The organism is Alloalcanivorax marinus (genome assembly GCF_016785095.1).
GTDB lineage: Bacteria > Pseudomonadota > Gammaproteobacteria > Pseudomonadales > Alcanivoracaceae > Alloalcanivorax > Alloalcanivorax marinus_A.
This window is the reverse complement of sequence record NZ_JAEKJB010000009.1, coordinates 57,672-113,456: the sequence shown is the minus strand read 5'-3', so window position 1 is coordinate 113,456 and position 55,785 is coordinate 57,672. Positions and strand designations below refer to the sequence as shown.

Sequence of the window (55,785 nt, the reverse complement as noted above, 5' to 3'; positions counted from 1 at the left end):
CGGCCTGACGCTGCAGGATTTCGATTTCTATGAGATCCACGAAGCGTTCGCTTCCCAGGTGCTGAGTACCCTCAAGGCCTGGAACGACGAGACCTTCTGCAAGGAACGGCTGGGTCTGGACAAGCCGCTGGGCGAGATCGACACCAGCAAGCTTAACGTCAAGGGTTCGTCCCTGGCCGCCGGCCACCCGTTCGCCGCCACCGGCGGCCGGATTCTGGCCAACGCCGCCAAGCTGCTCAACCAGAAGGGCTCCGGCCGTTGCCTGATCTCCATCTGCGCCGCCGGTGGTCAGGGCGTGGTCGCCATCCTGGAAAAATAAGTTGGAAGTGAAAAGTTAAAAGGAGAAAGCGCGGGCATGGCCTGGCTGAAAAGGCGAGGCTCCGCGCCGCGTTTCAACTTGTAACTTTCAACTTTTAACTTTGCCGCCGCATCAACCCTTCCTGGGCCACCGACGCCACCAGCTCGCCGGCGCGATTGAAAATCCTGCCTCGCGTGAAGCCCCGTCCACCCGTGGCGATGGGGCTCTCCATGTCGTAGAACAGCCAGTCGTCGAAGCGCACTGGCCGGTGGAACCAGAGGGTGTGGTCGAGGCTGGCCACCTGCATGTCCCGGCTCATGAAGGTGACGCCATGGGGCAGCAGGGCGGCGCCCATCAGACTGTGGTCGGACACATAGGCCAGTAGCGCCTGATGCAGCAGCGGATCGTCGCTATCCAGGCCGCTGGCGCGAATCCAGGTCTGACGCACCGGCTCGGTTTTTTCCGGGCGCAGCGGGTGGCGCCGGGTCACCGGGCGGATCTCGATGGGCTTGCGGCGCAGCAGGGCGGCGCGGAAATTGTCCGAGATCTCCTCGCCTTCAAGAAAAGCGGCGGTCACCGTCTGTTCCGTGTCCAGGCTGTCCGGGTCCGGTGCCTCGAACGTGGCGGTCTGGTGCTCCAGGCCCGGTTCGGCCTGGTGGAAGGACGCGGCCAGATCGAAGATCGGTCGGCCCCGTTGCTCCGCCACCACCCGGCGGGTGGAGAAGGTGCCGCCGTCGCGCACCCGCTCCACTCGGTAGATCACCGGCTCGCGCACGTCGCCGGGGCGCAGGAAATAGGCCTGCAGGGAGTGGGCGGGGCGGCCTTCCACGGTGCGGGAGGCGGCCACCAGGGCCTGGCTGATGACCTGCCCGCCGAAGATGCGCGGCCCGACGATATTGCGGCTTTCGCCCTGAAAGTGATCCTCATCCAGGGGGGTCAGGTCGAGCAGGGCAAGCAGGTCGGGCAGATCGGTGTGCATGGATTGTCCTTGTTATGGCTCCCGATGAACGGAGCTCGTAATGAAAATGGAAATGCGTTCCGAAAACGTAACTTCACCCAGGCGCCGTTGCTTTGCAAGGGTCGATACCGACAGCGGGCGTGCGAGGCGCGCCACCGGCGGCGGACGGGGGCTGGCCGGTTAAGGTTGCGTTCAGGATCGCTTCAGGGAGAATTAAGCGGGCCGTCGTATCGTGACAACCGTACCCAGGCGGTACGCACGATAACCCGGCAGCGCCGAGCCGCGTTGCCCCGATGAGGAAAGGAGACACTCATGAACGCCATCAACAAAACGCTGCTCGCTACCCTGATTGCTTTCACCGGCGCCACCACCGTGGCCCACGCCGACGATGTCGGTCCCGAGCAGGTGGTCAAGCTGGTCAATGACGGCACCATCCAGTCCTTCGAGAAACTCAATCAGGCGGCCCTGGCCAACCACCCGGACGCCAAGATCGAGGACACCGAACTGGAACAGGAATACGGTCGCTATATCTATCAGGTGGATCTGCGCGATGCCCAGGGTCAGGAATGGGACGTGGAGCTGGACGCCACCAACGCGGAAATCCTGCGCGAGGAACGGGACGACTGAATGCACCCTGATTTTCTTCAACGCATGGGAAAGGCGGCCTTGGCCGCCTTTCTGGCGTGTCTGGTCACTGCCCCCGCCGGTGCCCTGGACGTGGACCAGGACGAGGCCCTGCGTCTGCGCCAGAGCGGCGAGGTGCTTTCCTTCGAAGCGATCCTGGGCGTCGCGCTGGCGCGCCATCCGGGCGCCCGTCTGCTGGAAGCGGAGCTGGAGCGCGACGATGGCGAGCTGATCTACGAGCTGGAGCTGCTCACCGACGACGGCGTGGTTCGTGAGCTGGAGATCGACGCGCGCACCGGCGATGTCATCGAAGACGAAGTGGACGACTGATGCGCCTGTTACTGGTGGAAGACAGCGTCGACCTGGCCGATCAATTGATGCCGCTGCTGCGCGACAACGGTTACGCGGTGGACTGGTTGGCGGATGGCCGTGATGCTCTGGTGCGCGCCCACGACGAGCCCTTCGATCTGGCCATTCTCGATCTCGGCCTGCCCGGCATGGACGGCCTGGAAGTGCTGCGTCGCTGGCGCGGCGAAGGCCTGGCCATGCCGGTGCTGATTCTTACCGCCCGGGACAGTTGGGCGGAGCGGGTGGACGGTCTGCGCGCCGGCGCCGACGATTACCTGACCAAACCCTTCCACCCCGACGAATTGCTGCTGCGGGTGCAAGCGGTGCTGCGGCGCAGCCATGGCAGCAGCGGCGGCGGCCACCTGGAAGCCGGCGGCCTGGCCCTGGACGAGGCGCGTCAGTCCGTGTGGGAGGGCGACCGGGAAATGGAACTCACCGGCGCCGAATTCCGCATGCTGCGCTATTTCATGCTCAACCCGGGCCGGCTGTTGTCCAAGGCGGCGCTCACCGAGCACCTTTACGACGGCGAAAGCGAACGCGATTCCAACGTGGTGGAGGTGCACGTCAACCGGCTGCGTCGCAAGCTGGGCCGTGACGCCATCCAGACCCGGCGCGGTCAGGGCTATCTGTTCGTCGGTCGCGGGGCGGCCTGACCATGGCGCACCCGTCCATCGGTCGCCGGCTGGGCATCAGCCTGTTCGTCAGCCTGTTGCTGGCCGGCGTGCTGGTGGGGCAGGCGGCACTGTGGTGGCTGGACCGGGAGCAGCGCCAGTTGAGCGGTCGCCAGCTGCGCGAGGAAGCGGCCAGCGTGCTGGCGGCCATTGTCACCGGCCCCGGCGGCCCGGTGCTGGATGAGGACCTGCTCGACCCGGCCTACCGCAAACCCCTGTCGGGCCGCTATTTCGTGGTGCTGATCGGCGACCAGCGCTGGCGCTCCCGGTCGCTGTGGGACGCGCGCCTGGCGCTGCCGGAACACACCGGCATGGACACCGAACTGCGCCCTGGCCCCGGCGGCCAGAGTCTGCTCCGTTACCGGGCGGAATTCCGCCGCGACGACCGGCCGCTCACCGTGGTGGTGGCCCAGGACTATGGGCCGCAACTGGATAAGTTCAGCGAACTGAAACGGGCCGCCCTGGCCGCCTGGGTGGTGTTGCTGGTGGGGCTGGCGCTGGCCCAGCAGTGGCTGATTCGCCGTGGCCTGAGGCCGCTTAAGGGCGCGCGCCGGCAGATCGAGCAGTTGCGCGGAGGCCGGCGCTCGGAACTGGATGAGAACGTGGCCGCGGAATTGCGCCCACTGGTTACCGAGATCAACCGGCTGCAGCGCCACACCGAGCAGCAACTGGCGCGCTCCCGCCATGCTCTGGGTGACCTGGGCCATGCCTTGAAGACGCCCCTGGCGGTACTGCGTAACCGCTGCGACGAGCGGCTGCGTCGGGACGACCCGGAGCTGTACCGTCTGCTCGACGGCCAGCTCGACCAGATCGAGAACACGGTGCGCCGGGCGCTGGGCCGTGCCCGGGTCGCCGCCGGCGCCACCGCCGCCACCCGTTTCGAACCGGCCCGGGATGTGCCGGTTTTGCTGGATACCCTGCGCCGGGCCCACCACCGACCCCTGACGCTCAGTGCCGAGGGCCAGGACCTGCCGCCGCAGCCGGTGGAGCGTGATGACATGCTGGAACTGCTTGGCAACCTGCTGGACAACGCCTGCAAATGGGCCGCCGGTGAGGTGCGCCTGACCCTGGCGCGGGACGGCGGGGATCTGTGCGTGACGGTGGACGACGACGGCCCCGGCATCGCCGCCGGGCGCCACGAAGAGGTGCTGCAGCGTGGCCGCCGCCTGGACCAGCGGGTGGCCGGTCATGGCCTGGGCCTGGCCATCGTCAACGACACCGTGGAAGCCTATGGCGGCAGTCTGGAATTGGGCGAATCGCCCCTGGGCGGGTTGCGGGTGAGCTTGCGGTTGCCCCGGGAGCGCGGCTGAAGCCGTGATCCCGGGCTGCCAGGTCAGGCGCGCCCCAAACCGGCCAGCATCAATGCCACCGCCTGATCGCTGACCGCTTCCATATCCTCGCGGCGCAGGTAGATGCCATCCAGCAGCAGGCGGCACAGGCCATGCAGGGTGGCCCAGCTGGCCTGGGCCACGCGCAGCGGGTCGGCGCCACCGGGCGCCGCCGCCAGACGGTCCAGGCGCACCGCTTCCACATAGCGGCGGAAGCAGCCGTGGGCCACCCGGGTCAGTGCCGGGCCGGGCCGGCCCGCCTTCCACAGGGTGCGCCCGAACATCAGCTCGTAGCGTTCCGGATCATCGCTGGCGAAGCGCAGGTAGGCGCGCACGAAGCGGCGCAGGCCCGGTTCCGGGTCCGCCGGGTCGAGGGAAAGCTCCTCGATCAGCCCCTCCAGACGTTGAAAGCCGCGCTCCGCCAGGGCGCAGAGCAGGGCGTTCTTGTCCGCGAAGTGGTGGTAGGGCGCGGTGCGCGACACCCCGGCCCGTTCCGCCAACCGTCGCAGGGACAGGCCTTCCACGCCCTGCTCGCGGAGCAGGACGCCGGCTTCGCGCAGCAGGGTGTCGTGGAGGTCGCCGTGGTGGTAGCGGTCGGGACGGGGCATGGGGTTCCTTGCTTCAATCTTGACGGCGTCAAAATAGCACCGTATCTTGACGGCGTCCAGATTAGCCAGGCCGGCCCGCCGGCCCAGCCACACCCGTATTCGGGAAGGAGAACGACATGGTGGCCAACGCCTACCCGCACCTGCTGTCCCCGCTGGATCTGGGGCATACCCAGCTCAAGAACCGGGTGATCATGGGGTCCATGCACACCGGTCTGGAAGACCGCTTCTGGCACTACCCCAAGCTGGCCGCCTATTTCGCCGAGCGGGCCCGGGGCGGCGTGGCGCTGTCGGTGACCGGCGGCATCAACCCCAACCGGCACGGCTGGTTCTACCCGCTGGCGGGTACCTTCAACCGCAAGCTGGATATCCGCAACCACCGCAAGATCACCGAGGCGGTGCACAAGGAAGGCGGCAAGATCGCCCTGCAGATCCTCCACGCCGGGCGTTACAGCTACCACCCGTTCTCCCGTTCCGCGTCGGCGATCAAGAGCCCGATCAACCCGTTCAAGCCCAAGGCCATGACCACCCGCGAGGTGAAGAAGACGGTGCGCGATTTCGCCCGTACCGCGGAATTGGCCAAACAGGCCGGTTACGACGGCGTCGAGATCATGGGTTCCGAGGGCTACCTGATCAATCAGTTCACCGCGCCGCGCAGCAACCGCCGCACCGATGAATACGGCGGCAGCGCCGAGAACCGGTGTCGCTTCCCGGTGGAGATCGTCGAGGAGACGCGGCGCCGCTGCGGCGAGGATTTCATCATCATGTACCGGCTGTCGGTGATCGACCTGGTGCCGGATGGTTCCACCCGGGAGGAAGTGCTGGATCTGGCCCGCGCCATCGAGGGCGCCGGCGCCAGCCTGATCAACAGTGGCATCGGTTGGCACGAGGCCCGGGTGCCCACCATCGTCACTTCGGTGCCCCGCGCCGCCTTCGTGGAGGCCACCCGCCAGGTGCGCGAGGTGGTGTCGATTCCGGTGGTGGCGTCCAACCGCATCAACGACCCGGAAGTGGCCGAGCGCATCCTCGCCGAGGACCAGGCCGACGCCGTGTCCATGGCGCGGCCGTTGCTGGCGGACCCGGACTTCGTCAACAAGGCCGCCGAGGGCCGCGAGGACGAGATCAACACCTGCATCGCCTGCAACCAGGCCTGCCTGGATCATACCTTCGAGCTCAAGCGCGCTTCCTGTCTGGTGAACCCGCGTGCCTGCCACGAAACCGAACTGGTCTATCTGCGCACCGCCCATCCCAGGAAAGTGGCGGTGGTGGGCGCCGGCCCCGCCGGGCTGGCCTGCGCCACGGTGGCCGCCGAGCGCGGCCACGATGTGACCCTGTTCGACCAGGCCGGCCGTATCGGTGGCCAGTTCAACATGGCCAAGGTGGTCCCCGGCAAGGAAGAATTCCACGAAACCCTGCGTTACTTCGGCAAACGCATCGAGCGCACCGGCGTGAAGCTGGTGTTGGGGCGCCGGGTGGAAGAGGGCGAGCTGGAAGCGGAAGGCTTCGAGGAAATCGTTATCGCCACCGGCGTGCTGCCACGCCGGCCCGGCATCGAGGGGATTGATCACCCCAAGGTGGTGTCCTACGTGGATGTGCTCACCGGCAAGGTCACCGTGGGCGACAAGGTGGCCATTATCGGCGCCGGCGGTATTGGTTTCGACGTGGCGGAATTCCTCGCCGAGCCGCCCAGGGAAGGTGCCCAGCCGCTGCCGGAATGGCTGGCGGAATGGGGCGTGGATTTCCAGGCGGAAACCCGTGGCGGGCTGGTGGAGAGGCATCCGGAAAAGCCGGTGCGCCGGTTGTATCTGCTGCAACGCAAGACCAGCACGCCGGGCAAGGATCTGGGCAAGACCAGCGGCTGGGTGCACCGTGCCACGCTCAAGGCGCGCAACGTGGAAATGCTGGCCGGCTGCCAGTACGACCGGGTCGACGACCACGGCCTGCACATCACCCAGGACGAGAAACAGGGCCTGCTGGAAGTGGACCACGTGGTGATCTGCGCCGGTCAGGAATCCCTGCGCGAGCTGTACCGGGAAGAGGATGCCCGTTACCACCTGATCGGCGGCGCCGAACTGGCCGCCGAGCTGGACGCCAAGCGCGCCATCAAGCAGGGCTCGGAGCTGGCCGCGCGGCTGTAGGGCGGCTGCGCCGCCCGTTACAGGATGCAGGTGTATCCTTTATCCTGAATCCTGTATCGCGGCCGAAGGCCGCTACTTCAGTTCCCTGGAGCTGAGCCCGAGAACGCGGCGGGCGATGATCAGCTTCTGAATCTGCTGGGTGCCTTCGAAGATATCGAGAATCTTGGAATCCCGCGCCCATTTCTCCAGCAGCTCGTCCTCGGTGTAGCCCACCGAGCCGGCCAGTTCCACGCAACGCAGGGTGATGTGGTTGCCGACCCGTCCGGCCTTGGCCTTGGAAATCGACGCCTCCACGGAGTTGGACTTTTTGTTGTCCGCCATCCAGGCCGCCTTCATGGCCAGCCAGTACGCCGCTTCCCATTCCGCCTCCATGCGGTACAGCTCCGCCTCGGCGGCGCTCACCGTATCCACCGGTTTGCCGTAGTCGTAATCGATGGCGTCGGCGAGCAGTTCCCGGGTGCGCTCCAGGGAAGCCTTGGCTACGCCGAGGGCGAAGCAGGCCACCAGCGGCCGGGTGTTGTCGAAGGTCTCCATGACGCCGCCGAAGCCCTGGGTGTCCACCTCCGGGTTGCCGAGCAGATTTTCCTTGGGCACGCGACAGTCGTTGAAGCTGATGGCGGCGGTGTCCGAGGCGCGGATGCCCAGTTTCTTCTCCAGCCGCGCCAGTTCCATGCCCGGCGTGCCCCATTCCACCACGAAGGATTTGATCGCCGCCCGGCCCAGTTTCGGGTCCAGGGTCGCCCACACCACCACGCAGTCGGCGCGTTCGCCGGAGGTCACGTAGATCTTCTCGCCGTTGAGCACGTAGTGGTCACCGTCTTCCCTGGCGGTGGTGCGGATCGCCGCCGAGTCGGAGCCGGCGCCGGGCTCGGTGATCGCCATCGCCGCCCACTTGCCCTTGAAACGCTCCAGTTGCTCGTCGGTGGCCACCGCGGCGATGGCCGCGTTGCCCAGACCCTGGCGCGGCATGCCGAGCAGAAAGCCGGTGTCGCCGTAGCAGAATTCCAGGGCGCCCAGGCAGGTCATCATGTTGGCGCCGTTTTTCACGGAGCCATCGTCCTTCACTTTGCCCTTGCCGGTCTGGCTGGCGCCGGCGGAGTTGGCCGGGTCGCCTTCGTTGAAGCCGTCCAGCACCGAGGCGACCATGTCCAGCTCCTTGGGGCGTTCGTGTTCGGCGCGGTCGTATTTGCGCGAGATCGGCCGGAAGCTGTTCAGCGCCACCTGGCGGGCGTTGTGGATCACCGGTTTGAATTTCCTGGGAATTTCGATGTTCATGATGCGCTCCCCTTACAGATGCAGTCCGCCGAAGGCCACGCCGATGGCGCGCAGATCCCGATACCAGCGTTCCACCGGGTATTCGTGGGTGAAGCCGTGGCCGCCCAGCAACTGGACGCCGTCGGTGCCGATTTGCATGGCTTTTTCCTTCACCAGGGTTCGGGCCAGATGGGTTTCACGCTGGAAGGTCTTGCCCTGTTCGGCCCGACACGCGGCCCGGTAGGTGAGCATGCGCATGGCCTCCAGCTCGATGGCGATGTCCGCCACCATGAACGCCACCGCCTGGCGATGGCTGATTGGCTCGCCGAATGCCTGGCGCTCGTTGACATAGGGAATCACGTAATCGAGTACCGCCTGGGCGGTGCCCACGGCCAACGCGCACCAGGCCAGGGTGCCCAGATCCACGAACGCCTGGTAGTCGAAGTCGTCGCTGCCCAGGCGGTTGTCCGCCGGCACCCGCACATTCTTCAGGTACAGAGGCCGCTGGGCGCTGGCACGGATGCCCATGGACGGGTCCTCGCCGGCGGTGAGGCCCTCGCTGCCGCCCTCGACGATGAACACCGCCGGGCCGTCATCGGTGGCCGCCGCCACCAGGAACAGTTCCGCCTCGGCCGCCAGGGGCACCAGGGATTTTTCGCCATTGAGCACCCAGAAATCGCCGTCGCGGGTGGCGCTGGTGCGCGGTTGTTTGGGGTCGAACAGGGGACGCGGCTCGCACAGCGCGATGCTGGCCAGCGGCGGCTCCTCGCCGGCGAACGGCGTCAGGTATTTGTCCTGCTGCAGGGCCGAGCCCCAGCGGGTCAGGGCGTTGGCCACGCCCATCGGCGCCAGGATCGCCACTGCCTGGCCCATGTCGCCGCGGGCCAGCTCCTCGGCCACCAGCATGCTGGTCACGGTGGAACGTTCGGCGGCGGCGCCGCCCAGCGCTTCCGGCACGGCGAAGAAGTTGAGCCCCAGTTCCCGGGCCTGGGCTTGAATCTCATCGCCGGTGCGTTGGGCCGCGTCCGCTTCCTCGGCGCCTTCGCGCAGCACGTCATCGGCGAAGGCGCGCACGCTGTCGCGGATCATTTGCTGTTCTTCGGTGATGCCCAGATCGAACAGGTCGGTGGTTTCTCCTGGAGCGTGCAACCGCTGGGGTTTGTCCGGGTTGCCCTTGCTCTTGAAGGCGCGGGCGGTGGTGGTGATCACCTGGAAACCGCTCTTGGTGAGCCGGTAGGCCAGCCGTTCGGCGCCTTGCCGCATGCCCAGCCGGTCCAGGAGTTCGGAGCCGGCGAGTCGGTTGAGGGCGCTCAGGGCGAAGCCGATCGCGTCTTTCGCCATGGGTCGGGGTCCTGTTTGGAAAGCGATCACCGGATTATCGGTCAGTGACGGTCAGGACCATTGACTTCCTTGCCTGGTGCCGTGGGCGACGCAGCCAGCGCGGCGGCGCTGGGGCGCTGTTCAGGGTGGGGACGGGGTAGTAGGATCCCGGAGGGCGTTATTCCGCTTCCACGGCGATCATCGGCGCCGGGTATCGCCACTGAAGTCGCTCCTACGGTGCCATCCGTACACGGTTCTTCTTATCCGCGCATAAAAAAAGGGCCGGCGAAAGCCGGCCCTTTTTAGTGTCGCGCGTTGGCGAGGGAATCAGTCCTCGTACTGCGCTTCCTCGGTGGTTGCCTTCATGATGGCTTCCACGCGGCGGTTTTGGGCACGACCGTCACGGGTGCCGTTGTCCGCGATCGGACGCTCTTCACCGTAACCCACGGTGGAGATGCGCTCGCCATCAATGCCGAACTGGTCCACCAGCACGTTTTTGACCGCGCCGGCACGCTTCTCGGAAAGCTGCTTGTTGTACGCGGCGGAGCCGGTGCTGTCAGTGTGGCCTTCCAGTACCAGGTTGGCGGAGGGGTACTGGTACATGCGCTCGGACAGGTTCTCCAGTTCCGGGTAGGAGGTTTCGCGAACCTCGGCTTTGTCCAGGCCGAACTGAACGTACAGGGTTTCCTTGACGTCCTTGGTCAGGTATTCCTGACAGCCTTTCTCATCCACCTTGGCGCGCGCCGGAGTGTCCGGGCACTGGTCCTTGCTGTTGACCACGCCGTCGCCATCGTCGTCCAGCTCACAGCCGGTAGCGTCCACCTGGGCGCCGGCCGGGGTGTTCGGGCAGCGGTCATTGCTGTCCGGAACGCCATCGCCGTCGCTGTCGGTGGCGGCTTCGGTCACCGGTTCCGGCTCTTCGTCGTGGGACGCGCCCACCAGCAGGTTCAGGCCGGCGTAGACTTCACCGTCCCAGCGCTCGGTGCGGAAGCTGTAGGTCGGCCGCACGCCCACGTCCAGCAGGAAGTTGCTGGCCAGCGCGGTTTGCATGCCGGCTTCGAAGCCACCGGTGGCTTCCTTGAAGTCGTCGCTGCTCTCGCTGTTGAACTCGGTGCGGGTCTCACCACCGCCGATACCCAGGTAGGTCTCGAAGGCGGCATCGTCGTCACCGAAGTGGCGGCGCAGGCTGGCGAAGTTCTCGCGCAGGTACACCTTGCCATTGCTGGTGGCCATGTTGTTGCGCTGGTAGGTGGCCTGGATGGACCAGTCCTTGTTGAAGCGGTAACCGATCTGAGCCCCGGGAAGGGTCACGGTATCCTGCTCGTAGAATGAATCGCTGATGTAGCCATCGTCGTCGTAGTGATCGCCGATATCCAGCCATTGCTGGCCGATGTGGCCACCCAGGTAGAAATAGCGATCCGGGATGTCATTGGCGACGGCGGCGGAGGCCAGACCCAACGACGCGCAAGCGATGCTGGAGGCGAGAAAACGTTTAGCGTCCATAACTCCTTCCTTGTTGTCTTGTAGGCAGAAAAACAGTGCCCGCAGTTTTGCCTCGGGCGGCGCTACTGTAAATGCTTCCATGAAAGCTTAATAAAAAAATTTACAAAGAATGGGAACAAAGCGGAATGAAAAAAAATCTTTTGTAAAAAATAATTATTTTAGTGAGAAAAAAGGATGACTAAAAAAAGGCATCAGGCGGTTTCATGAGGCCGATGTTCATTACGGCTCTGGTAAAGCATGTAGTCCGCTTCGTTCAGCAGGGCGTTGAGCTGGCGACCGCTGTTTTCCGTGCAGGCGGCGCCGATGCGGATGTCGCATCCGACCCGTTCCTCGCCATTCTGGACCTGGATGGCGGCGGTCAGGGCGCGCAGCCCCTGGGCCATGTGCAGGGCGTCCTCGTAGTCGGTATGAGGCAGAACCAGCAGAAACTGGGCGCCATCGATACGCCCGAACAGATCGCTGTCGCGGATTTTCTCGCGAATCCGCTCGGAAAACACGCGCAGCAGGGAATCACCCAGGTGGCGACCATGGCGGTCGGCGATGTCGCTGAAATCGACGATATCGATCAGCAGGATGGATACCGTGTAGTCGTGGCGCAGGCTCAGTGACAGCTCCCGTTCCAGCATGCTGAGCAGATGGGGCCGGTTGAACAGGCCGGTGAGGTGGTCTTCCCGGGCTTGCTGACGCAGCAGTTTGTTGTCCCGGTTCAGAGCCGACAGCCTGGCCAGTACCGGATAACAGACTGGTGGCAGCAGCAGCAGGGGAATCAGCAACGCCAGGGTGATGGCGGCCAGCCAGTCACGCTGGCCGGTCAACAGCACGCCCACGGCGGTGATCAGCAGCGACAGCAACAGCCCGCCCAGGGAATAGAGGACGGTCACGCGCAGGGCGAAGAGCCGGTCGCTGTTGTGAACCGGCGCGGCCTGGCTGAAGCGACCTTGCGGCGCACTGCCCATGTGGAACCCCCAAACTGAGAAGATAATGCCGTTGTTTGGGTGAAAGTATCCGGTGTCGTCGGTGGGGGCGCAAGGGCGGTTCAAGAGCCGCCGGAGAGCAGTTCGGCCTTGAGATTGTCGGAATAGGGGTTTTCGCCGAACCAGATGGAAAGATAGGCGTCGGCGAAATCGCGGCCGCGCTCCCGCGCCAGCTCCTCGCCGTTGAGGCGTAGCACCAGGGATTGATCGGAATCGTAATCCAGGGTGTAACGATCACCATCGGAGGTGGTGCGGTAGTGGCGATTGAAGGCATCGATGCGCCGCGACAGGCTCTGAAAGCGGGCCTCGGTCAGGTTCCGCTCGATCATCTTGCGCGCCGCCTTGGCGAAGGCATCACCGGGCACCTCCCGGTTGTAGCCAAACGCCAGCCGCAGCGGTGGCGCCAGCTTGTCATCGGCGCCGCAGTCCTGGCGGTACAGTGCCGCCTGGCCGACATGGAATACCTTGAGGGCTTTCACCTTGGCGCTGGAACACTGGCGCAGCCCCTCGAAGTCGGTGGCGCTGGCGCCGGCGGTGATCAGCAACAGGGCGATCAGGGGTGTTCTCTTAACCATCGCGTCACCGTTCCCAGAATTGGCAGGTGCTGATCCAGGCCCTGGCTGCTGTCCCAGAAATCCTGGTGGAAGATCACCCGGCCTTGATCGTCGAAACGCAGTTGCGAGATCCCGATGGTGCGGGACTGCCGCTGGCTGCCCATGATGGTGAAGTGGGTCTCCATGATCCAACGCAGAAAGACGTCCTGGCCGTCGCGCCATTGCTGCTGCACGTCCAGGCTCATGTAGTCCAGCCGCTTGGCGGTTTTCAGCATGTGCTCCTTGAGCGCCGCGCGGTCGTAAATGGTGGCCAGGGTATCGTTGAAATACAGGTCCGGAGCGTAAACCTGGTCCAGGTGGGTTTCGATGTAATCGGCGTCGATGGGCGAATAAAGCGCCACGAAACGGCGCACCGCAGCCTCGGAAACCGGGGCGACGCCCTGGCGTTCGCGCAACCCCTGCTCGTAGAGCCGGGAGTAGCCTTCGTTGTCGGCGGCCTGGCTGGCGCAGCCGGTGACGGCGAACAGCACGATGATGAGTGTGAGCAGGGATGTGGGTTTCATGACGGCTACTGTCCGCGCCCGGCGGTGAACCCACTGTGAAGCCGGTTCACAGCCCATTGACGGGAGCCGGGCCAAGCTCGCCGCATGAACGGATCATTCCCCGCCCTGGCGGTCAATTTCATCGGTTTTCAATTGCTCTGGTTCGTGGCGGTGTACGGCGCCGCCCACGGCTGGGGGTCCGCCGCGTTGCTGGTACTGCTGGCCATGCAGGGCGGTGTATGGGCGCTTAACCGGGCCTGGCGCCGGGACCTGCCGCTGCTTGCCGTCGGCGCACTGGCCTGCCTGGTGTGCGAGCCACTATGGCTGGCCCCCGGGTTGATCCGCTACGCGGACTGGTCCGTCGCCTGGTTGGCGCCGGCCTGGATCTGGGCGCTATGGCTGGGGTTCGCGGTGAGCTTTAACTACTGCCTGGGCTGGCTGCGCCGGCGGCTGGCGCTGGCCGCTGTGTTCGGCGCTTTGGGCGGCGTATTCTCGGTGACGGTGGGCATCCGTCTGGGGGCCGCCGATACGCCCCACGGTTGGTGGGCGCTGGCGCTGGTGTATGGCGTGGCGTGGGCATTGGTGGTGCCGGCCCTGGCCTGGTGGGCGCGCCGTGGGGAAGAGGAGCGAACGAATTATGCCTGAGATGTTGTGGTTCAGCCTGGCGCTGTTGCTGATGCTGTTTACCCTGGCCTGGATGGTGCAGCGGCTGACCGCCAACGCCGGCTATGTGGACGTGGCCTGGAGCTTCGGTACCGGCATGGTCGGTCTTGGCTACCTGCTGGTGGGCGATGGGGAAGCCTGGCCGCGCTGGGTGGCCGGCGGGTTGCTGGCGGCCTGGTCGCTGCGCCTGGGCGGCCACATTCTTACCAGGGTGATCGGCGAAGGCAGCGAGGATGGCCGCTACGCGGCCATGCGCGAGCGCCTGGGGGGGGCCACCCAGCCGGTCTTCCTGTTGGTGTTCTGGGGCCAGGCCGGGCTGGCGTGGGCGTTTTCCCTGCCGTTCTGGGTGATTGCCCACCAGCCGGATTTCATTCCCCTGTTCGTCAATCTGGGCCTGGCGGTGGGGGCCGTGGCGATCGTCGGCGAGGCTCTGGCCGACCGGCAACTGGCCCGCTTCAAGGCGCGCCCGGATAGTCACGGCAAGACCTGCCGGGAAGGGTTCTGGCGCTATTCCCGCCACCCCAACTATTTCTTCGAGTGGCTGCACTGGTTCAGCTATCCGTTGATCGCGGCGGTGGCCGCGCCCCACGGCGCCTGGCTGTGGCTGCTGCCGGTGGCCATGTTCCTGTTCCTGTGGTTCGTCACCGGTATTCCCTACACCGAAAAACAGGCGCTGAAATCCCGTGGTGACGATTACCGGGACTATCAGCGCACCACCAGTCCCTTTATTCCCTGGAGATCCGGCTCATGATTATTCGCATGGCGGAATCCGGCCTGGTGCCGGATCGATTGGTTCGCGGCGGTATTCGTCATTTGCTCAAGCGTCGTCTTTCCCGCGAAAGCGACCGGCGTGACGAGCAGGAAAGACTGTTCCAGGAACTGTCCCGGGGGCCGGTGGCGATTGCCCAGGATCAGGCCAACGAACAGCATTACGAAGTGGATGCCCGTTTCTACGATCAGGTGCTGGGCCCGCATTTGAAATACTCCAGCGGTTACTGGGGTGATGGCGTCACCGACCTGGCCGGCGCCGAGGAAGCGATGCTGGCGCTGACCTGCGAGCGCGCGGAGCTGGCGGATGGCCAGGAAATTCTCGAGCTGGGCTGTGGCTGGGGCTCGCTGAGCCTGTGGATGGCGGCCCATTATCCGGGCAGCCGTGTCACGGCGGTCAGCAATTCGTCGTCGCAGAAGGCCTGGATCACCGAGCGTGCCGCCGAAAGAGGGCTCGATAATCTGCGCGTGATCACCGCCGATGTCACCGTATTCCAGCCGGAGCAGCGCTACGACCGGGTGGTGTCCGTGGAGATGTTTGAACACATGCGCAACCATCGGGAGTTGATGCGCCGTATCCACGACTGGCTGAACCCGGGCGGCAAACTGTTCGTGCACATCTTCGTGCATCGCGCCATGATCTATCTGTTCGAGACCCAGGGGGCCAGCAACTGGATGGGCCGTTATTTCTTCACCGGTGGCGTGATGCCTGCCTTCGACTGGTTGCCGCGTTGCGCCGGCGGGCTGGTCGAGGAACAACGCTGGGCGGTGAATGGCCGTCATTACGGGCAAACGCTGGAAGCCTGGCTGAGCCGGGCGGACGATCACCGCGGTCCGCTGATCCGCCTGCTTGAGGAAGGCTACGGGGAGGGCGAGGGCGCCGTTTGGCTGCAGCGTTGGCGCATGTTTTTCATGGCCTGCGCGGAACTGTTCAACTATGGTGATGGTGACGAATGGTTCGTGGGCCACTACCGGTTCCGCCGCGATTGACGCCTGACGGGGATGGCATGACGCGCAAGGGGGTTCAGCACCGCCTCACCAGGGTTTTCCTGATCCAGATTCTGTTCATCAGCCTGGCCACCGTGTTCGGGGTCTGGGCCACGGCGCAGATCATCGAGAACGTGCTGGTCAAGCAGGCGCTGATCAAGGAAGCGGAGCATTACTGGACGCTCCACGATCAGGACGATGACTTCCCACGCCCCAATACCCGCCACCTGCTCGGCCTGCTGGTGGACGACGATACCCGCGATCCGGTCCCCGACGCCCTGGCGGAACTGCCCGACGGCTACCAAAGGGTGCCGCTCGACGGTGAAACCCCGATCGTTTACATCGAACACCGGGGCGATGCCCGCCTTTATCTGATCTTCGATGAAAAACGCGTCTCGGTGCTGGCCTTTCTGTTCGGCGTGCTGCCACTCACCGTGGTGCTGCTGGTCATCTACCTGACCGCCTTTCTGGGCTGGCGTAAATCCCGGGCCCTGGTATCGCCGCTGGTGCAACTGGCGGAAACCCTGCGCCACACCGACTTCAACGATCCGGAACAGGCGCGCCCCGATCTCGAGCGGGTGGAGGCGGAGCCGGGCAGCGAAGCGGAAGTGCTGCTCGCCTCCCTGGATGCCTACGCCGACCGGTTGCTGCGTTTCGTGGACCGGGAGCGCCAGTTCACCCGCGATGCCAGCCACGAACTGCGCACGCCGCTGGCGGTGTTCCGCGCCAACCTTGAACTGCTCGCCATGCAGGTCGGCGACCGGCCGATGATCGGGCGCATGGCCGACACCGTGGACGACATGGAATCCCTGGTGGAAACCCTGCTGCTGCTGGCGCGCACTGAACAGCAGCCGGTGGTGGAGGAGGAACTGGTGGTCAACGACGTGGCGGTGAACCTGCTGGATCGACTGCAGCCCCTGGCGGAGCGCAAGCAAATCCGCCTGCAGGTGCGCCAGACCGCGCTGCTGACCCTGGAAGCCTCGGAGACGGTGCTCAATATCGTGCTCACCAACCTGGTCCGCAACGCCATCAATTACAGTGGCTCGGGGGAGGTGACCATCGTGGTGGCGCCGGGCGCGGTGCATGTGGTGGACAGCGGCTCCGGCATGGACGCGGAGGCACTGGCTCGTTTTCTCAAGCCGTTCGAGCGCGGTGACAGTGGCGAGGGCGGACATGGCCTGGGGCTGGCCATCGTGCAGCGTCTGTGCGAACGCTTCGAATGGAGCCTGGATGTGGCCAGTCAGCCCGGCAAGGGCACCGACGTGCGGGTTCGTTTTCGTTAGTGCACGGCGCCGTCGAGCAGCACCTCCGGCTGCACCAGGCCGGGGATGATGCGCAACGGTTCGTACTCGCAGCGCATCAGCAGGCCCTTGGCATTGAGCGCGTCGAGCAGCCGCTCACGCACCTGTTCGGCGCGGCAGGGGGTGTTCTCGGTAAGCAGCACCGCGAACTGATCATGGCCCAGGTAGGCGGCCATGTCCTGGTGGCGGATCAGCGCCGCCAGTGAATCGGCGACTTCGGCGCGATCATCCGGATTGAGATTGTCACCGTGCACGCGCAGGATTACCGCGCTCAGGCCGTAATCCCGGCAGCGGGCGCGCTCCTGGTCGAGGATGCGGGTCCAGCCGGTAATGTCGAGCAGGTCGGTGTCCGGGTCGCGGCTTTCCTCTTCGAAAAACTCGGCGATGCGTTGCTGGTCCAGGCCAGCCAGATTCCACACCAGGGCGGTTTCCATAAGATGGGCCTGGCGCAGCAGGGCGTCACGGTTGCCGGGCCGGTCCAGATCCGGCTGGGGATGGGGGTCAAGGGCGCACAGAGTGCCGAACAGGCGACCGGTATGATCGACCAGCGGCAGCCCTAAATAAGCGCCGATGCCGAGCCGGGCACTGACCGGCGCCTCCCGGTACAGCGGTTCCCGGGCGACGTCGGTGCAAATCAACGGGCCTTCCTTGAGCACCCGGCGATAGCAGATAGTGTCGCGCCAGCGCAGCAAATCGCCGCGCTCCAGGTCGAAGCCTTCGCCGAGGGTGTTCAGCAACAGCCATTCATCGTCGCGATAGCGCGTCAGTAACCACATGGCCATGCCGAACCGCGCTTGCAAATCGCGAAGCTGCGTGTCGACGAAGTTCTTGAAAGAGTGACTGTTCCCCCGGTGCATATCGTTATCGTGTCGCCCGCTTTTTTTGATCGCGCCATTCTGTGCTCGCCGGCGCGGCTCCGCAAGGGGGCGCGATCTCAGTCCCGCGGCTCCCGAATGCTGAAACCAACGCCGGGTTGCGTTTCCAGCAGTGAGGTGTCGAAGGGTTTGTCGACGGCTTTGCGCAGGTTATACAAGTGGCTGCGCAGTGCGTCGGAGTCTGGAACCAGGTCGCCCCACAGTTCGTGCTCGAGTTGCTCACGGCTCACTACCTTGGGAGATTCGCGCATCAAAATTCGTAAAATTCGAAACGCGGTGGGAGAAAGCTTGAGCAATTGGCCATCGCGACGCACTTCCTGGCGGGCCGGATCGAGCTGCAGGTCGGCCACGGTGAGCAAATTGGCGGCCACCTCACGGCGCTCACGGCGGACCAGGGCGCGAACCCGGGCCACCAGCTCCGGCAACGCGAAGGGTTTGACGATGTAATCGTCGCCGCCGCGGGCGAAGCCCTCGAGTTTGTCGTCGAGCTGGTCGCGAGCGGTCATGAAGATCACCGGCATGGACTTGGCCATGTCCTTGCGCAGCGCCTGGCAGAAGGTGTAGCCATCCTCGCCGGGCAGCATCACGTCCAGCAGCAGGAGGTCATAGTGATGTTCCTGCACCAGGGTACGGGCCAGGGTCGTGTCACTGGCGTAATCCACCAGAGCACCTTCCTGCTCCAGGAATTCCACCACGGTTTGCGCCAGTTGTCGGTGGTCCTCCACCAGCAATATGGACAGATTCTCCACGGTTCACCCTCCTTTCTCGTTATCGTTATCTTCCTTGCGCGGGCGTCAAGGCGCTGTCAATTTCACTCACGCCGGTCGCCGGCGAAATACGCCCGCGCGGCCCGGTTGACCCGGGGCGCCAGGCGTAGCGAGGCGATCATGGTGGGCAGCGCCATCAGGGCATACATGCTGTCCACGATCCGGATGATCAGGTTCAGCGACGCCACCGAACCGATCACCACCAGACAAAGATAAAACCAAACATAGTGATGTTGGTAGCGCGCGCCAATCAGAAAACCCAGGCACTTGGCGCCGTAATACCAGAATGTGACCACGGTGCTCAAACTCAGAACCCCCACCAGCACCGCCAGGAGCACGCCGCTGTAATCCAGGAACAGGCTGTCGAAGGCGGCCACCGTGAGGCTCACGCCATTGTCGTCGCCGCTGCGCCAGACGCCGCTGATCAGGATCACCAGGGCGGTACAGGTGCACACGATCAGGGTATCGATGATCGGCCCGAGCATGGCCACCAGCCCCTCGCGCACCGGTTCGGCGGTGCGCGCCGCGCCGTGGGCCATGGCTTCGGTACCGATGCCGGCCTCGTTGGAAAAGGCGGCGCGGCGCACGCCGGTGATGATCACCGCGCCGAGTACGCCGCCGGCGGCGGATTCGCCGCTGAAAGCGTCGTGCACGATCAGCGCCAGGGCCGGCCCCACCTGGTCGGCATGGGTGGCCAGCACGATGGCGGTAAGCAGCAGGTAGCCGACGATCATGGCCGGCACCAGCACTCCGGTGACCTTGCCCACGCGGGGCAGCTTGCCGGACACCACCGCCAGAACCAGGCCGGCCAGGATCACGCCGAATACCAGGTCGAAGGTGAAGTGGTCGTTCTCGGCGGTCCAGCCGGCGGGGATGGCGATCGCTTCGCGCACCACCTCGGTGAGCTGATTGATCTGGAAAATCGGCATGGTGCCGAGCATCCCGGCCAGGGCGAAGAAATAGGCCAGCGGTCGCCAGTGTCGCCCCAGGCCCTCGCGGATGATGTACATGGGCCCGCCCTGCAGGGCGCCTTCGCTGTCGCGTCCCCGGTACATGACCGCCAGGGTGCAGGTGTAGAACTTGGTGGCGATGCCCACCAGCGCGCTCATCCACATCCAGAAAATGGCGCCCGGCCCGCCCACGGCGATGGCCACGGCCACCCCGGCCACGTTACCCATGCCCAGGGTGCCGGACAGCGCGGTGCTCAGCGCCTGAAAATGCGACAGGGTGCCTTCGTCATCGCGGTCCGGCGGGGTGAACAGCAATCGCACCCCGGAGAACAGGTGCCGATAGGGCAGCAAACGGGAATAGAGCAGGAAGAACAGGCCGCCGCCCATCAACAGCGCCACCAGAGGCGGGCCCCAGAGAAACCCCACCAGTTCAGCCAGGGCTCCGTCGAGGCTTTCATAGAAATCGTCCATGGCGAACTAGCCTAGCACCGGCTCAGTCGCGCAGCGAGCCGACCCGGGCGAAGCGTTGGCGGTAGTGGCTCGGCGACAGACCTGTGTGGCGCTTGAACAGCCGCGAAAAACTGCTCACATCCTGGTACCCGACCTGCTCGGCCAGATGACCCAGGTTGGTGGCGCCGCGCTCCAGCATCTTGCGCGCCGCTTCGATGCGCACCCGCTGCAGGTACTGCAGTGGCGGCTCGGCCAGCGCGTTGGTGAAACGCCGTTGCAGTTGCCGGGGGCTCAAATGCACCCGCTCGGCCAGGTCCGCCAGGGTGGTGCCCTCGGCGAAGTGTTCATGCAGCCAGGCCTGGACCTGCTGTACCTGCTCGTCGCGATGGTAGGTCTTGGCGGGCAGGCCGGCGTAGACGCTTTGCGGGTCGTTGCGCACGTCGATCACGAACGCCTTGGCCAGCTCCCGGGCGAGATCGGCGCCGCAGTAGCGCTCCACCAGAAGGATGGTCAGGTCCCGCCAGGCGGTACCGCCACCGGCGCAGAAGATGTTGCCGTCCCGGGTGATCAGCTCCCGCTCGTCCAGTTTGACCCTAGGGTAGCGTTCCCGGAACAGGGGGCTGTAACCCCAGTGAGTGGTGGCGCGGCGACCGTCCAGCAGGCCGGCCTCGGCGAGCAGGAAGGCGCCGGTGCAGTTGCTGGCCATGTCGGCGCCGCCGGCGTGCAGGAAGCGCAGCCATTCCAGGGTGTCCTGCTCCTGGCGCAGTACCTGGGTGATCTCGTTGCCGATGGTCGGCACCACCACCAGATCGCACTGATCGACGCGCTCCAGGGCATTGTCCACGGCGATGCGCATGCCGGCGGTGCAGCGCACCGGCTGGCCGCCACGGGAGACTACCTGCACCTTGAACTGGCGGTTCAGGGGCTGGCCGTGAATACGGTTCCAGGTGACACCGGTCAGGTTGAGCAGATCCATCACCCCGGTGAGGGCCGAGGCGAATACGCCGTCATAGGCAAGCACGCTGACTTGGTACATATCTTCTCTTATTGGAGGGCCGGGCGGCCGGTTTGTCGTGAATCACCATGAATAAGTCATGGGCGACAATACCAGTCCGGGGCCGGTGCTGCCATCCTGTCGCGTATTCTGGAACATGAACCCGCGCTGGTTCAGGGCCGGGGGCAAGGCGCCGCCGGTCGGAAAGAATATCGTCATCAGGCTCGGGAGCCTGCCACGGCAGGCATGCTATGACGGTAGTGTTAAGCCCCGCATTCTTGCGGGGCTTTTTTTTATCGGCAGCACCCGCCTAGAAATTCCCGTAGCGGTTGATGTCCAGGATGCCCGCCTGGACCGGCTCGTGGCGTTCCATGTAGCGCCGCGGCGCGTGGATGTATTGCCAGAAGTCGGTTTCGGTGCGGCGCAGGCCGAAGTGTTCCACCAGGGCGGTGAAATCCGCCTCGTCGCGGGCGCCGGTGAGGGCGTCGGCGAAGGCCGGCAGGTCATCGGCGGCGACCCGGAACAGGAAGTTCGGATAGCTGAGCAGCACGCCCGGGTAAAGCGTCAGGGTGTCCTTCTCCGGCTGGTAGCGCAGCGACTCGCCGAACATGAAGGCCACGTTGGAGTGGGCCCGGTTGCGTAGCAGCGAATAGACCGTGTATTCCCCGTCGCCCTCCACCAGCAGCAGGCTGGCTTCCGGCATCCAGTCCACCACCGGCAGGTCGGCGGCGGTCCGCGACGCGATCGGCGCCAGGGTGGTTTCCACCCGGCGTTCCAGGTCGCTGGCATCGGCCCGGGCGCAGTCACCATCGCCGCAACGGTTGATCGGGTCCGGTCGCGCGTTGACGCCGGCGAACCGCCCCAGCAGGCCGGCGTTGAATTCGTTCATGGGCGTGGCGGTCTGGTAATCGATGCCGGTGGGCGTGTCGGTGTCCGCTTCGGCGTAGCTGATCAGCAGCTTGAGCCGCCCGGTCTTCTGGTACCAGCTGTCGAGCACCGGTTTGCGCGCCTCGGCGGGCAGGAAGCGCAGGGTGTTCTGCTCGGCGCCGTTGCGGATCAGATCGAAGTAGAGCCGGGTCTGGGCCTGGTGGGAGACCGAACCGAACACGTCGAAATTAACCACCAGGTTGTAGTAGGAGCGCTCGAACAGCGGATAGTCCATCACCCAGGTGGTGAGCGGGTAGTCGCCGATCAGCCCGCGCCGCACGGAGGAGTTGTCATGGTGGCGGAAGATGGTCAGCAAGGCATTGTCGTTGTTTCCGTCGCCGTTCCAGATCGAATCCCAGCCCGGGCCAGCGCTTTCCTGCTCGGCGTAGATGTCGTGGCGGGCGCGCAGGTACTGGTTGCGGCGGTGGGTGTAACGGAGCCATTCCGGGCCCAGATCAAGCAGATTGCCTTCCTGGCCGGGCAGGCCGATCAGGTCCGAGACCTTGGCCCGGTAGTCGGCGTCGGTGATGTAGAGATCATGATCCGGGTCCTGGAACACTGCCCAGAAGCGGTCGCGGATCACGTCGGTGGCGATTTGCCCCCGGCATACCGGGCCGCGAATGAAAGTGCGCACGAAGTATTCGGCGTCGTCGAGCATGATCTGGTAGCGGGCCCGGACGGGCAGGGCGCCGAAGGTGGTGAAGGGGTTGGCCCGTTCGTCCTCGCCATAGCCGGGCAGCCGGCTCACGGTCCAGGGCTCGGCGAAGAACAGCTTTTCCATGCGCCGGCGCTTGGCCTCGGTAAGTGCGTAGGTGATGTGCGTCTTGTGCACGATGGCGCCGCGCACCGGTCGCAGCCGGTACCAGAACTCACCGCCGGGTGGATCGTTGGGACGCGGCGTGGCGACCGGCACCACCGGTTTGCCCGGCGGGGTGCGTGAGCGCTCCAGGGTGAAGAAGTGATCGGGCCGTTGGCCGCCGCCGTCGTCGAAATACAGGTGCGCCAGGAACAGGTGCTCGTAGACCCAACGGGCCACCAGTTGCTGGCGGCGGCCATCCCGGTTAAGCCAGTTCTCCCAGGCACGAATCTGGCTGGTTTCCGCCTCGGACAGGGTGACGCGGTCATCCCCCGGCGGCGCGCCGGCCTCCAGCCAGGCGCGCACGGTGGCGAATTCCTCGTCGGTGAGCGCCGGCGTGCCCAGCGGCATGCCGCCCAGCGGGTGGTCCTTGGCGTAGTCGTCCATGCTGGTCGGGGTGGGGCACTGATTTTCCCGTTTCAGGCCCAGCTGGATCTCCTCGGGCAGCTTCTCGCCGGGAGCGAACTCATGGGCGCGGCCCAGGGCCAGCATGCGATACAGCACCGAGGCTTCCATCCCCTCGGTGCTGTCGATCACCGAGAAGAACCCCTTGTCGCGCCATTCGGCGGTGTCCCGGGCATCGACGAACAGCCGGGTGGGGTCGGCGGCCTTGGTGCGCTGCTTGTAGACCGGCTCCTTGGAAGCGCCACGATCCAGCCCGGCCACGGTTTCCAGTTTCAATTGACAGGGGGCGTCATAACAGCCATGGCAGGCGATGCACTTGTTCTCCAGAATCGGCCGCACGTCCTGGTTGAAGGTCACCAGCGAGGCCGGCGGCGCGGTGTCGGGCGTGTCGTCGCAGCCGCCCAGCACGGGCGTGAACAGTAGACAAATGGCAAGCAGTGGCGATCGGCGGATTCCGGCCATGGGTCCCTCCAGTACGGTATGCGCCCGAGTCTAGCCCAGGCGTGGGGTTCAGAACATGGCCATCATGGCCGCCGCCCAGGCGATCACCAGGGCGAGCACCGAACCCGCCGTGAGACAGTGCCGCAGGGTTCGGTACCAGGCTGGCAGTACATCGAAAAACACCATCTGCTCACTGCCCCACACGAACACCAGGCCGGCGATCAGCATCGGCAGGGAAAACTCCACCGGTGGTAACAGCGCCAGCCAGCCGAGCAGCGCCGGCAATACACCAAAGATCAAGGTGCCGATGTGATTGCGGCGATCCAGCTCGGCCAGCGCCCGGCCCCAATGGACCGCGCCCAGGAACGCCAGAATCACCGCCGCGTAGCCGGTGACCGCGTCCAGGGCCCAGACCCGGGTGGTTTCCACCCAGGCCAGTAGCGCGCAGAAATAGAATGGAACCAGACCGGCGATGCCCATGACACGGGCGGCCAGCCTGTTACGTCTCGCAAAGCGGTTAGGCACCGGCTTTTCTCCCCTTACAACCCGGGCCAAGGCTAGCCAGTTGGAGGTGAAGGAGATGCCAAGGGGGCTTTCAGGCCGGTTCGCTGGCGGGCATCGGGAAGGGCGTCAGGGTCTTGGGCAGATAGAGCGGGTGGGCGGGCTCGCCGGAGCCGTTCAGGCGCAGGCAATGCAACGCCGGCAGCCAGGCGCGCACCCGCGCCGCCCGGTCGCCCTGGGTGCCATGGTTGCCCCAGCCGGCCACCACCAGGGCGGCGTCCGCGGCCAGCCGCCGCAGCCACCAGTCGTTGCGCGGGCCGATCGGGTCATCGGCGGCGAACAGGTCGCGGGGGTAGGTGGCCCGGTAGGCGAACAAGTTGGCCACGCACAAACCGGAGTAACCCCAGTCCCGGGCGAAGCCGATACAACGGCGAATGGTGGGATCGTCCTTGCGGTGGTCCGCGGTGGACGGGTTCAGGCCCACCAGCAGCAGATAGTCGTCGCCGTCGCGCCAGCGACGCCACAGGGCGTAGCGGTAGCGGCGGCAACGGGAGAAATTGGCGGATCTCGCCATCTGGTCGAGCGGCTTCGTCATGGCGCGCTAGTGTACCGTTTTGCCAAACTGTCGCCAGTGCGCCTTCCCATTCAGGAACTCCCGATGGAATTCAATGATGTGCTCAATGCCCGGCGTAGTACCCGGGCCTTTACCCAGCAGCCGGTGCCAGACACCGTGCTCGATGCCCTGCTGGACCGCGCCGTGCGGGCGTCGCCGAGCTGGTCCAATACCCAGCCTTACCAGGTGGCGGTGGCCAGCGGCGCGGTGCTGGACGACTTGCGCGGCGAACTGAGCCGTCGTTTTGAACGGCTCAGCCGGCTGCAAAAGGCGCCGGCCTGGAAGAAGGCGCTGGCGGCCCTGCGCCGGGACCCGGGGTTGCCGGACGGCGACTTCCGGCCGGTGGTCAACTACCCGGACGACCTGCAGCCGCGCCGGGTGGCGACCGGCCGGGCCCTGTACGAGCAACTCGGCATCGGCCGCGCCGACAAGGCCGCCCGCCGGGAGCAAATGGCCGCCAACTTCCGTTTCTTCGACGCGCCGGTGGCCCTGTTCGTGTTCGCCCACAAGGGCCTGGACGTCTACAGCGTGCTGGATTCCGGCATTTTCCTGCAGACCCTGATGCTGGCCGCCACCGATCAGGGGCTCGGCAGCTGCGCCCAGGGAGCCCTCGGGCTGTGGCGCTCGCCGTTGGAAAAGCATTTCCGGATTCCGGCGCGCTACCAGTTGCTGTGCGGGCTGTCCCTGGGCTATCGCGCCGACCTGCCGGTCAACACCTTCCAGCCGGGCAAGCTGCCGGCCTCGGCGTTGCGCATCCCGGAGCGCTGAGCGCGTTCAGTGGATTTCGATGGCCCGGGTGCTGCGCGGGTGGTTCTCGTGGCGCGGCACGTCCAGCGTCAGCAGCCCATTGTTGAACGAGGCGCTGAGGGCATCACCATCGGCGTCCGCCGGCAGCGTCAGCAGTCGCTGGAAGCGACCGAAACGGCGCTCCGTGTAGTGGTAACCGTCCTCTTCATTGAGTCGGGTTTCCTCCTTGCGACCGCTGATCACCAGGGTGTCGCCATCCAGGTTCACGGACAGATCGTCGCGCTCCATGCCGGGCACCTCCACGGTGATCATGTAGCGGTCCGGCTTCTCGACGATGTCGATGTTGGGCCGGAATGGCGCCGATGGCTCCGCGTGGGGCGCCGGCGTGGTCCAGGCCATGTCGCCGAGCATCTGTTCGAACCAGTTGTCGAACTCCCGATCCCAGCGTAGCAGCGGATGGGACGGGCGCCGCTGGGTCAGCGGTCGGTCACGGCTGGTTTCCTTGCTCAACCAGTTCCAGGGAAGCAGTTTGCTGTTGCTCATGGTTCAACTCCTTCTGACAACCTTCTCATTTCCGACATTAAGGTCATCGGGCCCGGTTTCAAGACCCGGCGCGCCGCTTCCTTGACCGGCATCAGTATCGGGCTGTCGGGAAAACACCGTAAAAGACTCGGCGAGGGCCTTGAAACCGGGGCCGCTGGAGGTCGAGGCTGGAGGAACACTCAGGAAAGGAGGCAGTAATGAGCGAGCACGTTTATAAAAAGCTGGAACTGGTCGGCTCATCAAGGACCGGCATCGAGGACGCGGTACAAAACGCCGTGGCCGCCGCCGGCAAGAGCGTCGACAATCTGGAATGGTTCGAGGTGAAGGAGACCCGTGGCCACATCGAGAATGGCAAGGTGGCCCACTTTCAGGTGGTCGTTAACGTAGGGTTCCGGGTCGACGCCTGAGGGCGCCGACCCGGAGCGTTCTCAGACGCTTTCCAGTTCCAGCATGCGCTGACACACCCGGGCGGTGCGCAGCTGGTGGAGCTGCTTGGCGCTGAGCGCCTCCGGCAGCTGTACCGTGCTGTGGTCCTGGTGGATGCGGATCGCGCCGATCTGGCCGCTGCTCAGGCCGGCCTCGTTGGCGATGGCGCCCACCAGGTTGCCCGGTCGCACGCCGTGGGTCTCGCCCACGGACACCCGATACATTTTCATCGGCCCCGCGTTACGCGGGGCCTTGCCGCTCTTGCGATCCCGTTCGCGCTTGCCGCCCTTGCCGGCGGTGGCGCCGCCCTGACGTTCGCGCTTGGAGGGCGGCGGCGCCGCCTTCAGGAACAGCGGTTCCTTCTCGAACATCAGCGTGGCCAGAGCGACGGCCAGATCCTCGGCGGGCAGTTCCAGTTCCTGGGAGAGCTTGGCCAGCAGTTCGCGGTTGGCGTCCGTGTCGCCGCGCTTGAGGGCTTCGCCCAGACTGTCCCGGAAGGCATCCCGGCGGCGCTGGTTGAGTACGTCCACGGAGGGCAGGTCCATGCTTTCCAGACGCTGGCCGGTGGTGCGCTCGATGCCGCGCAGCAGACCCTGTTCGCGGCGCGCCACGAACAGGATCGCCTCGCCGTCACGACCGGCACGGCCGGTACGGCCGATACGGTGCACATAGGCTTCCGGATCGGTGGGCATGTCATAGTTGAACACATGGGTGATGCGCGGCACGTCCAGGCCCCGCGCCACCACGTCGGTGGCCACCAGCAGGTCGATGCGGTGCTCGCGCAGCCGTGACACGGTGGTTTCCCGCTGTGCCTGGGGCATGTCGCCGTTAAGCGCCTCGGCGCGCCAGCCCCGGCCGACCAGCTGTTCAGCCAGGTTGATGGTGGCCTGTTTGGTGCGCGCGAACACGATCACGCCGTCGTGGGGTTCGGCTTCCAGAATCCGGCACAGGGCATCCAGCTTGTTGATGCCGGCCACCGGCCAGTAGCGCTGGCGAATACGCTCACCGGTGCTGGCCTTGCCTCCGTCGATGCGAATCCACTCCGGGTTCTTCAGATGCTGGTCGGCGATGGTCTTGATCGCCGGCGGCATGGTGGCGGAGAACAGCGCCAGTTGGCAGTCCGCCGGGGTGCGTTCCAGCACCCAGCGTACGTCGTCGATGAAGCCCATGCGCAGCATCTCGTCGGCTTCGTCGAGCACCAGGGCGCGCAACTGGTCCAGGCGCAGGCTGCCGCGTTCCATGTGGTCCATGACCCGGCCGGGGGTGCCGACGATCACCTGGGAGCCGCTTTTCAGGGCACGCAGCTGATCCCGGTAGCCGCCGCCGCCGTAAATCGGGGTCACGGTGATGCCGGGCAGGCCGGAGGCGAAGGTTTCCAGAGCCTCGGCCACCTGCAGGGCGAGCTCGCGGGTGGGAGCCAGCACCAGCATCTGCGGTGCTTTCAGTTGCGGGTCGAGACGGGCCAGCAGGGGCAGGCCGAAGGCGGCGGTTTTACCGGTGCCGGTTTGCGCCTGACCCAGCAGATCGCTGCCTTTCAGCAGAGCGGGAATGCTGCGTTCCTGGATCGGGGACGGAGTTTCAAAGCCAAGACGGGCAATTGCGCCGAGCAGCGACTCGGGCAGGCCCAGGGTATCGAACGACATGCACAGACCTTTCGGTGGACGGGCGCTGGGCCGGGCTTGTCGATCAGTGCGGTGCCGGCGTGGCCCTGAAATGAGGGAGGCGGACTATACGGGATGCGTGGCGGAAATGCACGCTTTTTCGGGGGTTGGGGTGGTAATGAAAGGGGAAAATCGCGGCTGAAGCCGCTCCTACGGGGGCGCGTAGGAGCGACTTCAGTCGCGATGGGGTTAGTGCTGGGTGTTACCCCTCCTGCTTCTTGGCGAAGGCGTCCGCTTCCACCGCTTCCACGGTGATGCGCACATCCAGCTCATCGCTCACCGCCGGCACATAGGCATCCATGCCGAAGTCGGAGCGCTTCAGGGTAGTGGTGGCGTTGAAGCCGGCCGCCGTCGCGCCGTCGTACATGGGGTGTTCGCCCACCTTGTTGACGGTGGCATCCAGCACCACCTGTTTGGTGATGCCGTTGACGGTCAGGTCGCCGACCAGATCGAAGGACTGGCGGTCATCGGCCACGTTACGGATGCCGGTGCTCTTGAAGGTGATGGTGGGGTGCTCCTTGGCCTTGAAGAATTCCGGCTTGTTGAGCAGGTGTTCGTTGAGCAGCGGCACATGGGTGTCGATGCTGTCCACCTGGATGGTCACGTCGACGCGGGCGTCGGTGGGGTTGTCCGGATCGGCGGTGAGGGTGCCGCTGATGTCGTTGAAGTTGGCCTCGGGCACGGAAAAGCCGAAGTGGTTCCAGGAAAAACGCACCTGGGTGTGGCCCGGGTCCAGGGTGTATTCGGTGGTGTCCGCCAGAGCCGGAGTGGCCAGGGTGAACAGGGCGGCGGCGAACAGGCCGGTGAGTGCGGATCGCATGACGTCTCCTTACGGGTTCCTGATGGGTGGCTCCAGCCTAGCCGGAGAGGCGGGATTGGAACCACCGCCTCACCGACGCGGTTTCTTCAGATTATTCGATTCGTTACAGCGGCAACACCTCGAAGGTGGCCATGTACTGCAGCCGGCGGCCGTCGGCCTTGTCGTGTTCGGCGCGGTCGTCGGCGTGGTTGGCTTCCAGGTAGTAGCGGCCCGCTTGTGGCCATTCCAGGGACACCTCGCCGTTCTCGTCGCTGGTCACGGTCCAGGCATTCTGGCTATCACGATAGCGGGTGCCGGCGGGCATCACCTCAACTTCCAGGCCGGAGACCGGCTCGCCATCCACCAGGAAGCGGAAGCGGGCGGTTTCGCCCTGGTACAAATCATTGGGGTGGGTCAGAGCCTGCAGTTCCAGGCCCTTGCCGGTGGGGGTCAGTGCCTTGTCGCTGGGGGCTCCCACGGTGGCGAAGGTTTCCAGGCGGCTGATCACCTCGGAGATGCGTACCTCCGTGGCGCCCTCGGGCACTTCCTTGAGCAGGGCCTCCGGCGACTGCCCCCGTTGGTGGTGGCGCTCGCCGTCGAGCTGGTAAAGGCTCACGTACAGCGGTCGGAACAGAGTCACGCGGTAGCTGCCCTGTTGGTTCAGGTTGACGTCGAACACGCTGCGGCGATGGCCTTCCAGGCGGTTGTCCACTTCCGCTTCCTTGCCGTCCGGGCCGGTTACTTGCAAGCCGGCCAGGGGGAACGGCATGTCCACGTAGAAGATGTCGTTGGAGGCGGATGTATCCACGGTGATCCACTGGGTGTCGGACACCACGGTGTGGCTGGGCAGCAGCCAGCGCTTGTGGGCCTGGGCGGCGGGGCTGAGTACCAGCAGCGCGGCCAGGGCGGCGCCGGCGAAGGGCAGGGCTTTCATGGCGGTCTCCTTGCTTATTGCGTTCTTTGTCGTTGGCGAAGCGTTGTTCGAAGCGTTGTTCAGGGCGCGATGCGCAGGCGCACGCGACCCAGTTCCTGGTCGCCGGCGGCATCCACGGTGGCGGCCTCGTCGGCGGGCCAGTGGAAGGGCAGGCGCACCACTTCCCGACCGCCCACTTCCCGGGCCGCTTCCACCACCAGCTCGTAATCGCCCTCCGGCAGGTCGGCCAGGGCCGGCAGCTCGGAAAAATCCACGCCGTGCTGGCCGGGGCGGCGGGTGGCGCCGGTGAGCCCGTCATAGGGATCGCTCTGGCCGCGGCCGGTGCGGCGCCACCACAGGCGCAGGTCCTTGAGCCATTTCTCCTGGTCGTCGTACCACAGACCCAGCGGCGTCACCGCGCCGGATTCGCCGTGGCGCACCCAGAAGGCCACGTAGGGGGCGTGGTACTCCGCCACGCTCAGGCGCGGCACCTCCACGTCGACCTTGAATTCCGCGCTCCAGGTGGCGCCGGCCAGGGCGCACAGGGCGCTGGCGAGAACAACTCGCATAACGTCTCCTAATGAACGAAAAAGGCGATCAGCAGCCAGGGCAGAATCAGCCCCAGCGCGGTCACCGGCCAGGTGGCCGGTCGCCGTTTGGCGTGCAGCGCCATCAGCACCAGGCCGGTGGCGGCGAACACCAGGGTGGCGACCGCGAAAATGTCGATGAACCAGCGCCACACCGTGCCGGCATGGCGGCCCTTGTGCAGGTCGTTGAACAGCGCGATCCAGCCCCGGTCGGTGTCCTCCGCCATCAGGGCGCCGTCGGCGCGGTCGATGGCCAGCCAGGCGTCGCCGCCGGGGCGGGGCAGGGCCAGATAGACCTCCGCGTCGGACCATTCCGCCGGGCGGTGGTCCACCGCCAGCCCGGTTTCCCGGCCCAGCCAGCGGCGCAGTTCCGCCGGCAGCGGGCCGGATTCCACGTCCTCCAGGCCGGCTAGCAGGTCCGCCGGCAGCACCCGGTCCACGGTGGTCACGTCCGGTTCGGCGCCGATGGCGGCGGCGTGGTTGAGGGTGATGCCGGTGACGCTGAACAGCACCATGCTCACCAGGCACACCGCCGAGCTGATCCAATGCCACTGGTGGAAACGCTTCAACCAGCGGGCTTTGGCTTTCTTGTCCAAGGGATGATCCCGGCCAGCCTGCGAAAGCAGGCATGATAATAAGAATCGTTTTTAATTCGCAATCGAGACAGTGTAAGGAATGTAAGGGCCCTGCTGGCGGCCTGGAATGATAATGCCTATTATTCGCGAATGAATGCCCTGACCCATTGCCCGGCCCGGCTGCTGGTGATCGAGGACGATCCGGTGCTGTCGGCGGACCTGCGCGCCTACTTCAGTGACCGCCACCACCAGGTGACGGTGCGCCGCGACGGCCGTTCCGGGCTGGCGGCGGCCCGGGATCAGCGGTTCGATCTGGTGATGCTGGATATTCTGCTGCCCGGCCTCGACGGCCTGGCTCTGCTCGCCGAGCTGCGCCGCCACAGCCCGGTGCCGGTGATTCTGTTGTCCGCCCTGGGCGATGAGCAGGACCGCATCACCGGCCTGGTGCGCGGCGCCGACGACTATTTGCCGAAACCGTTCAGCATGGCCGAGCTGGCGGTGCGCGTGGAGGCGGTGCTGCGCCGGGTGGCCCTGGAGCGGCGCGCGCCGACGGTACGCAACGCCGGTGGCCTGCGTCTGGACCCGGCCACGGAAAGCGCCCGCTACCAGGACCGGGACCTGGCGCTCACGGTCACCGAGTTCCGCCTGCTGCAGGTGCTCGCGGATCAGCCCGACCAGGTTTTGAGCAAGGCCTTCCTCTACCAGACCGTGCTGCACCGGGGCTTCGGGCGCCATGACCGCAGCCTGGACCTGCACGTCAGCCACCTGCGCCGCAAGCTGCGCGATGCCGGGATCGCCGGCCAGCCCCTGCGCACGGTCTGGGGCCAGGGTTACACCCTGGTCACCGAGGGGCTTTGATGCCCGGCCGCGGTTCCCTGTTCTGGAAGCTGGCCGCGCTGCTGTGCCTGAGCGCGGTGATCACCGTGGGCCTGAGCTGGACCCTGACCCGCCACGTGGGCAACCGGGTGCTGCTGCTCGACGAGGAAGCCAAGACCGTGCTGCGCGGCTACGCCGCCGAGGCCTGGCGGGCCTGGGACGGCGGTGGCGAGGAAGCGGTGGCCGCCTGGCTGGACGCCCTGGCCGAGCGTGAGCCCGGCGATGCCATGGTGGTGGACGCCAACGACGCGTCCCTCAGCGGCCGGTCGCTCACCGAGGCCCAGCGCGCCGGGCTGCGCTTCCAGCGCAAACCGGACTGGCGCATGAGCTTCCGAATGACCGCCATGCCCTACATCGGCGTGCCCTTTCCCCAGGCGCCGGAGGCCGGCAGCCTGGTGATGCAGTTGCCGCCGCGCTATTTCCCCGGTGACAGCTGGCCCTACTGGAAGACCTTTCTGCTGGTGGTGATGCCGGCGTTGCTGGCGCTGCTGGCCGGCGCCTTGCTGTACTGGCGCATCATGGTGCCGCTGCGCCAACTGCAGGCCCGGGTGCGCCGTTTCCAGGATGATCCGGCGGCGCGGGTGGACGCCGACCTGGCCCGGCGCGGCGATGAGTTCGGGGAACTGGGCCGGCGTTTCAATCGCATGGCCGAGCGGGTGGCCGGCATGCTCGACACCCAGCGGCGCCTGCTGCATGACCTCTCCCATGAACTGCGTACCCCGCTCAGCCGCCTGGCGGTGGCCCTGGAGAGCGACCTCCGCGAGGCGGAACTGCGCCGCCGGGTGGCCCGCGAGCTGGCGGCCATGCGCACTCTGGTGGGCGACACTCTGAGCCTGGCCTGGCACGACACCGAGCAGCGTGATGCCGCCACCGAGGTGCTGTCGCCGGTGTCGGTATGGGAGCTGGTGGCGGAGAACGCCGCCTTCGAAAGCGACTGGTCGCCGAGCCGCTTCCCCTGCCGGGTGCCGGGCTCCGCCCGGGTGCGCGGCAACCTCAACGATTTGGCCCAGGCCCTGGAAAATCTGGTGCGTAACGCGGTGCGCTACTCACCGCCGGACGGTCGGGTGACCCTGGATGGCCGCCGCGAGGGCGACACCTGGCATCTGTGGGTGGCGGACGAAGGCCCCGGCGTGCCGGATGAACGCCTGGACGCCATCTTTGAACCCTTCGTGCGCCTGGACCAGGCGCGCTCCGCCGACCACGGCTTCGGCCTGGGGCTGAGCATCGCCCGCCGCGCCGTGGCCCGGCAGGGCGGCACCCTGTGGGCGGACAACGACGGGCCCGGGCTGCGGGTGCATCTGCGGTTGCCGGCGGAGGCGGATGTATAGAATGTAAATCCTCTTTATTTGCAAATAAGAATGAATAGCATTTCCGGCTATTCGAGGTTCCATGCAAATAAGAGAGGAGTACTGGGATGGGAAGCACCTGGCGCCTTACCCTGGCGGGGTTGCTGGCGGCCGCCGTCGTGCCGGCCCTGGCCGACGACGCCGATAACGATCATCAACTGGGCGCGGTGACGGTTACCGCCGCCGGCCACGCCCAGCAATTGGAGGACGCGCCGGCGTCGATCAGCGTGATCACCCGCGAGCAGATCGAGCAGCGCTACTACCAGGATGCCACCGACGCCCTGCGCGACGTGCCCGGCGTCACCATCACCGGCGGCGGTGCCGGCGACGGGGGCAACGACATCGTGATTCGCGGCATGCCGTCCTCCTACACCCTGATCCTGGTGGACGGGCGCCCGCTCTCCACCCGGGAAACCCGCCCCAACGGCAGCGCCGGCTTCGAGCAGGACTGGCTGCCGCCGCTGCAGGCGATCGAACGCATCGAGGTGGTGCGCGGGCCCATGTCCACGCTTTATGGCTCCGACGCCATCGGCGGCGTGATCAATGTGATCACCCGCAAGGTGGCCGACGAATGGGGCGGCGGCATCCAGCTCGACACCATCTTCCAGGACGATTCCCGCTCCGGCGACATCCAGAAGGGGAACTTCAGCATCAGCGGCCCGCTGGTGAAGGACCGCCTCGGCCTGCAGCTTTATGGCAATACCTATAACCGTGAGGAAGACCGCTTCGTCGACGGCTACGAAGAGAAAAAGCTGAACGGCCTGGCCGCGCGCCTGTCGTTCACGCCCACCGACAATCAGGACTGGACCCTGGAAGCGCGTCGCGTCGACCAGCGTCGCCGCTCGCTGATCGGCTACAGTGCCCCCGCCGAGGGCTGCCGGGGTGGCTGCACCGATTCCGACAATGAATTCAGCAACGAAATCCTGTCGCTGAGCCATGTGGGCCGCTGGGATTTCGGTACCACCGACACCTATATCCAGCGCGAGGACGCGGAGAACGAAACCCGCGAGATGACCATCGTCAACACCACCGCCAAGAGCAGCCTGATGCTGCCCCTGGCCAATCACCTGCTGACCCTGGGCGGGCAGTTCGAAAAAGAGGAACTGTCGGATCGCACCTCCAACCAGATCTCCGACCTGACCGACGTGGACGCGTCCAAATGGGCGGCCTTCGTGGAGGACGAGTGGATGCTGCCGGGCAACGTCAGCCTCACCGGCGGCCTGCGCCTGGACGATGATGAAAACTACGGCAGCCACGTCAGCCCGCGCCTTTACGCGGTATGGGGCTTTGCCCCGCGCTGGACCTTGAAGGGTGGGGTTTCCACCGGCTTCCGCTCCCCGGCGCTGCGCGAGATCACCCCCGGCTGGGGCCAGGTGAGCCGGGGCGGCAACATCTACGGCAACCCGGACCTGGAGCCGGAAACCTCGGTGAACAAGGAACTGGGCCTGTATTTCAACGCTGGCCGGCCACTGCAGGCCAGCGTCACCGTGTTCCACAATGATTTCGAGGACAAGATCACCCGCATCGCCTGCCCGGTGACCGTGTGCACCGACGGCCCCAACTCCTTCGGTTCCGACCCCACCTACCGGGTCAACGTGGACGAGGCCATGACCCGGGGCGTGGAGGCGGCGCTGTCCACCAACATCGCCCGGGTGCTGGATATCACCCTGAGTTACAGCTATACGGATTCCGAACAGAAGTCCGGTGAGTACAAAGGCGAGCCGCTCAACCAGATTCCCAAGCATCTGGCCAGCCTGCAGATGGACTGGCGCGCCACCGACACGCTGTCACCGTGGCTCACCGTGCGCTACCGGGGCGAGGAAAGCCAACCCATCACCGGGCCTTCCAGCAGCAGTATCGTGGCGCCTTCCAATACCCTGGTGGATGCCGGTCTGGCCTTCCGGGTGAACCGCAACACCACCCTCAACACCGGTATCTACAACGTTGCCGACAAGGAGATTTTCCAGGACGAGTACGGCTACGTGGAAGACGGCCGCCGCTACTGGCTGGGCATGAAGGTCAGCTTCTGAGGACCCGCCCCCGGTAAAACCGAAAAGGCCGGCGAATGCCGGCCTTTCTCGTTCCCGGGGGAAGCGGGGACTTCAGCGCTGCTTCTCGATGCGTTCGCGCAGCCCGGAGTCATACTGGGCCAGTTGCGCGATCTGGTTGTATTTACGCACCTCCAGACCGGAGTCCTTCACCGCCTGGACCATTTCCTGCTGAGCCTGGCGCTGCATTTCCATGGCCTGCTCGGGCTCATCGGAGTTCTCCTGCACCTTGGTGCGGTATTCGCCCTTGATCTCCTCCACCTTCTCCTGGGCGTCGGCGAACTGCTGTACCTCGTCGTCGGAGATGTCCGAGGCGTTGCCCAGGGCCGGCTGGGCGGTCTGTGGCGCCTTCGGCGGTGGCTGCTGGCCGGCGGCGTTTTGCTGCGCCAGGGCGGCGCCGCTGAGACCGGCGGCGAGGAACAGAGCGGACAGAGAAAGAACGCGTTTTTTCATGGCAAAGCTCCTTTACGGCTTAACAAAGGGGACATATCTCCCGTGTCCCCTCATTGGGACCCGCCTCGATGGCGGAGTTCCGAATCGAAACCGTCAAATTCCGTAAAGGCGTCATTGTTCACATATGCCGTACGGGCATAAAAATAGCACCAGATATTTCTTTTAAATGTGTCGCCCATCCTTATCATGACGGTTCCAAGCCACCGATCTGGAACAAGGACAGGCAACGCCATGGGTAACGCGCAGCTGATCACACGAGTGGGCGACAACAGCGCCGGTCTCTCCCGGGACGCCATCGAGGATCTCAACCGGATCTACGCGCCCCTGGACTTCGAGGCCCGCATCCGCCGCGTTTATCAGGACTTCGCCCCCGAAAAGATCATGGTGACCTCCTCCTTCGCGGCCACCTCCGCCTATTTCCTGCACATCATTTCGCGCATCCGGCCGGAGCAGAAGATCCACTTCATCGACACCGGGTACCACTTCCAGCAAACCCTGGACTACAAGGAATACCTGGTGGAGAAGTTCAACCTGGATGTGATCGACCTGCGCGCCGACCCGCGCCAGCACCAGATCACCCAGGACGAACAGATGTGGCGCACCGACCCGGACCTGTGCTGCCAGGTCAACAAAGTGCAGCCCCTGGAAGACGCCAAGGAAAACTACGACCTGTGGATTTCCAGCCTGATGGGCTGGCAGACCGAGCACCGTGCCGGCCTGGAGGTGTTCGAGGAACGCCGGGGCATGATCAAGTTCAACCCGATGATCGATGTCACCCGGGAGCAGCGCGACGCCTACATCGCCGACCACGACCTGCCGTTCCATCCGCTGGTGGCGGAAGGCTACCACTCCATTGGCTGCAGCCACTGCACCTGGAAGGGTGAAGGCCGCGAAGGCCGCTGGCAGGGCTCCAGCAAGACCGAGTGCGGTATTCACCTTTAAGCGCACACCTCCACGCACCGCGCGACAGAGAAAAACGGGCTTCGGCCCGTTTTTTTTTGCGTCCCACGCTGTGAAACCGAATCGATGGTATCGATGGTTTTCATGCAGCTTAATCATTTTCAAGCATTGTTGCGCCCCTCTATATTCGTTTTCAGGCCCTCTTCATCGGTTCCCATCACACAACAAAAGAGGAGCGCGACACGATGAAGGCAACAACGATCCCCGCCTCGGGCGCTGATCACTCCGAAAACGACCGGCCGGTTCTCATGCTACTGCCCGGCATGGTGTGCAACGGTCGCGCCTGGCGTCACCAGGCCCGCCACCTGGCGGGCCGCTGCGAACCGCGCATCGCCGACTACGGCGACGCCCGCCATATGACCGACATGGCCCGGGCCGTGCTCGCCCAGGCCCCGGAGCGCTTTCTGCTGGCCGGCCATTCCATGGGCGCCCGGGTGGCCATGGAAGTACAGCGTCTGGCGCCCCACCGGGTTATCGGGCTGTGCTTCGCCGGCACTGAATACGGCCCTTGCCCGACCGGCGAGGCGGGCCGCCGGGAAACCGAGACCCGCAACGGGCTGCTGGCCCTGGCCCGGGAGCAGGGCATGCCCGCCATGGCGCGCCGCTGGCTGCCGGCGCTGATCCCCGAGGCGCGGCTCGCGGACGAGCCCCTGGTGGAGGACATTCTCGCCATGATCGCCGAGCACTCCCCGGACCAGTTGGAAGCCCACATCGCCGCCGGCGCGGCGCGCCCGGATTCCCGCGCGGTGCTGCGTTCCATCAGCGCGCCTACCTTGCTGCTGGCGGGCGCCGAGGACCGGCTGCGACCGCCGGCCGCCCACCGGGAAATGGCCGACCTGATTCCCGGTGCCCGGCTGGTGGAGATCCCCGCCGCCGGGCACATGCTCACCATGGAAAACCCCGAAGCCGTCAATGCCGCCCTGGATCAATGGGTCGCGGCATGCCGGCCTTTTTGTTCCCGAGGGGCGGAGGCCTCCCCGGCCCACCCCGTCAATGTCGACTAACAACAAGAGGATATGACGATGACCGAAGCCACTACCGTTACCGGCAATCCCGAGCGCATCGCCGCCCTGCGCAAGGCGAATCGCGTGGGCAGGCTGCATCACCACGCCTTCATGGCCCGGGACATGGAAGAAACCCGCCACTTCTACGAGGACATCCTTGGCCTGCCGCTGGTGGGCACCTGGGTGGAGCGGGTCAACCCGGTCACCGGTGAGCCGGACAACTACGTGCACACCTTCTTCGAGCTTAACGATGGCAGCTGCCTGGCGTTCTTCCAGTTCAAATCCGAGCAGGCGAGCCAGGACACGTCGGTGAACAAGTTCGAGGACATCAACCCCTTCGCTCACCACATCGCGCTCACCGTGGAAGGCAAGGACACGGTGCGCCATTTCAAGCAGAAGCTGGCCGACGCCGGTGTATCCGCCTTTGAAACCGACCATGGCTATTGCTACTCGATCTATTTCCATGATCCCAACGGCCTTCAGGTGGAACTGACCACCCTGGTACCGGCCACCGACCGTTTGATGAGCGAAGCCGCCGGCACCGCCCATGAGACCCTGGCCACCTGGCTCAAGGAAGAGGATATGGCGACCAACAACACCGCGCGCGGCGACGGCTGGGTGCGCGCCTGAGGGCGCCGGCAAGTGACAACAACAAAGCAGAGACAATGAGGTAACGACTATGTATCCCTACGCCGAAGGCCTGTGGGCGGCTCGCAATCAATGGTATGTGGCCGGCTGGAGCGACGAGGTCACCCGCGAACCGATGGAGCGCTGGCTGCTCAACGAACCGGTGGTGTTCTACCGCAAGGAAGACGGCAACATCGTGGCCCTGCACGGGCGCTGCCCGCACCGCCAGTTCCCGCTGGCCAAGGGCCGCGTGGTCGGCGACCGCCTGGAATGCGGTTACCACGGCTTCACCTTCGACCAGAGCGGCGCCTGCACGCGCATTCCCACCCAGGAAGCGATTCCCGCCTCGTGCCGCATTGATGCCTACCCGGTGGTTGAGCGCTGGAACTGGTTCTGGATCTGGATGGGCGACCCGGAAAAAGCCGACGAATCCCTGATTCCCGATCATGACATCGTCAAACTCACCGACCCGGACTGGCTGCCGGTAAAAGCCGCCACCCATCTGCTCAAGGCCCGTCACCAGTTGATGCACGAAAACCTGTGCGACCTGTCGCACCTGACCTTCCTGCACCCGGGCATCATTGGTGTCGACGCGGTGGCCGACACCGGCTTCGATGTCAGCGGCGAGGGCATGTGGTATCGGGATGCCCGCGCCATGTACAACCAGGAGCCCACCGGCTTTTTCTCCGACATCCTCGGCTATCACAAACCCATCGATCGGCTGATGTCCATGGAGTTCTACCTGCCGTGCCTGCACCTGGCCGAGGAAGTGTTCCTCGCCCACGACAAGAAGGACGGCGAACCGGGCCGCGAACTGGGCACCTACAAGGTGCACCACGCGGTGACTCCGGCCACCGACCACGAAACTCATTACTTCGTGGCCTACTCGCGTAACTTCGCCACCGACGACGACAACGTCACCAACATCATCAATGGCGCCTTCGCCGCCGTTCTGCAGCAGGACGTGGACGCGGTGGAAGCCCTTGAGGAGATGCTGCGAAAAAGTGGCGATGGGGGCTTCAAGGACTTTCTCGCCAAGGGCGATGTCACCTCCGTGAAGGTGCGCCGCAGCATGGAAGCTCTGATTCGCGCGGAACTTCCGCAGTAGTAGCCGTACCGGGGTGGAGGAGGGTGCCTGACTCCATCCCGGCTTTTTCGAGGTGTCCCATGTCCATCACCTGGATGACCCTGAAAGTCGTACGTAAAGATGTGGAAGCGGAAAACGTCGTCAGCCTGGAGCTGGCCGACCCCACCGGCAAGGAGCTGCCGACGTTCACCGCCGGCGCCCACGTTGATGTGGAAATCCGGCCCGGCCTGATCCGCCAGTATTCCCTGTACGGCGACCCGGAAGAGCGTCGCCGTTACCGTATCGCGGTGCTGCGCACCGAAACCTCCCGGGGTGGCTCGGTGACCGTGCATCAATCCCTGCGCCAGGGCGATACCGTGCGCGTCAGCGTGCCGCGCAATCATTTCCCGCTCAACGAAGGTGATCACCCGTCCATTCTGCTCGCCGGTGGCATCGGCATCACGCCGCTGTACGGCATGGCTCGTGCTCTGCACCGCCAGGGCGCCGAGTTCCAGTTGCATTACTGCGCCCGCAGCGAAGCCCGCTGTGCCTTTCTCGGCGCGCTTCAGGACGCGGACTACCGTGACCGGGTGCGCTTCTACCTCACCGGGCAGTCGCCGGACTACCGTCTGGACCTGGACGGGGTGATGAGCCAGGCCGCCGCGAACGCGCATTTTTATGTGTGCGGCCCGGCCCGCTTTATCGATCAGGTACTGGAAACCGGCCACCGTCATGGCATCGACGAGGAGCGGCTGCACCGGGAATTCTTCGCGCCGCCGGAACCCGCCGCCGACGCGGACCCGGATGGCGCCTTCGAGATCCGTCTGCAACGCAGCGGCCAGACCCTGGCGGTGCCGGCGGACAAAACCATCGCTCAGGTCCTCAAGGACCATGGCGTCGAGGTGGAGCTGTCCTGCGAGCAGGGGGTGTGCGGCACCTGCCTGACCACGTTGCTGGAAGGCCAGGCCGACCACCGCGATTTCTTTCAAACCGAGGCGGAGCAGGCGGCCAACGAGCAAATTGCCTTGTGCTGTTCCCGGGCCCGCTCGCCGTTGCTGGTCCTCGACCTGTGAACCGGGCCGGCCCCTGGCCGGCCCGTTAAAAAAACCGGAGAGAATAATGATAAGACAAGTGTCCCATAAAATGCATATAAGCAAAAACAGGACGAAATTAAATGCGTTCCCCGTGGCGCTGATCAGCCTCGGCGGCGCGCTGCTGAGCGCGCCGGCCACGGCCGCCGAAAACGGCAACATCTCCTGGCCAATCGGTGTGAACACCGTGCTCAACGGCGTCGCCACCGCCCCCGGGGAAAACCGCCTGTACAACTACACCCTGTTCTACAGTGCCAACCGGCTCAATGATGGCGCCGGCAATGACAGCGGCGTGGACGTGGACGCGGAAATTTTCGTCGACGCCCTGCGCCTCGACCATGGCTGGGGCATGATCGGGCGCAACACCCACCTGGTGTCCGGTTTCGTGCTGCCCTACGTGGACGCCTCCATCACCCTGTTCGGCGACGAAAGCACCGACAACGGCCTGGGTAACCTCAGCCTCAAGCCGCTGATCATCGGCACCCACAACGACGCCAACACCTTTTTCATGCAGATCGCGCCGCTGGATCTGGATGTGCCCACCGGTTCCTACGACCGGGACCGCGCCGCCAACGCGGCGGTGAACTACACCTCCTGGCAACCCAACGCCGGTTACAGCTGGTTCCCGGCGCCGGGCTGGGAAATCGGCGGTACCTTGTCGGCGGCGGTGAATACCGAGAACGACGACACCGATTATCAGACCGGCTGGCTGATGCACTACGAGCAGGTGGTGGCCTGGTCGATGACCGACAAGCTGCAACTCGGCGTGCAGGGTTTTTACTTCAAACAAATGTCGGACGACGAGCTGGACGGTCGCACCTACCTGGACGGCTACCGCACCCAAGGCGCCGCCCTGGGTCCGCAGGTCCGTTATGACTTCCGCCCCGGCGTGGCGGTGGTGGCCAAATACCAGAAGGAATTCGACTCGGAGAACAAGGCCGAGGGCGAACGCTTCTGGGTGCAATTCACCTTTCCCTTCTGAACCCGGAACAAGAGGACGAACAGCATGACGAACGACAATCGTGGCGTGGTCTACGTGGGCGACGGCAAGGTCGAGGTCCGCCCCATCGGCTACCCGAAAATGGAAGATCCGCGCGGCCGGCGCATCGAGCACGGCGTTATTCTCAAGGTGGTATCCACCAACATCTGCGGCTCGGACCAGCACATGGTGCGCGGCCGCACCACGGCGCCGGAGGGCATGGTGCTGGGCCACGAAATCACCGGCGAGGTAATCGAAAAAGGACGCGACGTGGAGAACCTGGCGCTGGGCGACATCGTGTCCGTGCCCTTCAACGTGGCCTGCGGGCGTTGCCGTTCCTGCCAGGAGCAACACACCGGGGTATGCCTGAACGTGAACCCGGACCGCGCCGGCGGCGCCTACGGTTACGTGGACATGGGCGGCTGGGTCGGTGGCCAGTCCGAGTACGTGCTGGTGCCCTACGCGGACTTCAACCTGCTCCGGTTCCCGGATCGCGACCGGGCCATGGAGAAGATCCGTGATCTCACTTGCCTGTCCGATATCCTGCCCACCGGCTTCCACGGCGCGGTCAGCGCCGGCGTGGCGCCCGGGCGCACCGTCTACATCGCCGGCGCCGGCCCGGTGGGCCTGGCCGCCGCCGCTTCCGCCCGGCTGCTGGGCGCGGCGGCGGTGATCGTCGGTGACGTCAACCCGCGCCGCCTGCAACACGCCAAGGCCCAGGGGTTCGAGATCGCCGATCTGTCCCTGGACACACCACTGGTGGACCAGATCGAAGCGCTGCTCGGTGAGCCGGAAGTGGACTGCGCGGTGGACGCGGTGGGCTTCGAGGCGCGCGGTCACGGCCGCGAGGGCGCGCGCAGCGAAGCCCCGGCCACGGTGCTCAATGCCCTTATGGAAGTGACCCGGGTGGCCGGCCACATCGGCATCCCCGGCCTCTACGTCACCGAGGACCCGGGCGCCGTGGACGGCGCCGCCAAACTCGGCAACCTGAGCGTGCGCTTCGGCCTCGGCTGGGCCAAGTCCCACGCCTTCCACACCGGCCAGACCCCGGTGATGAAATACAACCGGCAACTGATGCAGGCGATCCTGTGGGATCGCATCAACATCGCCGAGGTGGTTAACGTGCAGGTCATCGATCTGGACCAGGCGCCGGAAGGCTACGGCGAATTCGATGCCGGCGTGCCGAAGAAATTCGTGCTCGACCCCCACGGCCTGGTGCCGGCCTGATCCGATCAAGCCAAGGGGCGTCGCTCCCCTTGGCTTCCCTGTCCCCCGCCCCGACCGTTACTGCAACAGATCCAGCAATCGCCGTACACGTTGATCTTCCGGATAGTGAGACAGTATCTCCTGGGCATGGATCAACGCCTCTTGCCGGCGACCCGCGCGGGCATTGAAGGATGCCGCGGCCCAGAGCAAATCGTGATCAAACGGGTGCTTGCGGATGGCGTCGTCGATCAGGGAAAGCGCCTGTTCTGGTTCGCTGTCGAAAAGCGCCACCGCCAGCACATAGCTGTAACGGGGGTTGCCGGGCTGTAGCCGATGGGCTTTCTGAAACGCGTCCAGCGCCTCCTCGTTGCGGCGCTGGCGCACTAGAGAGAGCCCCAGCGCCTCGTGGAGCCTGGCGGAAGTGGGGGCATGCGATAGCCCGTCGAGCAAGACCGCTTCGCCTTTCGACTCCCGCTCTCGGGATGACCAATAGCTGGCAAGGTTGAGATAGCTCTGCGGGCTGGATGGATCACGCTCGATGGCGAGCAACCAGTGCCGCGCCGGGTTGTCCCGCCGTAACGCCATTTCCAGCAGTGCCTTTCGATTCAAATATTCGGCGCGATCACTGTTTAGTCGCAGTTCCTTTTCATAGTCCTCAAGCGCGGACGACAGGGCTGGCGGGGCGTTTGGGGCGCCCGCCAGGAGTCGTGCCGCGCTGGACCGAAGGCTTCGGTACTGGTCTTTGAGCAACGGTGCCAAGACCTCGGTCCTCTCTTCGGCGGGCAGTCCCGCTGCGCTTTCCAGGGCGCCCTGGCGTAGCAGCGGATCGTCACTCCGCAGAAGGCGCGCCAGTATGGGTCGGTTTTCCCGATCCAGCGGGTCCAGTCTGGCGGCGGCACTGGCCTGCACCATGGGAGAGTGGGTCCTTGAGGTGGATAGGCGCCGAAGATCCGGCTGTGCCGATGGATCTCCCGCATCAGCTGCTGAAAAGATCATGCCATGGTGCTGGGTGCGCCAGCGGCCGTCCGGATGTTGTTCGCGGAGCTGGCGCGCGGCCCACGCCGGTGACTTGTCGTCATGGCACCCATTGCAAGCATTGGGAACGCCCAGCGTTACGCTGAGATCGGGTCTCGGTACGGCGATACGGTGATCCCGGCGTGGATCCACTTTCATATAAGTGGTTTCCGGCATATGGCAGTTAACGCATTGCGCGCCTTCCGCCCCAGGAGGATGAAAGTGATGATCGGGCCGGTCGAATTGCGCCTCGGCATGGCAGCGGGTGCAGAGTGTATTGTCTGGCGCGTAGGTTTGTTGAGTGTGTGGATCGTGGCAATCAACGCAGCTCACGCCCGCCATGGCCATCCTGCTTTGCTCAAAGGAACCGGTGATGAAAACCTCGGCCCGTTGTTGGCCGTCGGCATGGTACAGGGGAGGATGAATCAGCTCCGGTCGATAATGATCGAGGAAGGCGCCACCGTCTTGCATGCCTTCCCGAACCGGGTGGCGGAGGCTGTGGCATTGTGCGCAAACCTCCTGCCCGTCATTACCCTGACCCTTACTTACCTTATGGGCGGCGCTTTCACCCGCCGCCCGTCGCCAATCGGATTGGCGAGGGGCGTCCAGAACCCGCTGCAATCCAGAATGCGCCAATGTTTTGTCGCCCCGCGCCCATCGTATGTGCATGCTCGCCGGGCCATGGCAGGATTCGCATCCCACCCCGAGCTCGGAAAATCTGCTTTCAAATCGCTCCTGTTCGGGGAGGTAGTTCTTTTGAAAGTTGGTGACGTGGCAATCCGCGCACATGGCATTCCAGTTCTGGTCCGGTCGCAGCCAATGAGCTGGCCCGGCGGCGCCGTCGCCATCCGGGGTATCCAATGAGAACCAACGTTGCCCGCCCTGGTTGACTGGTCGGCTGTCCCAGGCCACGGAGAACGCTTGCAGCCTTCCTCTCCCCACATCCAGAAGATACTGTTGCAGGGGGCTGACCCCGAAGGTATAGAGGACCTTGAATTCCCGTTCGGGTCCTTCCGGTCCCGCGGTTCGGATCATGAAGTCGTTGTCGCGGCGAAGGAAGGTGGCGGCGATACCGGGTGCTTTGAAGTCCACGCCATTGAAGTCGCCGAGCACGGTTTCGGCGCGGGCATGTTGCATCGCCCGGGCGTGCTGGCTGTCCCGCCAGCTATGGTAAACACCCTGGTGACAGCCAGCGCAGGTCTCAGAGCCGACGAAGGTCGCGTCTTCTGCACTGGCCATCGTGTCAGCGGTCGAATCCGTGCTTGCCCGGAAAAGTGTAAAACACAGGGAGGCGATAAGGAGTAAGAACGCGGTAACCGCCAACGGTATGCGTCTATTCATGGCACCCCGGGGGCTCTTCCTCGACCAATTGCGGGCAGCCCGCGAGCCGCCCTCGTGAATCGCGACCGGGATTCTATCGGATGAATTCCGGCCACGGATACGGGTTTAGCTGGACGCCGACCCGCTCCACATAGTTGTCCCACTCCTTCTTGAGCCGCTTGGCGACCTTGGGGTTTTCTTTGTAGAGATCACGGGTCTCACCTCTGTCGGCGTTAAGGTCATAAAGCTGCCACTGGCCGGTGCCATTGGGGGGATCGATCCAGAGCATCTTCCAATCGCCTTGGCGAATCCCTCTGCGGCTGAACAATTCCCAGCCCACGGCATGGTCCTGTTCGGGCATGATGTCAATGTCGCCGGAAATCATTGGCAGCCACGAACGTCCCATTGGCGTGATGACGTCTCGTCCGTTGTACTTGCCGCCGGGCACCGGGATTCTGGCAATATCCAGTATGGTGGGAAGGACGTCCATCACATTGATAACGCTCCTGTTCGGTGCCCCGTCACCGTCCACTCCGGGCATGCTGATGATCAAAGGAGAGGATATGCCGCCCTCCGAGGTCATCGTCTTGGTTCCGCGAAGCGGCGTGGAGCTGACATGCGCCCAGTGTGGCCCATACATGACATAGGACGTTCCGGTTCCCATGTTCTTCATGGTGTTGTCGTAGTATGCGAAGGTGGGCTCGAAAAGGCCCTTGCCGGTGGTGCCGTCGGCGCCGTTGTCCGAGAAAAACAGAATCACGGTGTTTTCCAGGTCACCGGATGATTCCAGGTAATTGATCACTCGGCCGATGTTGTGATCCATGTTATCAACCATGGCCGCGTATATCTCCATGCGCCTGGCTTCCCGCGCGCGTTCTTGATCAGGGAGTTGCCGCCAGCTCGCCGCCAGACCTTCATCGCTGGAGACGGTGTCGGTGGCATCAGTCAGACCGAGCGCCTTCATCCTTTCCAGGCGGGCGCGTCTGATGGCCTGATAACCCGAGTCGTAACGTCCCTGGTATTTTTCGATGTAGGAGGTTGGCGCCTGAAGCGGCCAGTGCGGTGCCGTGTAGGAAAGCATGGCGAAGAAAGGGGCTTCGTCGTCGGAGTCATGCCGCTCTTTCAGATACGAGAGCATTTTGCTCGTATAGAAATCCGAGGAGTAAAAGTCCTTGGGCAGGTCCGTAGGTTGGTCGTTCTCGGTGTATTGCGCTTTCGGCATTTGTTGCTGGCCAGGGGGGATAAAGGCGCCATCCTGATTAAAGTGATTGGCTGCGCCGTCCAGCAGCGCGAAGGAACGTTCGAAGCCCCGGGCACCGGGTCGGTTGGCCCGAGAACTACCCAGATGCCATTTGCCGGTCATGTACGTGTGGTAACCGTGATCGAGCAGTATTTGCGGTAATGATAGCGCTTTGTCGTTCAATTCCCCTTCGTAACCAGGCTTGCCCTTTGCCCCGGGGGTCAGCGGGAGGTTCTCGGCCATAGTGCCCAGGCCCACCAGGTGATGATCGGCCCCCGAGAACAGCTGCGCGCGGGTGGGCGAGCAGGCCGGAGCGACATAGAAGTCGGAGAAAACGCGACCTTCATTGGCGAGGTCATTCAGGTTGGGCGTATCGATTTCCCCGCCAAAGGCGCCGATATCGGAATAGCCGAGATCGTCGGCCACGATCACCAGCACGTTCGGGCGCGGTTTGGTGTCCGGGACGGCGGAGAAAGTGGTGGTGGCGACGCAGGAGAAAGAAAGCGCGATCAGAATTCTGGACCAGTCTGCAAAATAGCGAGGCATGGTGGGTTCCTTTTTTCAGGTAGTGAGCTTAGAGAAGAAAGCTGTGTCTTATGCCGATCTGGAAAGCGCGTGGGTCGGCGCCGGATGGCAGGTTGGAGACAAAGCTCGGCGGTCCTTGCAGACCACCCACCTGGGCATGAGTCTGGAAGTCGTATTTAGCGTTCTTCTGGTTAAAGATTCTTGAGTAGCTGACATACAAATTGGTGGAGCGGGTCAGGAAATAGGAATAGCCCGCCATGCCGAATTGCGCGCCGGAATCATCTATTCCCGATATTTCGGAGGCTCTGGCGTAGGTGCCGGCGAAAACATGCTTGCCGTGGCGGTACCAGACCGGAACGCCGACGGTGGTGCGGGTCATGCCGGTGGCATAGTTCGGATCGTCGGTGGTCTGCCGGTCGACCACCACCGCCGCGTTCAGCCCTTGTTTCGGCGAATAGCTGAGCGCGAACCGGTTGCCGCGAATCCGGAAGTCATCCACGGCGGAAATGGAACTGCTGTTTTCCGTGCGCAGGTGAGAGTACAAAGCGAACCAATTACCGTTGGTGTAGGTGAAAGTACCGCCATAGAGCCGGCCGGCGTTGCCGGACGTGGTGAGTTCCTCATTCGGACGCGCGAAGAAATAGGACGTCTTCAGGCCTTTCCAGGCCGGGGTGCTGTATTCGACGACGTTGCGAACCCGTCCGCCCGCCGATGATGAGAAGGTCTGTCCATTGCCGTAGACGAGCGGCAGCATCAGGGTGCTCATGCCCATATAAGCGGCGGCGCCATCCCACCGCAGAATGCCCGTCGGGTTGTGCACCTGAAAGTAGCCGGCCTTCAATGCTCCGTATCGGCGACTTTTCAGGCCGATGTAGCACTGGTCCTCGCAAAAACCATTATTGATTGAAGAGGGTTCGGTACTCCCGGAGCTGTCGAACATGGTCTGAGCCACGGCATGTACGCTGAGGTCATCATTGATGTCATGGTCGGAGCGCAGGGCGATCCACGAATAGGAATCGCTGACCTTGATCTGGTCCTTTATATCCGGAGTGGCGCCGACGTGCTCAAGGGTCAGGTTGATAGCCCCGTATATCGATAAGCCCTCCGCTTGCAGGGGAGGACACGTCAAGCAGGCACCTAGCAGTGTCGCGACAGCGAACTTTCTAATCATGAAAACTCCATATTACTTTTTTTGCTTATAGGGAGGTTTTTTGTTGTTTCGACGAGCAATCGTTTATTGGCAACGTCTGACGTCGGATGCTAGGTGGGCCTGATTATCGACAAAAATGATTTGTTTGAATTGTTATCAACGATGGGGTCGATGATCGGCCGGCAGGCCCTCGGGGTGCCGATCAGGAGGATGGAGAGGAGATGTGAGGGGGAGGCGCGCCGCGTTCAGGGCGTTTCGTCACGAGGCCTGGTGTCCTTGAGCACGCGCCGGATCTGTTTGGCGAACGCCTGGCTGGCGGCGGGTACGCCGCCGCCACGCATCCACAGCAAGCCCGGGGTGCGGATCGGCGTCGGGTTTTCCAGGGGCACCACGCTGACGCCGTCGGTGTCGGCGATGGCGATCTCGCCGACGATGCCGGCCAGCTCGGATTTACGGATCAGCTGGATCATGGCGCCGATGGAATCCAGCTCCACCACCACCTGGGGCTGGGCGTTGGCGGAGCGGAAGTGTTCGTCGATCAACTGGCGGGTGGAGTACTGCGGCGGCAGCAGGGTCATGCGCAGGTTGTTCAGTTCCACCATGCGCACCCGCTTGCGGCTGGCGAAGGGATGCCAGTCGGCCACCACCAGCACCATTTCCTCGTTGTAGAGCGGTTCGAACCAGAGGTCCTGGTCGTCCGGCGGCCGGTAGGCGATGCCGAGATCCAGGTCGCCGGATTTGAGTCGCTCGACGATGCGGTGCTGGGGCAGCTCCTCCACCTTGATGCGCAGGGCCGGGTAGCGGTCCAGGAAGGCGGAGATGCAGGCCGGCACCAGACGGGTGTTGAAGCTCTGGATCACCGCCACGCGCACCTCGCCCTGCACCGCGTCGGAGGGCTGGTGGAGTGTGCTGACGGCGCCGTCGATCTGCTGCAGGGCCGGCATGATGCGGCTCAGGAAGGTGTCGCCGGCCTCGGTGATCACCACCCGCTTGCCGATGCGCTCGAACAGGCGGGTGTCCAGCTCGGTTTCCATCTGCTTGATCTGGTGGGACAGGGTGGACTGGGTGACATGGCACTTCTCGGCGGCGCGGGTGAAGTTGAGGGTTTCCGCCAGGGCGGCGAAATAGCGCAGGTGTCGGAGTTCCATGGGGCGTTTCTACCGTCTGTGTGGACTAGTGATGCCATCGATCATTTTTATGGATATTTATCACTTTCAACAACTATAGCCCCCTTCTACGCTTTGTTGAAATGTCACTCATCGGATGGATCAGAATAATGAAGATTGGTAAGGAAACGGTTCCCAAGACCGCCATCTGTACCTCCAACCAGGACACCATCGTGGTGCGCGGCCTGGACCTGTGCCAGGACGCCATCGGCAAGCTGTCCTTCACCGATTATTTCTACCTGCTGCTTACCGGCCGCCAGACCACGCCGGCCACCCGGGCGGTGCTGGACGCCACCCTGGTGGCTATCGCCGAGCACGGCCTGGTGCCCAGCGTGCAGGCGGCGCGCATGACCTACGCGGCGGCGCCGGAGGCGGTGCAGGGCGCGGTGGCCGCCGGGTTGCTGGGCTGCGGCTCGGTGATCCTGGGCGCCGCGCAACAGGCCGGTGAACTGTTCGACGCCATCGACCGGCGCGCCCGGGAGCAGGGCGAGGACCTGGACCGGGCCGCCCACGCGGTGGTGTCCGAGTACCGCGCCGCCAAACGCGCCATTCCCGGCTATGGCCACCCCCTGCACAAGGCCCGTGACCCGCGCGTGGCGGCGCTGTTCAAAACCTCCAGCGAGGCCGGCGCCGGCCAGCGTTACGTGGAGATCGCCGAGGCGGTGGAGCGGGTGATTCCGGACGTGGTGGGCAAGGACCTGCGGCTGAACGTGTCGGCGGCGATTCCGGCGGTGCTGCTGGGCGCGGACTTCCCGCTCAAGGCTTTGCGCGGGGTGCCGATTCTGGCCCGCAGCGCCGGCCTGATCGCCCACCTGTTCGAGGAAATGAACCACTCCATCGGCTTCGCGCTGTCCTATCAGGCGTCCCGGGAAGTGGAATACCAGGGCGAGGTGCCCGCCGGTTTCGAGGAGCAAGGCTCATGATCAAGGTTCTCGAAGGAGTACGGGTGATCGAGCAGGGCACCTTTATCACCGGGCCCAACGCGGGCATGTTGCTGGCGGACCTGGGCGCGGAAGTGATCAAGGTGGAAAGGCCGGGCAGCGGCGATCCGTTCCGCGCTTTCAAGGGCGGCCTCTACAGTCCCCATTTCCAGACCTACAACCGCAATAAGCGCAGCGTCACGCTCAACACCAAGGAGCCGGAGGACCTGGCGCTGTTCGATCAGCTGATCGCCGACGCCGACGTTTACATCCAGAATTTCCGCCCCGGCACCGCCGAGCGCCTGGGCGCCGGCGAGGAGCGTCTGCGCGCCATTAACCCGAAGCTGATCTACTGCTCGATCAGCGGTTTCGGCCAGGATGGACCGGCCGCCGGCCGCCCGGCCTACGACACCGTGGCCCAGGCCGCCAGCGGTTTTCTGGGGCTGTTGATCAACCCGGAGAATCCGCGCGTGGTGGGCCCGGCCATGGCCGATGCGCTGACCGGCTTCTACGCCGCCTACGGTATTCTCGGCGCGCTCCATGAACGCCATCGCACTGGCCGGGGCCGGGCGGTGGACGTGTCCATGCTGGAAGCCATGTGCCACTTCAACCTGGATGCCTTTACCCATTACTTCGCCGAGGGCGAGGTGATGACCCCCTACAGCCGCCCCAGCGTGTCCCAGTCCTATGTGCTGGAGTGTGGCGATGGCAAGTGGATCGCGCTGCACATGTCCTCGCCGGAAAAATTCTGGCAGGGCCTGGCCAACGCCATCGACCAGCCGGACCTGCTGCGCGATGAACGCTTCAGCAGCCGGGAGAAGCGCATCGAGCATCAGGAGCAGTTGATCGAGCTGTTGGGGGAGCGCTTCAAGCAACGGGACCGGGCCACCTGGTGCCAGCGGTTGGAACAGGAGGACGTGCCCCACGCGCCCATGTACGACAGCAGCGAGGCGCTACGCGACCCCCAGGCCCGCCACCTGCAGCTGGAGATCAACGCGCCTCACCCGGCCGGTGGCGAATGGCGCACGGTGCGCTCGCCGGTGAGCTTCGACCACCAGCCGCCGCTCACCGTGACCGCGCCGCCGGAGCTGGGCGATTACGACGAGGCGCTGCGCTCGGCGGCCCGGTCGCGGCTGGTGAAGGAGGGCTGATCCGGCCCGTCGCCACTTGCATCGATGACCGGGAACCGGGAAGCTTGCCGGCATGAAACGCCCCTTCCGATTCCTGGCCATCGTCGGCCTGTTGATCCTGTCCCTGGTCGCCGCCTGGCGCGGCGGCCTGCTGCCTGGCGTGCCGGCCCCCTGGCACGATGACCTGCGCATCCTGCATGAAGACCGGGACGGCACCGCCGTGATGGTGGTCGAACTGCGCAATACCGGCACCCGCACCCGCTGGCGCAGCGAGGGCGAGGATCACCGCATCGATATCCGCCGCCTCGGCCCCACCCTGTATGAACTGGACATCACCCAGTTCGATGACCGGGTGGAGCCGACCCTGCGGCGGCGCATGCACACCGAGCTGCAGTTGGAGCCGGGCCGCACCGAGGTGGGCGGGTTCCGCTTCACCGAGCCGGGCAAGCCGGTGCAGCGGCAGTTGGTGGAGATCGTGCTCCCCGACCCGGCCGCCTGAGCCGCCGCGACAAAACGCCGCATTTCCTTTCCGCCGCCGATCGCTAGGCTGGCGCGCGATATTCACGTCTGGAGTATGCCGTGTTTCGCCCGCCCGCCCGCGCCGACCGCCTCGGCCTCTTTCTTGCTCTGTCCCTGTTCATGCCCGGCTTCGCCGGGGCGCAAACCCCGGAACATCGGCTGCAAGCCGTGGAGGTGGCGGACCAGGCCGATGCCCCGGTGACACCGACCACTACCGACGGCCTTCTCGGATTGAGCCAGCGGGAAACCCCGGCCACGGTGAACACCGTGGACCGGGACGACATCGAACAACTGGGCCTGCGCAATCTGATCGAGCTGTACCGCAGCGCCCCCGGCGTGGCCGCCGGCAATATTCCCGGCTCGCCGGCGTCGGTGTCCATGCGCGGCCTCACCGATGTGGGTTATCTGTTCGATGGCGTGCGCGTGGCGGACCCGTCCATGGTGTCGCGCAACCTGGATACCTGGAATCTGGAAAAGGTGGAAATCCTCAAGGGGCCGGCGTCCGTGCTGCACGGCAGCGGCGCCCTGGGCGGCACTATTAATCTGGTGACCCGTAAGCCGAGCCTGGCCGGTGATCGCGTGGACGGCATGATCGAATACGGCAGCCATGACAGCCTGCGTCTGGGGGTCGGCGCCAACCGGGTGGTCAACCCGAACGTGGCGGTGCGCGCCGACCTGAGCCACGGCCGGAGCAACGGCTACGTGGACGACACCGACTCGGAAACCACCGCTCTGACCACCGGCATCCTGGTCCAGGCCACCGACCGGTTGACCCTGAGCGCCGCCGTGGATCTGTACAGCGACCGCTACGCCACCCCCTACCAGGGTACGCCGCTGGTGCCGGCCAGCGTGGCCCGCGACCCCAGCGACGTGGTGTCCGGTGGCGGGCTGGTGCTGGATGAATCGATGCGGGACAACAACTACAACGTGCGCGACGGCGAGATGACCGCCGACAGCCAGTGGCTGCGCACCAAGGCGGACTACCAGCTCAGCGACCGGTGGAGGCTGATCAACGAACTGAGCCTCTACAACGCCAACCGGGACTGGGCCAACTCCGAGGACTTCAGCTACAACGATGCCACCGGGCAACTGGATCGCGGCACCACGCGCATCAACCACCATCACCGGTTCGCCACCGATCGCTTTTACGGTGTTTATGATGGCCGGCTCGGCGAGCGCCGCCACCGCCTGGCGGTGGGCGCCGAATACCAGTACACCGACTTCGACAGCCGGCGCCGGTTCGGCGCCACCAGCTCGGTGGACCCATTCGACCCGGATCGCGGTTACCTGCCGCCCAATACCGACGCCAACTATGGCTCCCGGGCGGACTACGACAGCCAGGTCTCCGGCGGCGCCTTGTTCCTGGAGGACGCGCTCAACCTGACCCCCAACTGGGTCATTGTCAGTGGCCTCCGTTATGAGTACCTGGACCTGGACCGTGGCATCGACGACCTGGCCGCCGGCACCCGGGAGACCTTCGGGCAGACCTACGAGGATCTGTCCTGGCGGCTGGGCACGGTCCATGACCTGAACAACCAGGTGCAGGTGTTCGCCCAATACAACCGGGCGGCGGTGCCGGTGAGCGGGTTGCTGTTGAGCCGCGCCAGCAACGTGGAGTTTGATCTGAGCAAGGGGCGGGCCGTGGAAGTGGGCAGCCGCGCGGCCTTGCTGGATGACCGCGCCACTCTGACGGTATCGCTGTATCGCCTGGATCAGGACGACATACTTACTCGCGACCCGGCCAATCCCGCCCTGTCCGTGCAGGGCGGCCGCCTGCGGGCAGAGGGCGTGGAAGTGGACCTGACCCTGCGGCCCCACGAGCGCTGGTGGGTGAATCTCAACGGCGCCTACAACGATGCGGAATACGACGAGCTGCTGGGCGCCGGCGGCGTGGATCTGTCCGGCAACCGGCTCACCAATGTGCCGGAGAAAACCGCCAACCTGAGCAGCGCCTATACGCTGGCGGCCCTGCCGCTGACCCTGGGCGGCGCGGTGCGTTACAGCGGCGATTTCTACACCAGCACCGCCAATGAATACCGGATCGACGAGCGCACCCTGGTGGACGCCTGGATCAGCTATCCGCTGGCCGACGGCACCCTGACCCTGCGTGGCCGCAATCTCACCGACGAGTTCTACGCGGACTGGTCCGGCTACAGCGCCACCCAGGTCTACATCGGCGAGCCGCGCACCGTGGAGATCGGCTGGACCGGGCGCTTCTGATGGCGGCCAACGGCTACGCCACGGCGTGGCGCTGGCATTTCCATGCGGGGCTGTTCACCGCCCCGTTCCTGCTGATCCTTTCGGTCACCGGCGCCATCTACCTGTTCAATGATGAACTGAACGACTGGCTCTACCCGCAACTGCGTTTCGCGCCCGGCGGCACCATGATTCAGCCCGCCGGGAATCTGGTGGCGGCGGTGCGTGCCCGCTACCCGGACGCCACCGTCACCCGCATCGACATGCCGGTGCAACCGGGGCGCAGCGCCGAGCTGTTCGTGACCCCGAAGCAGGGCGAGCCGTTGCGGGTGTTCGTGGACCCCTCCGACGGTGCCGTGCTGGGCGACTACGTGTACAGCCATACCCTGGTGGGCTTCGCCGACCGGATGCACGGCTCGTTGTTGCTGGCGAAGGGCGGCGATGCCCTGGTGGAGCTGGCCGCCAGCTGGGCGCTGATTCTGGTGGTGACCGGCCTGTATCTGTGGTGGCCGCGCGGTCGTGGCGGCGGGTTCCGCTTTCGCCGCCGCCGGGGCCGGGCCCGGTGGCGGGAGGTGCACCGCCTCACCGGCGTGTACGCCGCATTGCTGATCGTGTTCCTGATCGTCACCGGGCTGCCCTGGGCCGGTTTCTGGGGCGACCGGGTGCTGACACCGGTGAGCAACGCTCTGGGGATGGGTTACCCGCCACAGCTGCGGCATCACGACGGTGGCAGTGGCAAGACGTTGCTGGATACGCTGGGGGAAGCGCCCTGGGCGCTTCAGCAGGCGCCGCTGCCGGCGGTGCCCGAGCCCGTCCACGATCATCATCATCACGCCCTGGGCGCGGCGCCGGACACCTCCGTGGCGGCCATCAACCGGGTGCACCGGGCTCTGGCCGACCACGGTTTGCCGCTGGCCTACCGGTTGTCCATCCCCGCCGAGGCCGGCGAGCCCTATAGCGCCTACACCTACCCGGCGCGTCCCCAGGGGCAGCGCACTCTGCACCTGGACAGCGAGGGGAGGGTGCTGGTGGATACCGGCTTCGCGGAATACGGCGCCATCGCCAAGGCGGTGGAATACGGCGTCGCCCTGCACATGGGCAATTACTTCGGGCGCGCCAACCAGGTCGTCATGCTGCTGGCGTGCGTGGCCATCGTCGCCCTGGTGATCACCGGGTTGGTGATGTGGTGGCGGCGGCGCCCGGTGGGCGGTTTCGGCGCCCCCGCCGCGCCGCCGGTGCGCGCCCGTACCCTGGTGCCGCTGCTGGTGGTGGTGCTCGCGCTGCTGCCGTTGGCGGGGCTCAGTCTGCTGCTGGTGCTGATCGTGGACCGCTGTCTGGTGGCGCTGGCGGCCCGGTCCGGGGCGCGTTAGCGCGCCCGGGCCAGGGCCGGCTGCAGGTCCGGATACACCGCCGAGGTGGCCTTGATCACCTCGGCGAAGGTGGCGTTGTCGCCGTGTTCGCTGATCAGCCAGCGGGCCATGTCGTCCACCGAGCGGAACGACAGGTCCGAGGTGGCACGGATGTAGTCCCAGCCACCGGAGGCCTGAATGGCGGTGTCGCGGCCGGTGCTTTTACCGATCTTGGAACCGGCGCTGCCGCCAAAGAAACTGCCCAGCAGACCGCCACCGGGGACCTTTTCCATCAGCTTGCGGCCGGCGTAGGCACCGGCGGCGGTGCCCAGGGCGGAACCGGTGGCCGCGCCCATGCGCGCGTTGATGGCCTTGTCCACCCATTCGGCGGCGACGCCGTCGCTGGTATAGGGGCTCAGGTAGGCGCCGCCGTTACCGGTGATCACCAGGCTCGGGGCCGCCGGCACGGGCTGGCCGGCCACGGGCGGCGCGGGTTGGTCCTGCCGGGCCGGCGTGGCCCGGGCCGCCATCAGCGTCTCGGCGCTGGCGCGGCCCTGGTAGCCGCGAATCATCACCAGGTCGCGCACCGGGCCGTCGTTTCCACTCCGCACCCGCAGCCGCACCGGGGTGCCCGGCTGGCCACGGATAACGCTGGCCGCCTGGGTGGGGCCGTAGCCATACAGGGACACCGGTTCCGCCTCCGGCGGCGAGGCCACCGCCAGAATCCGGTCACC

Annotated in this window: 54 protein-coding genes (2 of these 54 running past the window's edge); 27 read left to right on the top strand and 27 right to left on the bottom strand. The window is 65.2% G+C overall.

The window, feature by feature from the left end:
- Window positions 1–319, top strand: the 3' end of a protein-coding gene (locus tag JF515_RS12315) for an acetyl-CoA C-acetyltransferase (RefSeq protein WP_203104738.1). The gene continues 968 nt to the left of window position 1, outside the view; only the last 319 of its 1,287 coding nucleotides appear in the window; its start codon lies beyond the left edge, outside the window; the stop codon is at window positions 317–319.
- Window positions 320–413: 94 nt separating this feature from the next.
- On the opposite strand, the gene JF515_RS12310 is transcribed toward JF515_RS12315, so the two are convergent.
- On the bottom strand, window positions 414–1,277 hold the full coding sequence (locus tag JF515_RS12310) for an acyl-CoA thioesterase (protein WP_203104737.1): 864 nt from the start codon (window positions 1,275–1,277) through the stop codon (window positions 414–416).
- Window positions 1,278–1,568: 291 nt separating this feature from the next.
- Between JF515_RS12310 and JF515_RS12305 the strand changes: the two genes are divergently transcribed.
- From JF515_RS12305 to JF515_RS12290, 4 genes are read left to right on the top strand one after another with little or no spacing between them, the layout of a single operon-like run.
- Window positions 1,569–1,883: a PepSY domain-containing protein gene (locus tag JF515_RS12305; protein ID WP_194865280.1), complete on the top strand. Its 315-nt coding sequence runs from the start codon at window positions 1,569–1,571 to the stop codon at window positions 1,881–1,883.
- The gene (locus JF515_RS12300) at window positions 1,884–2,210 is read left to right on the top strand and encodes a PepSY domain-containing protein (RefSeq protein WP_238401043.1); all 327 of its coding nucleotides are present in this window, start codon (window positions 1,884–1,886) and stop codon (window positions 2,208–2,210) included.
- Window positions 2,210–2,881, top strand: coding sequence for a response regulator transcription factor (locus JF515_RS12295; protein ID WP_203104736.1), 672 nt, complete (start codon window positions 2,210–2,212; stop codon window positions 2,879–2,881). The genes JF515_RS12300 and JF515_RS12295 overlap by 1 nt, the downstream gene beginning before the upstream one ends.
- 2 nt (window positions 2,882–2,883) lie before the next feature.
- On the top strand, window positions 2,884–4,209 hold the full coding sequence (locus JF515_RS12290) for an ATP-binding protein (protein WP_203104735.1): 1,326 nt from the start codon (window positions 2,884–2,886) through the stop codon (window positions 4,207–4,209).
- Between the two features lie 23 nt (window positions 4,210–4,232).
- Here JF515_RS12290 and JF515_RS12285 read toward each other — a convergent pair whose 3' ends face one another.
- Complete coding sequence (locus JF515_RS12285; RefSeq protein WP_203104734.1) at window positions 4,233–4,835, bottom strand: TetR/AcrR family transcriptional regulator; 603 nt, start codon at window positions 4,833–4,835, stop codon at window positions 4,233–4,235.
- Window positions 4,836–4,951: 116 nt separating this feature from the next.
- On the opposite strand from JF515_RS12285, the gene JF515_RS12280 reads away from it, so the two are divergent.
- Window positions 4,952–6,970: an NADPH-dependent 2,4-dienoyl-CoA reductase gene (locus JF515_RS12280; RefSeq protein ID WP_203104733.1), complete on the top strand. Its 2,019-nt coding sequence runs from the start codon at window positions 4,952–4,954 to the stop codon at window positions 6,968–6,970.
- Between the two features lie 72 nt (window positions 6,971–7,042).
- Here the strand turns inward: JF515_RS12280 and JF515_RS12275 are convergent, their stop codons facing one another.
- The 6 genes from JF515_RS12275 to JF515_RS12250 all read right to left on the bottom strand — a co-directional run bounded on the left by JF515_RS12275 (window position 7,043) and on the right by JF515_RS12250 (window position 13,138).
- A complete protein-coding gene (locus JF515_RS12275) occupies window positions 7,043–8,245 on the bottom strand; it encodes an acyl-CoA dehydrogenase family protein (protein WP_203104732.1) in 1,203 nt (400 codons plus the stop codon).
- A gap of 12 nt (window positions 8,246–8,257) precedes the next feature.
- On the bottom strand, window positions 8,258–9,565 hold the full coding sequence (locus JF515_RS12270; protein ID WP_203104731.1) for an acyl-CoA dehydrogenase family protein: 1,308 nt from the start codon (window positions 9,563–9,565) through the stop codon (window positions 8,258–8,260).
- A gap of 306 nt (window positions 9,566–9,871) precedes the next feature.
- Complete coding sequence (locus tag JF515_RS12265; protein WP_203104730.1) at window positions 9,872–11,047, bottom strand: OmpA family protein; 1,176 nt, start codon at window positions 11,045–11,047, stop codon at window positions 9,872–9,874.
- Window positions 11,048–11,238: 191 nt separating this feature from the next.
- On the bottom strand, window positions 11,239–12,003 hold the full coding sequence (locus JF515_RS12260) for a GGDEF domain-containing protein (protein ID WP_203104729.1): 765 nt from the start codon (window positions 12,001–12,003) through the stop codon (window positions 11,239–11,241).
- 80 nt (window positions 12,004–12,083) lie between these two features.
- Complete coding sequence (locus JF515_RS12255) at window positions 12,084–12,596, bottom strand: chalcone isomerase family protein (protein WP_203104728.1); 513 nt, start codon at window positions 12,594–12,596, stop codon at window positions 12,084–12,086.
- Window positions 12,575–13,138 (bottom strand): nuclear transport factor 2 family protein, encoded by a 564-nt coding sequence (locus JF515_RS12250; protein ID WP_203104727.1) that lies wholly within the window; start codon window positions 13,136–13,138, stop codon window positions 12,575–12,577. Before JF515_RS12250 ends, JF515_RS12255 begins: the two co-directional genes overlap by 22 nt.
- Window positions 13,139–13,222: 84 nt before the next feature.
- Between JF515_RS12250 and JF515_RS12245 the strand changes: the two genes are divergently transcribed.
- The 4 genes from JF515_RS12245 to JF515_RS12230 are packed head-to-tail and all read left to right on the top strand — an operon-like array spanning window position 13,223 to window position 16,818.
- Window positions 13,223–13,762, top strand: a complete 540-nt coding sequence (locus JF515_RS12245; RefSeq protein WP_203104726.1) for a DUF2878 domain-containing protein — start codon at window positions 13,223–13,225, stop codon at window positions 13,760–13,762.
- Window positions 13,755–14,531, top strand: coding sequence for a DUF1295 domain-containing protein (locus JF515_RS12240; protein ID WP_203104725.1), 777 nt, complete (start codon window positions 13,755–13,757; stop codon window positions 14,529–14,531). Before JF515_RS12245 ends, JF515_RS12240 begins: the two co-directional genes overlap by 8 nt.
- Window positions 14,528–15,538: an SAM-dependent methyltransferase gene (locus JF515_RS12235; RefSeq protein WP_203104724.1), complete on the top strand. Its 1,011-nt coding sequence runs from the start codon at window positions 14,528–14,530 to the stop codon at window positions 15,536–15,538. Before JF515_RS12240 ends, JF515_RS12235 begins: the two co-directional genes overlap by 4 nt.
- 17 nt (window positions 15,539–15,555) lie before the next feature.
- Window positions 15,556–16,818 (top strand): sensor histidine kinase, encoded by a 1,263-nt coding sequence (locus tag JF515_RS12230; protein ID WP_203104723.1) that lies wholly within the window; start codon window positions 15,556–15,558, stop codon window positions 16,816–16,818.
- On the opposite strand, the gene JF515_RS12225 is transcribed toward JF515_RS12230, so the two are convergent.
- The 7 genes from JF515_RS12225 to JF515_RS12195 form a co-directional block, all read right to left on the bottom strand.
- Window positions 16,815–17,693: a GAF domain-containing protein gene (locus JF515_RS12225; RefSeq protein WP_203104722.1), complete on the bottom strand. Its 879-nt coding sequence runs from the start codon at window positions 17,691–17,693 to the stop codon at window positions 16,815–16,817. The genes JF515_RS12230 and JF515_RS12225 overlap by 4 nt on opposite strands.
- 77 nt (window positions 17,694–17,770) lie before the next feature.
- The gene (locus JF515_RS12220; protein WP_425305605.1) at window positions 17,771–18,460 is read right to left on the bottom strand and encodes a response regulator transcription factor; all 690 of its coding nucleotides are present in this window, start codon (window positions 18,458–18,460) and stop codon (window positions 17,771–17,773) included.
- Window positions 18,461–18,522: 62 nt separating this feature from the next.
- A complete protein-coding gene (locus tag JF515_RS12215; RefSeq protein WP_203104721.1) occupies window positions 18,523–19,899 on the bottom strand; it encodes an alanine/glycine:cation symporter family protein in 1,377 nt (458 codons plus the stop codon).
- Between the two features lie 22 nt (window positions 19,900–19,921).
- Complete coding sequence (locus JF515_RS12210) at window positions 19,922–20,914, bottom strand: GlxA family transcriptional regulator (RefSeq protein ID WP_203104720.1); 993 nt, start codon at window positions 20,912–20,914, stop codon at window positions 19,922–19,924.
- Between the two features lie 268 nt (window positions 20,915–21,182).
- Window positions 21,183–23,522, bottom strand: coding sequence for a fatty acid cis/trans isomerase (locus JF515_RS12205; protein WP_203104719.1), 2,340 nt, complete (start codon window positions 23,520–23,522; stop codon window positions 21,183–21,185).
- Between the two features lie 48 nt (window positions 23,523–23,570).
- Window positions 23,571–24,026, bottom strand: a complete 456-nt coding sequence (locus tag JF515_RS12200; RefSeq protein ID WP_338015211.1) for a DUF3429 domain-containing protein — start codon at window positions 24,024–24,026, stop codon at window positions 23,571–23,573.
- 70 nt (window positions 24,027–24,096) lie between these two features.
- Window positions 24,097–24,597 carry a DUF1643 domain-containing protein gene (locus JF515_RS12195; protein WP_203104718.1) on the bottom strand — a complete coding sequence of 167 codons (501 nt, stop codon included), beginning with the start codon at window positions 24,595–24,597 and terminating at the stop codon, window positions 24,097–24,099.
- A 63-nt stretch (window positions 24,598–24,660) separates the two neighbouring features.
- On the opposite strand from JF515_RS12195, the gene JF515_RS12190 reads away from it, so the two are divergent.
- Window positions 24,661–25,383 carry a nitroreductase gene (locus tag JF515_RS12190; protein WP_203104717.1) on the top strand — a complete coding sequence of 241 codons (723 nt, stop codon included), beginning with the start codon at window positions 24,661–24,663 and terminating at the stop codon, window positions 25,381–25,383.
- Between the two features lie 6 nt (window positions 25,384–25,389).
- On the opposite strand, the gene JF515_RS12185 is transcribed toward JF515_RS12190, so the two are convergent.
- Window positions 25,390–25,905, bottom strand: a complete 516-nt coding sequence (locus JF515_RS12185) for an Hsp20/alpha crystallin family protein (protein ID WP_203104716.1) — start codon at window positions 25,903–25,905, stop codon at window positions 25,390–25,392.
- A gap of 197 nt (window positions 25,906–26,102) precedes the next feature.
- On the opposite strand from JF515_RS12185, the gene JF515_RS12180 reads away from it, so the two are divergent.
- Window positions 26,103–26,312, top strand: a complete 210-nt coding sequence (locus JF515_RS12180; RefSeq protein ID WP_203104715.1) for a dodecin — start codon at window positions 26,103–26,105, stop codon at window positions 26,310–26,312.
- Window positions 26,313–26,333: 21 nt separating this feature from the next.
- On the opposite strand, the gene JF515_RS12175 is transcribed toward JF515_RS12180, so the two are convergent.
- The 5 genes from JF515_RS12175 to JF515_RS12155 form a co-directional block, all read right to left on the bottom strand.
- Window positions 26,334–27,974, bottom strand: a complete 1,641-nt coding sequence (locus JF515_RS12175) for a DEAD/DEAH box helicase (protein WP_203104714.1) — start codon at window positions 27,972–27,974, stop codon at window positions 26,334–26,336.
- 220 nt (window positions 27,975–28,194) lie between these two features.
- Window positions 28,195–28,812 carry a YceI family protein gene (locus JF515_RS12170; RefSeq protein WP_203104713.1) on the bottom strand — a complete coding sequence of 206 codons (618 nt, stop codon included), beginning with the start codon at window positions 28,810–28,812 and terminating at the stop codon, window positions 28,195–28,197.
- Window positions 28,813–28,915: 103 nt separating this feature from the next.
- The gene (locus JF515_RS12165) at window positions 28,916–29,725 is read right to left on the bottom strand and encodes a DUF4198 domain-containing protein (protein ID WP_203104712.1); all 810 of its coding nucleotides are present in this window, start codon (window positions 29,723–29,725) and stop codon (window positions 28,916–28,918) included.
- Between the two features lie 59 nt (window positions 29,726–29,784).
- On the bottom strand, window positions 29,785–30,273 hold the full coding sequence (locus JF515_RS12160) for a DUF2271 domain-containing protein (protein ID WP_203104711.1): 489 nt from the start codon (window positions 30,271–30,273) through the stop codon (window positions 29,785–29,787).
- Window positions 30,274–30,281: 8 nt separating this feature from the next.
- Complete coding sequence (locus JF515_RS12155; protein ID WP_203104710.1) at window positions 30,282–30,887, bottom strand: PepSY-associated TM helix domain-containing protein; 606 nt, start codon at window positions 30,885–30,887, stop codon at window positions 30,282–30,284.
- Between the two features lie 129 nt (window positions 30,888–31,016).
- On the opposite strand from JF515_RS12155, the gene JF515_RS12150 reads away from it, so the two are divergent.
- From JF515_RS12150 to JF515_RS12140, 3 genes are all read left to right on the top strand, one after another.
- Entirely contained in the window at window positions 31,017–31,724 is a 708-nt protein-coding gene (locus JF515_RS12150; RefSeq protein WP_203104709.1) for a response regulator transcription factor, read from the top strand.
- Window positions 31,724–33,070: a sensor histidine kinase gene (locus tag JF515_RS12145; protein ID WP_203104708.1), complete on the top strand. Its 1,347-nt coding sequence runs from the start codon at window positions 31,724–31,726 to the stop codon at window positions 33,068–33,070. The genes JF515_RS12150 and JF515_RS12145 overlap by 1 nt, the downstream gene beginning before the upstream one ends.
- 86 nt (window positions 33,071–33,156) lie before the next feature.
- Window positions 33,157–35,118, top strand: a complete 1,962-nt coding sequence (locus tag JF515_RS12140; RefSeq protein ID WP_203104707.1) for a ligand-gated channel protein — start codon at window positions 33,157–33,159, stop codon at window positions 35,116–35,118.
- 72 nt (window positions 35,119–35,190) lie between these two features.
- Here the strand turns inward: JF515_RS12140 and JF515_RS12135 are convergent, their stop codons facing one another.
- Window positions 35,191–35,589 carry a DUF4168 domain-containing protein gene (locus tag JF515_RS12135; protein ID WP_203104706.1) on the bottom strand — a complete coding sequence of 133 codons (399 nt, stop codon included), beginning with the start codon at window positions 35,587–35,589 and terminating at the stop codon, window positions 35,191–35,193.
- A gap of 231 nt (window positions 35,590–35,820) precedes the next feature.
- Between JF515_RS12135 and JF515_RS12130 the strand changes: the two genes are divergently transcribed.
- From JF515_RS12130 to fdhA, 7 genes are all read left to right on the top strand, one after another.
- Window positions 35,821–36,531, top strand: a complete 711-nt coding sequence (locus JF515_RS12130; RefSeq protein WP_203104705.1) for a phosphoadenylyl-sulfate reductase — start codon at window positions 35,821–35,823, stop codon at window positions 36,529–36,531.
- A gap of 203 nt (window positions 36,532–36,734) precedes the next feature.
- A complete protein-coding gene (locus JF515_RS12125) occupies window positions 36,735–37,553 on the top strand; it encodes an alpha/beta fold hydrolase (protein ID WP_203104704.1) in 819 nt (272 codons plus the stop codon).
- An 18-nt stretch (window positions 37,554–37,571) separates the two neighbouring features.
- A complete protein-coding gene (locus tag JF515_RS12120; RefSeq protein WP_203104703.1) occupies window positions 37,572–38,183 on the top strand; it encodes a VOC family protein in 612 nt (203 codons plus the stop codon).
- 49 nt (window positions 38,184–38,232) lie between these two features.
- Complete coding sequence (locus tag JF515_RS12115) at window positions 38,233–39,288, top strand: aromatic ring-hydroxylating dioxygenase subunit alpha (protein ID WP_203104702.1); 1,056 nt, start codon at window positions 38,233–38,235, stop codon at window positions 39,286–39,288.
- Between the two features lie 59 nt (window positions 39,289–39,347).
- Window positions 39,348–40,319: a PDR/VanB family oxidoreductase gene (locus tag JF515_RS12110; protein WP_203104701.1), complete on the top strand. Its 972-nt coding sequence runs from the start codon at window positions 39,348–39,350 to the stop codon at window positions 40,317–40,319.
- 112 nt (window positions 40,320–40,431) lie between these two features.
- A complete protein-coding gene (locus JF515_RS12105; protein ID WP_203104699.1) occupies window positions 40,432–41,319 on the top strand; it encodes a transporter in 888 nt (295 codons plus the stop codon).
- A 24-nt stretch (window positions 41,320–41,343) separates the two neighbouring features.
- Window positions 41,344–42,543 (top strand): formaldehyde dehydrogenase, glutathione-independent, encoded by a 1,200-nt coding sequence (gene fdhA, locus JF515_RS12100; protein WP_203104697.1) that lies wholly within the window; start codon window positions 41,344–41,346, stop codon window positions 42,541–42,543.
- Between the two features lie 57 nt (window positions 42,544–42,600).
- Here the strand turns inward: fdhA and JF515_RS12095 are convergent, their stop codons facing one another.
- The 4 genes from JF515_RS12095 to JF515_RS12080 form a co-directional block, all read right to left on the bottom strand.
- Window positions 42,601–44,877 carry a multiheme c-type cytochrome gene (locus tag JF515_RS12095; protein ID WP_203104695.1) on the bottom strand — a complete coding sequence of 759 codons (2,277 nt, stop codon included), beginning with the start codon at window positions 44,875–44,877 and terminating at the stop codon, window positions 42,601–42,603.
- Window positions 44,878–44,950: 73 nt separating this feature from the next.
- Window positions 44,951–46,642, bottom strand: coding sequence for an arylsulfatase (locus JF515_RS12090; protein WP_203104693.1), 1,692 nt, complete (start codon window positions 46,640–46,642; stop codon window positions 44,951–44,953).
- A 28-nt stretch (window positions 46,643–46,670) separates the two neighbouring features.
- Window positions 46,671–47,792, bottom strand: coding sequence for a porin (locus JF515_RS12085; RefSeq protein ID WP_203104691.1), 1,122 nt, complete (start codon window positions 47,790–47,792; stop codon window positions 46,671–46,673).
- A gap of 224 nt (window positions 47,793–48,016) precedes the next feature.
- Entirely contained in the window at window positions 48,017–48,919 is a 903-nt protein-coding gene (locus tag JF515_RS12080; protein ID WP_203104689.1) for a LysR substrate-binding domain-containing protein, read from the bottom strand.
- Window positions 48,920–49,047: 128 nt separating this feature from the next.
- Between JF515_RS12080 and JF515_RS12075 the strand changes: the two genes are divergently transcribed.
- The 5 genes from JF515_RS12075 (at window position 49,048) to JF515_RS12055 (ending at window position 55,072) form a co-directional block, all read left to right on the top strand.
- Window positions 49,048–49,860 (top strand): citryl-CoA lyase, encoded by an 813-nt coding sequence (locus JF515_RS12075; protein ID WP_203104687.1) that lies wholly within the window; start codon window positions 49,048–49,050, stop codon window positions 49,858–49,860.
- Window positions 49,857–51,008 (top strand): CaiB/BaiF CoA transferase family protein, encoded by a 1,152-nt coding sequence (locus JF515_RS12070; protein WP_203104685.1) that lies wholly within the window; start codon window positions 49,857–49,859, stop codon window positions 51,006–51,008. The genes JF515_RS12075 and JF515_RS12070 overlap by 4 nt, the downstream gene beginning before the upstream one ends.
- Before the next feature lie 52 nt (window positions 51,009–51,060).
- The gene (locus JF515_RS12065; protein WP_203104683.1) at window positions 51,061–51,486 is read left to right on the top strand and encodes a hypothetical protein; all 426 of its coding nucleotides are present in this window, start codon (window positions 51,061–51,063) and stop codon (window positions 51,484–51,486) included.
- 80 nt (window positions 51,487–51,566) lie between these two features.
- Window positions 51,567–53,726 (top strand): TonB-dependent siderophore receptor, encoded by a 2,160-nt coding sequence (locus tag JF515_RS12060; protein ID WP_338015210.1) that lies wholly within the window; start codon window positions 51,567–51,569, stop codon window positions 53,724–53,726.
- Window positions 53,726–55,072, top strand: a complete 1,347-nt coding sequence (locus JF515_RS12055; protein ID WP_203104681.1) for a PepSY-associated TM helix domain-containing protein — start codon at window positions 53,726–53,728, stop codon at window positions 55,070–55,072. The genes JF515_RS12060 and JF515_RS12055 overlap by 1 nt, the downstream gene beginning before the upstream one ends.
- On the opposite strand, the gene JF515_RS12050 is transcribed toward JF515_RS12055, so the two are convergent.
- Window positions 55,069–55,785 carry the 3' portion of a hypothetical protein gene (locus JF515_RS12050; RefSeq protein WP_203104675.1) on the bottom strand. Its footprint extends 195 nt past the window's final position, so only the last 717 of its 912 coding nucleotides appear in the window; its start codon lies beyond the right edge, outside the window; its stop codon occupies window positions 55,069–55,071. The two genes, JF515_RS12055 and JF515_RS12050, sit on opposite strands and share 4 nt — an antisense overlap.

What these genes read in the sequence shown, in the direction of transcription:
- JF515_RS12070 (WP_203104685.1), top strand. Translation starts at nt 49,857, where the DNA reads ATGATCAAGGTTCTCGAAGGAGTACGGGTGATCGAGCAGGGCACCTTT.
- JF515_RS12075 (WP_203104687.1), top strand. Translation starts at nt 49,048, where the DNA reads ATGAAGATTGGTAAGGAAACGGTTCCCAAGACCGCCATCTGTACCTCC.
- JF515_RS12205 (WP_203104719.1), bottom strand. Translation starts at nt 23,522, where the DNA reads ATGGCCGGAATCCGCCGATCGCCACTGCTTGCCATTTGTCTACTGTTC.
- JF515_RS12170 (WP_203104713.1), bottom strand. Translation starts at nt 28,812, where the DNA reads ATGCGATCCGCACTCACCGGCCTGTTCGCCGCCGCCCTGTTCACCCTG.
- JF515_RS12135 (WP_203104706.1), bottom strand. Translation starts at nt 35,589, where the DNA reads ATGAAAAAACGCGTTCTTTCTCTGTCCGCTCTGTTCCTCGCCGCCGGT.
- JF515_RS12255 (WP_203104728.1), bottom strand. Translation starts at nt 12,596, where the DNA reads ATGGTTAAGAGAACACCCCTGATCGCCCTGTTGCTGATCACCGCCGGC.
- JF515_RS12275 (WP_203104732.1), bottom strand. Translation starts at nt 8,245, where the DNA reads ATGAACATCGAAATTCCCAGGAAATTCAAACCGGTGATCCACAACGCC.
- JF515_RS12295 (WP_203104736.1), top strand. Translation starts at nt 2,210, where the DNA reads ATGCGCCTGTTACTGGTGGAAGACAGCGTCGACCTGGCCGATCAATTG.
- JF515_RS12090 (WP_203104693.1), bottom strand. Translation starts at nt 46,642, where the DNA reads ATGCCTCGCTATTTTGCAGACTGGTCCAGAATTCTGATCGCGCTTTCT.
- JF515_RS12175 (WP_203104714.1), bottom strand. Translation starts at nt 27,974, where the DNA reads ATGTCGTTCGATACCCTGGGCCTGCCCGAGTCGCTGCTCGGCGCAATT.
- JF515_RS12215 (WP_203104721.1), bottom strand. Translation starts at nt 19,899, where the DNA reads ATGGACGATTTCTATGAAAGCCTCGACGGAGCCCTGGCTGAACTGGTG.
- JF515_RS12195 (WP_203104718.1), bottom strand. Translation starts at nt 24,597, where the DNA reads ATGACGAAGCCGCTCGACCAGATGGCGAGATCCGCCAATTTCTCCCGT.
- JF515_RS12305 (WP_194865280.1), top strand. Translation starts at nt 1,569, where the DNA reads ATGAACGCCATCAACAAAACGCTGCTCGCTACCCTGATTGCTTTCACC.
- JF515_RS12115 (WP_203104702.1), top strand. Translation starts at nt 38,233, where the DNA reads ATGTATCCCTACGCCGAAGGCCTGTGGGCGGCTCGCAATCAATGGTAT.
- JF515_RS12240 (WP_203104725.1), top strand. Translation starts at nt 13,755, where the DNA reads ATGCCTGAGATGTTGTGGTTCAGCCTGGCGCTGTTGCTGATGCTGTTT.
- JF515_RS12285 (WP_203104734.1), bottom strand. Translation starts at nt 4,835, where the DNA reads ATGCCCCGTCCCGACCGCTACCACCACGGCGACCTCCACGACACCCTG.
- JF515_RS12280 (WP_203104733.1), top strand. Translation starts at nt 4,952, where the DNA reads ATGGTGGCCAACGCCTACCCGCACCTGCTGTCCCCGCTGGATCTGGGG.
- JF515_RS12120 (WP_203104703.1), top strand. Translation starts at nt 37,572, where the DNA reads ATGACCGAAGCCACTACCGTTACCGGCAATCCCGAGCGCATCGCCGCC.
- JF515_RS12085 (WP_203104691.1), bottom strand. Translation starts at nt 47,792, where the DNA reads ATGATTAGAAAGTTCGCTGTCGCGACACTGCTAGGTGCCTGCTTGACG.
- JF515_RS12310 (WP_203104737.1), bottom strand. Translation starts at nt 1,277, where the DNA reads ATGCACACCGATCTGCCCGACCTGCTTGCCCTGCTCGACCTGACCCCC.
- JF515_RS12095 (WP_203104695.1), bottom strand. Translation starts at nt 44,877, where the DNA reads ATGAATAGACGCATACCGTTGGCGGTTACCGCGTTCTTACTCCTTATC.
- JF515_RS12080 (WP_203104689.1), bottom strand. Translation starts at nt 48,919, where the DNA reads ATGGAACTCCGACACCTGCGCTATTTCGCCGCCCTGGCGGAAACCCTC.
- JF515_RS12165 (WP_203104712.1), bottom strand. Translation starts at nt 29,725, where the DNA reads ATGAAAGCCCTGCCCTTCGCCGGCGCCGCCCTGGCCGCGCTGCTGGTA.
- JF515_RS12190 (WP_203104717.1), top strand. Translation starts at nt 24,661, where the DNA reads ATGGAATTCAATGATGTGCTCAATGCCCGGCGTAGTACCCGGGCCTTT.
- JF515_RS12300 (WP_238401043.1), top strand. Translation starts at nt 1,884, where the DNA reads ATGCACCCTGATTTTCTTCAACGCATGGGAAAGGCGGCCTTGGCCGCC.
- JF515_RS12150 (WP_203104709.1), top strand. Translation starts at nt 31,017, where the DNA reads ATGAATGCCCTGACCCATTGCCCGGCCCGGCTGCTGGTGATCGAGGAC.
- JF515_RS12055 (WP_203104681.1), top strand. Translation starts at nt 53,726, where the DNA reads ATGGCGGCCAACGGCTACGCCACGGCGTGGCGCTGGCATTTCCATGCG.
- JF515_RS12130 (WP_203104705.1), top strand. Translation starts at nt 35,821, where the DNA reads ATGGGTAACGCGCAGCTGATCACACGAGTGGGCGACAACAGCGCCGGT.
- JF515_RS12140 (WP_203104707.1), top strand. Translation starts at nt 33,157, where the DNA reads ATGGGAAGCACCTGGCGCCTTACCCTGGCGGGGTTGCTGGCGGCCGCC.
- JF515_RS12290 (WP_203104735.1), top strand. Translation starts at nt 2,884, where the DNA reads ATGGCGCACCCGTCCATCGGTCGCCGGCTGGGCATCAGCCTGTTCGTC.
- JF515_RS12245 (WP_203104726.1), top strand. Translation starts at nt 13,223, where the DNA reads ATGAACGGATCATTCCCCGCCCTGGCGGTCAATTTCATCGGTTTTCAA.
- JF515_RS12225 (WP_203104722.1), bottom strand. Translation starts at nt 17,693, where the DNA reads ATGCACCGGGGGAACAGTCACTCTTTCAAGAACTTCGTCGACACGCAG.
- JF515_RS12230 (WP_203104723.1), top strand. Translation starts at nt 15,556, where the DNA reads ATGACGCGCAAGGGGGTTCAGCACCGCCTCACCAGGGTTTTCCTGATC.
- JF515_RS12065 (WP_203104683.1), top strand. Translation starts at nt 51,061, where the DNA reads ATGAAACGCCCCTTCCGATTCCTGGCCATCGTCGGCCTGTTGATCCTG.
- JF515_RS12185 (WP_203104716.1), bottom strand. Translation starts at nt 25,905, where the DNA reads ATGAGCAACAGCAAACTGCTTCCCTGGAACTGGTTGAGCAAGGAAACC.
- JF515_RS12180 (WP_203104715.1), top strand. Translation starts at nt 26,103, where the DNA reads ATGAGCGAGCACGTTTATAAAAAGCTGGAACTGGTCGGCTCATCAAGG.
- JF515_RS12265 (WP_203104730.1), bottom strand. Translation starts at nt 11,047, where the DNA reads ATGGACGCTAAACGTTTTCTCGCCTCCAGCATCGCTTGCGCGTCGTTG.
- JF515_RS12110 (WP_203104701.1), top strand. Translation starts at nt 39,348, where the DNA reads ATGTCCATCACCTGGATGACCCTGAAAGTCGTACGTAAAGATGTGGAA.
- fdhA (WP_203104697.1), top strand. Translation starts at nt 41,344, where the DNA reads ATGACGAACGACAATCGTGGCGTGGTCTACGTGGGCGACGGCAAGGTC.
- JF515_RS12250 (WP_203104727.1), bottom strand. Translation starts at nt 13,138, where the DNA reads ATGAAACCCACATCCCTGCTCACACTCATCATCGTGCTGTTCGCCGTC.
- JF515_RS12235 (WP_203104724.1), top strand. Translation starts at nt 14,528, where the DNA reads ATGATTATTCGCATGGCGGAATCCGGCCTGGTGCCGGATCGATTGGTT.
- JF515_RS12145 (WP_203104708.1), top strand. Translation starts at nt 31,724, where the DNA reads ATGCCCGGCCGCGGTTCCCTGTTCTGGAAGCTGGCCGCGCTGCTGTGC.
- JF515_RS12160 (WP_203104711.1), bottom strand. Translation starts at nt 30,273, where the DNA reads ATGCGAGTTGTTCTCGCCAGCGCCCTGTGCGCCCTGGCCGGCGCCACC.
- JF515_RS12125 (WP_203104704.1), top strand. Translation starts at nt 36,735, where the DNA reads ATGAAGGCAACAACGATCCCCGCCTCGGGCGCTGATCACTCCGAAAAC.
- JF515_RS12260 (WP_203104729.1), bottom strand. Translation starts at nt 12,003, where the DNA reads ATGGGCAGTGCGCCGCAAGGTCGCTTCAGCCAGGCCGCGCCGGTTCAC.
- JF515_RS12270 (WP_203104731.1), bottom strand. Translation starts at nt 9,565, where the DNA reads ATGGCGAAAGACGCGATCGGCTTCGCCCTGAGCGCCCTCAACCGACTC.
- JF515_RS12210 (WP_203104720.1), bottom strand. Translation starts at nt 20,914, where the DNA reads ATGTACCAAGTCAGCGTGCTTGCCTATGACGGCGTATTCGCCTCGGCC.